48 protein-coding genes, 1 tRNA gene and 2 pseudogenes (1 of these 51 running past the window's edge) are annotated in these 57,671 nt (G+C 30.6%); 27 read left to right on the top strand and 24 right to left on the bottom strand.

The annotated features are described in order from the left end of the window. Nucleotides 1-56 precede the first annotated feature (56 nt). Entirely contained in the window at nucleotides 57-671 is a 615-nt protein-coding gene (locus ECH_RS04135) for a ribonuclease D (RefSeq protein ID WP_006010325.1), read from the top strand. 298 nt (nucleotides 672-969) lie between these two features. On the opposite strand, the gene dnaN (ECH_RS04130) is transcribed toward ECH_RS04135, so the two are convergent. Next, nucleotides 970-1,554 carry a DNA polymerase III subunit beta gene (dnaN, locus tag ECH_RS04130; protein ID WP_230577238.1) on the bottom strand — a complete coding sequence of 195 codons (585 nt, stop codon included), beginning with the start codon at nucleotides 1,552-1,554 and terminating at the stop codon, nucleotides 970-972. 421 nt (nucleotides 1,555-1,975) lie between these two features. On the opposite strand from dnaN (ECH_RS04130), the gene dnaN (ECH_RS04125) reads away from it, so the two are divergent. Further along, entirely contained in the window at nucleotides 1,976-3,103 is a 1,128-nt protein-coding gene (gene dnaN, locus ECH_RS04125; protein ID WP_044160852.1) for a DNA polymerase III subunit beta, read from the top strand. Between the two features lie 129 nt (nucleotides 3,104-3,232). On the opposite strand, the gene yajC is transcribed toward dnaN (ECH_RS04125), so the two are convergent. Further along, entirely contained in the window at nucleotides 3,233-3,610 is a 378-nt protein-coding gene (yajC, locus tag ECH_RS04120; RefSeq protein ID WP_006011598.1) for a preprotein translocase subunit YajC, read from the bottom strand. Between the two features lie 481 nt (nucleotides 3,611-4,091). Here yajC and ECH_RS05110 point away from each other — a divergent pair. After that, a pseudogene (locus ECH_RS05110) lies at nucleotides 4,092-4,399 on the top strand (serine--tRNA ligase); the annotation flags it as partial. Between the two features lie 10 nt (nucleotides 4,400-4,409). Here ECH_RS05110 and purD read toward each other — a convergent pair. After that, nucleotides 4,410-5,675, bottom strand: a complete 1,266-nt coding sequence (gene purD / locus ECH_RS04115; RefSeq protein WP_011452945.1) for a phosphoribosylamine--glycine ligase — start codon at nucleotides 5,673-5,675, stop codon at nucleotides 4,410-4,412. Between the two features lie 176 nt (nucleotides 5,676-5,851). On the opposite strand from purD, the gene ECH_RS04110 reads away from it, so the two are divergent. Continuing rightward, the gene (locus ECH_RS04110; protein ID WP_011452944.1) at nucleotides 5,852-6,604 is read left to right on the top strand and encodes an outer membrane protein assembly factor BamD; all 753 of its coding nucleotides are present in this window, start codon (nucleotides 5,852-5,854) and stop codon (nucleotides 6,602-6,604) included. 67 nt (nucleotides 6,605-6,671) lie between these two features. Here the strand turns inward: ECH_RS04110 and ECH_RS04105 are convergent, their stop codons facing one another. The 4 genes from ECH_RS04105 to ECH_RS04090 form a co-directional block, all read right to left on the bottom strand. Further along, on the bottom strand, nucleotides 6,672-7,559 hold the full coding sequence (locus tag ECH_RS04105; RefSeq protein ID WP_011452943.1) for a heme o synthase: 888 nt from the start codon (nucleotides 7,557-7,559) through the stop codon (nucleotides 6,672-6,674). 2 nt (nucleotides 7,560-7,561) lie between these two features. After that, nucleotides 7,562-9,118, bottom strand: a complete 1,557-nt coding sequence (gene ctaD, locus ECH_RS04100; RefSeq protein WP_011452942.1) for a cytochrome c oxidase subunit I — start codon at nucleotides 9,116-9,118, stop codon at nucleotides 7,562-7,564. An 8-nt stretch (nucleotides 9,119-9,126) separates the two neighbouring features. Next, the gene (gene coxB / locus ECH_RS04095; protein WP_011452941.1) at nucleotides 9,127-9,900 is read right to left on the bottom strand and encodes a cytochrome c oxidase subunit II; all 774 of its coding nucleotides are present in this window, start codon (nucleotides 9,898-9,900) and stop codon (nucleotides 9,127-9,129) included. 755 nt (nucleotides 9,901-10,655) lie between these two features. Further along, nucleotides 10,656-11,909: an aspartate kinase gene (locus ECH_RS04090; RefSeq protein WP_011452940.1), complete on the bottom strand. Its 1,254-nt coding sequence runs from the start codon at nucleotides 11,907-11,909 to the stop codon at nucleotides 10,656-10,658. Nucleotides 11,910-12,565: 656 nt separating this feature from the next. On the opposite strand from ECH_RS04090, the gene metG reads away from it, so the two are divergent. Next, nucleotides 12,566-14,086: a methionine--tRNA ligase gene (metG, locus tag ECH_RS04085; RefSeq protein WP_006011134.1), complete on the top strand. Its 1,521-nt coding sequence runs from the start codon at nucleotides 12,566-12,568 to the stop codon at nucleotides 14,084-14,086. A gap of 428 nt (nucleotides 14,087-14,514) precedes the next feature. On the opposite strand, the gene ubiE is transcribed toward metG, so the two are convergent. From ubiE to hslV, 3 genes are read right to left on the bottom strand one after another with little or no spacing between them, the layout of a single operon-like run. Further along, nucleotides 14,515-15,207, bottom strand: a complete 693-nt coding sequence (gene ubiE, locus ECH_RS04080) for a bifunctional demethylmenaquinone methyltransferase/2-methoxy-6-polyprenyl-1,4-benzoquinol methylase UbiE (RefSeq protein ID WP_006011132.1) — start codon at nucleotides 15,205-15,207, stop codon at nucleotides 14,515-14,517. 2 nt (nucleotides 15,208-15,209) lie between these two features. Further along, nucleotides 15,210-16,673, bottom strand: a complete 1,464-nt coding sequence (hslU, locus tag ECH_RS04075) for an ATP-dependent protease ATPase subunit HslU (protein WP_006011130.1) — start codon at nucleotides 16,671-16,673, stop codon at nucleotides 15,210-15,212. A 1-nt stretch (nucleotide 16,674) separates the two neighbouring features. Continuing rightward, the gene (gene hslV, locus ECH_RS04070) at nucleotides 16,675-17,244 is read right to left on the bottom strand and encodes an ATP-dependent protease subunit HslV (RefSeq protein WP_011452938.1); all 570 of its coding nucleotides are present in this window, start codon (nucleotides 17,242-17,244) and stop codon (nucleotides 16,675-16,677) included. An 884-nt stretch (nucleotides 17,245-18,128) separates the two neighbouring features. Between hslV and rho the strand changes: the two genes are divergently transcribed. After that, nucleotides 18,129-19,517 (top strand): transcription termination factor Rho, encoded by a 1,389-nt coding sequence (gene rho / locus ECH_RS04065; RefSeq protein WP_044147641.1) that lies wholly within the window; start codon nucleotides 18,129-18,131, stop codon nucleotides 19,515-19,517. Between the two features lie 745 nt (nucleotides 19,518-20,262). On the opposite strand, the gene lpdA is transcribed toward rho, so the two are convergent. After that, complete coding sequence (gene lpdA, locus ECH_RS04060) at nucleotides 20,263-21,669, bottom strand: dihydrolipoyl dehydrogenase (RefSeq protein WP_006011438.1); 1,407 nt, start codon at nucleotides 21,667-21,669, stop codon at nucleotides 20,263-20,265. A gap of 217 nt (nucleotides 21,670-21,886) precedes the next feature. Here lpdA and ECH_RS04055 point away from each other — a divergent pair, with 217 nt between their 5' ends. The 6 genes from ECH_RS04055 to ECH_RS04030 all read left to right on the top strand — a co-directional run bounded on the left by ECH_RS04055 (nucleotide 21,887) and on the right by ECH_RS04030 (nucleotide 29,114). Then, the gene (locus ECH_RS04055; RefSeq protein ID WP_044147644.1) at nucleotides 21,887-24,076 is read left to right on the top strand and encodes a hypothetical protein; all 2,190 of its coding nucleotides are present in this window, start codon (nucleotides 21,887-21,889) and stop codon (nucleotides 24,074-24,076) included. Nucleotides 24,077-24,929: 853 nt separating this feature from the next. After that, on the top strand, nucleotides 24,930-26,378 hold the full coding sequence (locus ECH_RS04050; RefSeq protein WP_006011718.1) for a hypothetical protein: 1,449 nt from the start codon (nucleotides 24,930-24,932) through the stop codon (nucleotides 26,376-26,378). Between the two features lie 79 nt (nucleotides 26,379-26,457). Then, the gene (locus ECH_RS04045) at nucleotides 26,458-27,009 is read left to right on the top strand and encodes a hypothetical protein (protein ID WP_226988399.1); all 552 of its coding nucleotides are present in this window, start codon (nucleotides 26,458-26,460) and stop codon (nucleotides 27,007-27,009) included. Between the two features lie 34 nt (nucleotides 27,010-27,043). After that, a complete protein-coding gene (locus ECH_RS04040) occupies nucleotides 27,044-27,211 on the top strand; it encodes a hypothetical protein (protein ID WP_226988398.1) in 168 nt (55 codons plus the stop codon). Further along, entirely contained in the window at nucleotides 27,201-27,740 is a 540-nt protein-coding gene (locus ECH_RS04035; protein WP_011452932.1) for a hypothetical protein, read from the top strand. Before ECH_RS04040 ends, ECH_RS04035 begins: the two co-directional genes overlap by 11 nt. A 582-nt stretch (nucleotides 27,741-28,322) precedes the next feature. Continuing rightward, nucleotides 28,323-29,114 (top strand): MBL fold metallo-hydrolase, encoded by a 792-nt coding sequence (locus ECH_RS04030; protein ID WP_006010676.1) that lies wholly within the window; start codon nucleotides 28,323-28,325, stop codon nucleotides 29,112-29,114. Between the two features lie 287 nt (nucleotides 29,115-29,401). On the opposite strand, the gene ECH_RS04025 is transcribed toward ECH_RS04030, so the two are convergent. Beyond that, nucleotides 29,402-30,199, bottom strand: a complete 798-nt coding sequence (locus ECH_RS04025) for a glutamine synthetase (RefSeq protein WP_006010677.1) — start codon at nucleotides 30,197-30,199, stop codon at nucleotides 29,402-29,404. 6 nt (nucleotides 30,200-30,205) lie between these two features. Then, entirely contained in the window at nucleotides 30,206-31,330 is a 1,125-nt protein-coding gene (pstC, locus tag ECH_RS04020; RefSeq protein ID WP_006010679.1) for a phosphate ABC transporter permease subunit PstC, read from the bottom strand. Nucleotides 31,331-31,485: 155 nt separating this feature from the next. On the opposite strand from pstC, the gene alaS reads away from it, so the two are divergent. Then, nucleotides 31,486-34,149: an alanine--tRNA ligase gene (alaS, locus tag ECH_RS04015; protein ID WP_011452930.1), complete on the top strand. Its 2,664-nt coding sequence runs from the start codon at nucleotides 31,486-31,488 to the stop codon at nucleotides 34,147-34,149. Nucleotides 34,150-34,692: 543 nt separating this feature from the next. Here the strand turns inward: alaS and sucD are convergent. The 7 genes from sucD to ECH_RS03980 form a co-directional block, all read right to left on the bottom strand. Then, nucleotides 34,693-35,574, bottom strand: coding sequence for a succinate--CoA ligase subunit alpha (sucD, locus tag ECH_RS04010; protein ID WP_006010684.1), 882 nt, complete (start codon nucleotides 35,572-35,574; stop codon nucleotides 34,693-34,695). 7 nt (nucleotides 35,575-35,581) lie between these two features. Then, nucleotides 35,582-36,745: an ADP-forming succinate--CoA ligase subunit beta gene (gene sucC, locus ECH_RS04005; RefSeq protein WP_006010686.1), complete on the bottom strand. Its 1,164-nt coding sequence runs from the start codon at nucleotides 36,743-36,745 to the stop codon at nucleotides 35,582-35,584. A 69-nt stretch (nucleotides 36,746-36,814) separates the two neighbouring features. Further along, nucleotides 36,815-37,087 carry a 30S ribosomal protein S21 gene (rpsU, locus tag ECH_RS04000; RefSeq protein WP_006010687.1) on the bottom strand — a complete coding sequence of 91 codons (273 nt, stop codon included), beginning with the start codon at nucleotides 37,085-37,087 and terminating at the stop codon, nucleotides 36,815-36,817. 145 nt (nucleotides 37,088-37,232) lie between these two features. Beyond that, nucleotides 37,233-38,252, bottom strand: coding sequence for a substrate-binding domain-containing protein (locus ECH_RS03995; protein ID WP_011452929.1), 1,020 nt, complete (start codon nucleotides 38,250-38,252; stop codon nucleotides 37,233-37,235). Nucleotides 38,253-38,311: 59 nt separating this feature from the next. After that, nucleotides 38,312-38,929 (bottom strand): SCO family protein, encoded by a 618-nt coding sequence (locus tag ECH_RS03990; protein ID WP_006010386.1) that lies wholly within the window; start codon nucleotides 38,927-38,929, stop codon nucleotides 38,312-38,314. Nucleotides 38,930-39,365: 436 nt separating this feature from the next. After that, nucleotides 39,366-40,412 (bottom strand): NAD(P)H-dependent flavin oxidoreductase, encoded by a 1,047-nt coding sequence (locus ECH_RS03985; protein ID WP_006010381.1) that lies wholly within the window; start codon nucleotides 40,410-40,412, stop codon nucleotides 39,366-39,368. A gap of 11 nt (nucleotides 40,413-40,423) precedes the next feature. After that, complete coding sequence (locus tag ECH_RS03980) at nucleotides 40,424-40,969, bottom strand: cytochrome b (protein ID WP_011452927.1); 546 nt, start codon at nucleotides 40,967-40,969, stop codon at nucleotides 40,424-40,426. 197 nt (nucleotides 40,970-41,166) lie between these two features. Here ECH_RS03980 and ECH_RS03975 point away from each other — a divergent pair, with 197 nt between their 5' ends. Continuing rightward, nucleotides 41,167-42,732, top strand: a complete 1,566-nt coding sequence (locus tag ECH_RS03975) for an ABC transporter permease (RefSeq protein WP_006010377.1) — start codon at nucleotides 41,167-41,169, stop codon at nucleotides 42,730-42,732. A gap of 467 nt (nucleotides 42,733-43,199) precedes the next feature. Here ECH_RS03975 and ECH_RS05105 read toward each other — a convergent pair. From ECH_RS05105 to ECH_RS03960, 4 genes and pseudogenes are all read right to left on the bottom strand, one after another. Next, nucleotides 43,200-43,441 (bottom strand): annotated as a pseudogene (locus ECH_RS05105) (HlyD family type I secretion periplasmic adaptor subunit); the annotation flags it as partial. A gap of 238 nt (nucleotides 43,442-43,679) precedes the next feature. Then, the gene (locus tag ECH_RS03970) at nucleotides 43,680-45,197 is read right to left on the bottom strand and encodes an HlyD family type I secretion periplasmic adaptor subunit (protein WP_011452925.1); all 1,518 of its coding nucleotides are present in this window, start codon (nucleotides 45,195-45,197) and stop codon (nucleotides 43,680-43,682) included. 464 nt (nucleotides 45,198-45,661) lie between these two features. Then, the gene (locus ECH_RS03965; RefSeq protein ID WP_193327830.1) at nucleotides 45,662-46,279 is read right to left on the bottom strand and encodes a COQ9 family protein; all 618 of its coding nucleotides are present in this window, start codon (nucleotides 46,277-46,279) and stop codon (nucleotides 45,662-45,664) included. A 346-nt stretch (nucleotides 46,280-46,625) separates the two neighbouring features. Next, a complete protein-coding gene (locus ECH_RS03960; RefSeq protein WP_006010370.1) occupies nucleotides 46,626-48,248 on the bottom strand; it encodes a ribonuclease J in 1,623 nt (540 codons plus the stop codon). A 231-nt stretch (nucleotides 48,249-48,479) separates the two neighbouring features. Here ECH_RS03960 and ECH_RS03955 point away from each other — a divergent pair, with 231 nt between their 5' ends. The 13 genes from ECH_RS03955 to rplL all read left to right on the top strand — a co-directional run. Further along, nucleotides 48,480-49,091 (top strand): hypothetical protein, encoded by a 612-nt coding sequence (locus ECH_RS03955; RefSeq protein ID WP_011452922.1) that lies wholly within the window; start codon nucleotides 48,480-48,482, stop codon nucleotides 49,089-49,091. Next, entirely contained in the window at nucleotides 49,092-50,384 is a 1,293-nt protein-coding gene (locus tag ECH_RS03950; RefSeq protein ID WP_011452921.1) for a metallophosphoesterase, read from the top strand. A gap of 273 nt (nucleotides 50,385-50,657) precedes the next feature. After that, nucleotides 50,658-51,029 (top strand): 30S ribosomal protein S12, encoded by a 372-nt coding sequence (rpsL, locus tag ECH_RS03945; RefSeq protein ID WP_006010363.1) that lies wholly within the window; start codon nucleotides 50,658-50,660, stop codon nucleotides 51,027-51,029. A gap of 15 nt (nucleotides 51,030-51,044) precedes the next feature. Beyond that, nucleotides 51,045-51,527, top strand: a complete 483-nt coding sequence (rpsG, locus tag ECH_RS03940; RefSeq protein WP_006010361.1) for a 30S ribosomal protein S7 — start codon at nucleotides 51,045-51,047, stop codon at nucleotides 51,525-51,527. Between the two features lie 23 nt (nucleotides 51,528-51,550). Beyond that, on the top strand, nucleotides 51,551-53,623 hold the full coding sequence (fusA, locus tag ECH_RS03935; protein ID WP_011452920.1) for an elongation factor G: 2,073 nt from the start codon (nucleotides 51,551-51,553) through the stop codon (nucleotides 53,621-53,623). Nucleotides 53,624-53,636: 13 nt separating this feature from the next. Continuing rightward, nucleotides 53,637-54,824 carry an elongation factor Tu gene (gene tuf, locus ECH_RS03930; protein WP_006011505.1) on the top strand — a complete coding sequence of 396 codons (1,188 nt, stop codon included), beginning with the start codon at nucleotides 53,637-53,639 and terminating at the stop codon, nucleotides 54,822-54,824. A 19-nt stretch (nucleotides 54,825-54,843) separates the two neighbouring features. After that, nucleotides 54,844-54,917, top strand: a tRNA-Trp gene (locus ECH_RS03925). Between the two features lie 40 nt (nucleotides 54,918-54,957). Further along, entirely contained in the window at nucleotides 54,958-55,155 is a 198-nt protein-coding gene (gene secE / locus ECH_RS03920) for a preprotein translocase subunit SecE (RefSeq protein WP_006011509.1), read from the top strand. Then, entirely contained in the window at nucleotides 55,145-55,684 is a 540-nt protein-coding gene (gene nusG / locus ECH_RS03915) for a transcription termination/antitermination protein NusG (protein WP_011452919.1), read from the top strand. Before secE ends, nusG begins: the two co-directional genes overlap by 11 nt. Before the next feature lie 35 nt (nucleotides 55,685-55,719). Continuing rightward, the gene (rplK, locus tag ECH_RS03910) at nucleotides 55,720-56,130 is read left to right on the top strand and encodes a 50S ribosomal protein L11 (RefSeq protein ID WP_230577182.1); all 411 of its coding nucleotides are present in this window, start codon (nucleotides 55,720-55,722) and stop codon (nucleotides 56,128-56,130) included. Nucleotides 56,131-56,163: 33 nt separating this feature from the next. Then, nucleotides 56,164-56,826, top strand: coding sequence for a 50S ribosomal protein L1 (gene rplA / locus ECH_RS03905; RefSeq protein WP_011452918.1), 663 nt, complete (start codon nucleotides 56,164-56,166; stop codon nucleotides 56,824-56,826). A 16-nt stretch (nucleotides 56,827-56,842) separates the two neighbouring features. Then, nucleotides 56,843-57,325, top strand: coding sequence for a 50S ribosomal protein L10 (gene rplJ / locus ECH_RS03900; protein WP_011452917.1), 483 nt, complete (start codon nucleotides 56,843-56,845; stop codon nucleotides 57,323-57,325). Between the two features lie 53 nt (nucleotides 57,326-57,378). Continuing rightward, nucleotides 57,379-57,671, top strand: partial view of a 50S ribosomal protein L7/L12 gene (rplL, locus tag ECH_RS03895; protein ID WP_006010859.1) — the 5' portion only. The gene runs 109 nt beyond the window's last position; the window shows 293 of its 402 coding nt (coding positions 1-293); it begins with the start codon at nucleotides 57,379-57,381; the stop codon falls past the right edge of the window.

The following is a 57,671-nucleotide window of genomic DNA, read 5'->3' as shown; positions in this document are numbered from 1 at the left end:
TACATGATACAATGAACAAAGGTATTATATATACTTTGTAGGTGGAGGAAATTTACGTGCCTGTATTTGTACATGATTGTGATTTGCCTAATGGGTTAAAATTTGAAAATACTGTTGCTGTTGATACTGAAACTATGGGTTTAGTGTGTAGGCGGGATAAGTTGTGTGTAGTTCAGTTATGTGATAGTAATGGTGAGACACATTTAGTAAAGTTTTTAGGTAGTTATCAAGCACCTAATTTAGTAAGTGTTCTTTCAGATTCAAGTATAACAAAAATCTTTCATTTTGCTCGCTTTGATATTGCTGTAATACGTTATTATCTTGGTGTATGGGCTACACCGTGTTATTGTACTAAAATAGCTTCAAAGTTAGTAAGAACGTATACAGATCATCACGGGTTAAAAGAGCTATGTTATGAATTATTAAATGTCAAACTTAATAAAATGCAGCAGTCATCTGATTGGGGAAAGGAAACTTTAACGTCTGAACAATTAAATTATGCAGCATCAGATGTTATATATTTACATGCATTAAAGAACAAATTGGATGCTATGTTGCAGCGTGAGAATAAACAGGAGTTAGCAGCTTCTTGTTTTGGATTTCTTCCAACAAGGGCTCAGCTTGATCTATTAGGTTGGGATGGTGTTGATATATTTAGTCATGCATCATAGTACTAAGTAATTTTTTACGATAGAATTGTATAGCTATGTGTTATGCATTATTTATTATCTTAAAGTTATTATGTTATAGAAATGAATAGAAGTTTATGATGTTCAATTTGTGTGCGGTAACAAGAACTTGCTTTAATCTATTTAGGTAATGTTATGTATTTTACTGTATATTATAGTGCCAGTAGTTTCATGGGTTTATAACATTGAGTGTATTGTAGTATATAGAGGGTAGTAGGTTTAGTTTTTGTTTAACAGATTGGTCAATTATCGTAGTAGTGTTAATGTCGTTTAGTCATATTTATAATATGTAATCTGACGCAAAAGTACTATCTATTACCTTAGATATTAAAATATATTCTTTATATTCAAAACAAATCTTCCTATCTGATAAACTAATTGATATTAAATCATTACCACTACCATGACTTACTATCTTCAGAATTTCATTAACTGTTTTTTTGGGAACTATAATACCAAAATTTGACAATACATTCTGAGATTGACTCAACTTAGTTAACGACAACCTATGTCCATCTGTAGCAGCACAACATAAGATATTATTGGACGTATGAACATATAATCCATTCAAATTAAATCTACTCTCTTCTATGGAAATTGCAAATTTAGTTTTACCAAACAAACTAACCAATTCAGAGACTTGCAAAGTAAATTTGTTTTGTAATTCATTATTTTCAATAATAGGAAACTTCTCTATATCAACTACAGGAAGAAAAAACTCCGTACGACCACATTTTATAGTTAATCTTCCATCTTCACCAATAAAAAATTTGATTTCAATATCATTAGGCAACTTTTTTACAATATCATAAAGAAGTTGAGCAGACACTACTACAACTCCATTAACGTTTACATGGGCAGTAATAGATGCAATTATTGAAATATCAAGATCTGTAGATGTTAACTTAGCGATTAAAAGAGTTGAGAGTTGTTATATTAAACACATTGTGAAATAAATAGGCGATGATGGTCTTTTAAATTGCTATAACAAGTAGTTAAAAGTCTATTTATCAGGATAATATTGTTATAGTGCATCAATAGTATAGAAGAAGAGTTTGAAAAATTTATAATACTGAGTATTGTTTACTTGATTCTATTTTGTATTGAAAATTTGTAGCATATAGTTAAATAGAGTATTTTAAGTGTATTTTGGGAGAACTTAATTTGTGCTAGAGTGATATTGGATGTGTGATTATATCATAGTATAGAGCAAAGTGATCCATACCTTGACTTGTTTAAGTTTAATTTGTATAACATCACAATGGGGTAGGTTTATATAGAAATATATGAGTGATGGTATTAAGTTGAACTTTTTTGTTAGCAAAGATAAATTACTGCAAGCTTTGTCTTACATTAATAGTATTGTAGAAAAACGTCATAGTATTGTTGTATTGTCGTGTGTAAGAATAGAAGCAAGGGATCAAGAAATTAAGTTAACATCTACAGATCTTGATATTTCAATAATTGCATCTATTACTGCCCATGTAAACGTTAATGGAGTTGTAGTAGTGTCTGCTCAACTTCTTTATGATATTGTAAAAAAGTTGCCTAATGATATTGAAATCAAATTTTTTATTGGTGAAGATGGAAGATTAACTATAAAATGTGGTCGTACGGAGTTTTTTCTTCCTGTAGTTGATATAGAGAAGTTTCCTATTATTGAAAATAATGAATTACAAAACAAATTTACTTTGCAAGTCTCTGAATTGGTTAGTTTGTTTGGTAAAACTAAATTTGCAATTTCCATAGAAGAGAGTAGATTTAATTTGAATGGATTATATGTTCATACGTCCAATAATATCTTATGTTGTGCTGCTACAGATGGACATAGGTTGTCGTTAACTAAGTTGAGTCAATCTCAGAATGTATTGTCAAATTTTGGTATTATAGTTCCCAAAAAAACAGTTAATGAAATTTTGAAGATAGTAAGTCATGGTAGTGGTAATGATTTAATATCAATTAGTTTATCAGATAGGAAGATTTGTTTTGAGTATAAAGAATATATTTTAATATCTAAAGTAATAGATGGTACTTTTCCGGATTATAATTCTATTATTCCTAGATCTCATGATAAGAATGTATTAATTGAATCTGAAACGTTATCTAATGCGATAGATAGAGTATCTGTAGTAGTCTTTGATAAAGTAAAAGTGATAAAATTAAGGTTTGTGAGTAATAAACTTATATTAAGTGCTGCTTCTTCAGATCAAGGTGATGCTAGAGAGGAATTAGAAGTAGATTATTCTGGAGAAGACATGACTATTGGTTTAAATGCCAGATATTTAATGGAAGCTTTGTATTGTATAAAAGGAAAATGTCTTTTATCGTTTTATGATGCTGGTACATCTGTTTTAATACAGGAAGAAGAAAATATAGATGATTTCACTTACATTATTATGCCTATGAGAATATAGAATTTGTTATATTAAATTCTGTTAGTAGTTTTATATTATCTAAAATTGGCTGTTTGTTAAAAAAGGTGTCCTTAAAATTAATAAGGAAATATAAACACTCTTTTTCTCGAATGAAGATTTAGTTATGTATTAATTATTAGAAGCTGCAACTGATGCTTCTGCAGTTGAAGTAGGCTTGTTATTTTTATTCAACACTTCAGATACTGAAGACTTTAATACTTTAACTTCAACTCCTTCTGATATTTCAACAATAAAGTGCCCATTTGTTGTATCGACTTTCGTAACTGATCCCAGTATACTGCCAGAAATGACAACTTTATCACCTTTTTTTATATTATCTAGCAGTTTATTATGCTCTTTAATCTTTTTTTGTTGAGGTCTAATTATAAAAAAATAGAAGACACAAAAAATTAATACTAAGGGAATTAAACCTGCAATTGAACTACCTATTCCCGAAGCAGGTGCTGTTGTTGCTGCTGCTGCAAAGACTTCAGAGATAAGTGACATTTTTAATACCAAAGAGTAGGTTAATAAAATCAATGTATCAAGAATAGTGTTGGTTGTCAATATCAATTTGGCTTAAAATCTAATATATAGGAAATTAGCTAGAATATCATAAGCGTTATTAGAAAGTGGAATGTCCTGTATAGAAATTGTCTATTTATTTTGAAAAATAATCTGCTGTTGGTGATTACGAATATACAAAGTAACCATGAGTTTAAGTTATGGGTATAATAGAAGTATACATATTTTAGTGATAGATCAAACTTTACTTCCTATGTTAAAAGTTATCGATTGGTAATTGCTTGTAATATGGAGATTGGATGTGATTATATGCGATGTAACAAATGAGGGTTACAAAAGTGTGACATGTAGTTTGTGCTATTATATTTTAAAAAGAACACCTGGTAATATTAGTAATTTCAAATAAGCAATATCAGTATAATGTTAAAATATACAAATATAATTATCGAAAGATGTAGCAAGTAAAATAGACGATATTAACAACATGATAAAAGAAGATTCTCAATTAGTTAATCTTCTCAATATGTTGCCAAATATACCAGATAAAAGAGTACCTATTAGGAAAGACGAAAACAGTAATGTTGAATTGAGAAGATACGAGAATAAAACAAGTTTTGATTTTCCAGTAAAAACTCATTATGAATTAGGGAAAATTTAAATTTAATGGATTTCACACAAGCCACAAAACTTTCTGGATCAAGATTTGTAATATTCAAAAATCGGCTTGCACAATTAAATCGTGCTTTATCTAATTTTATGCTAAATATTCATAGAGTATAGCTTAAAGAGCACATGATCCTATATCATATCTGTAAATTCCATCTGGCCAATCTAATAAGTCCAATGCAGCGTAGGCTTGGTGTTTCGCACTAGCTAAATTTTCACCTTGTGCTACAACATTTATTACTCTTCCAGAATCTGATACCCAGTTATTTCCTTCTCTTCTTGTGCCTGCATGTAAGAGCTGAACATTAGGTAGCTTTTCAATATTTTCTATTCCATTAATTATAGAATTTTTCTTATACTCACCTGGATATCCACGACTAGCTACCACAACACATAAAGCAGCTTTTTTACTTAATTCTACTGATTCATTTCCTAGTTTACCTTTAGCTGTTAGTGATAAAAGTTTTAAGAAATCGGAATTTAATCTTGGTAATATTGATTGTGTTTCAGGATCTCCAAACCGTACATTATATTCAAGTAATTTTGGTTCATTTTTTTTGATTATAATACCAGCGAATAACAGACCTCTAAACTGTATATTCATGTTGAACATTGCTTTAATAGTTGGATATATTATCTTCTGAATTATTATATGCTCCATTTCTTGTGTAATGATATTTGGTTTAGAGTATGATCCCATCCCTCCAGTATTAGGACCTTTATTATTATCTCCTATAGTTTTATAATCTTGTGCTACGCCAAGTATAACTGGGTTGGATCCGTCAACCAATGTAAAGAAGCTAATTTCCTTGCCTTCAAGGAATTCTTCAATAATTATTGCACAACCAGCTTCTCCAAATTTGTGGTGCACTAACATGGCATCTACAGCATTGTATGCTTCTTCGTGTGTGTGACATATCACTGTTCCTTTTCCCTGGGCTAACCCATCAGCCTTAACTACTAAAGGTAATTTGTGTTTATCAATGAATTTGTAAGCTGAATTTGTATCAACAAAGTACCCGTATTTTGCAGTAGGAATTCCATACCTCATGCATAATTCTTTTGTAAATCCTTTTGAAGATTCAAGACGCGCTGCTGCTTTAGAAGGTCCAAAGACTAATATGCCTTCTTCTGTTAATGCGTCTGATAATCCATTCATTAATGGAGTTTCTGGTCCGATGACTACTAATTCAATTTTTTCTTTCTTACATACTTGAATTACTTCTATTGTGCTATTGATATCTATATCTATTATATCTGCTAACCCAGACATTCCTTCACGCCCTGGGGCGATAAATAGCTTGTTTAGTAATGTAGATTTACGAATGTGATGCAACATTGAGTGCTCACGGCCGCCAGAACCAATCACCAATACATTCATTAGTATGCTTTATTAGTTTGTACTTATTGCATTCTAGTATCAATATGATAGTTGTCAATACATTATATGGTCTTGCTAGTGTAAGTACATTAGTAAAAATTGCTTGTCTGGGATACATCTTTATGTTTCAATAGGATATTTATATATTTACAAGTTATATTTATAGGTGATTGAATATGTGTCACTCTAAAATTATTCGCAAGGCTGTTTACTTGTTATGTTGTTGTTTTTTAATGGTAAACTGCTCTTTCATAAAGAAGGGAGAAAAATTTGTTGAAGATCGAACAGCAGATGAAATGTATGAGAGTGCCTTAAAGAAATCTAATGCCAAAGAATATAAGAGTGCGGTAAAAGATCTTGAGGAAATAGACAATCTTTACCCATTTTCTCCTGTGGCGATAAAAGCTCGTCTTATGATGTCATTTTTGAATTATGAACTTGGCGATTATTCTCGTGCTGAAATTTATGCGGATGATTATATACAACTTTATCCTGATAGTAAGGATATAGATTTTGCATATTATTTAAGGATAATGGCGAACTACATGCAAATTAGTGATATAGATCGTGATCAAAGTAGTGTGCATAAAGTTTTGGAATTGTTGAATGAGTTTATACGTCTCTTTCCCAACTCTATGTATTTAGAAGAAGTTATGAAAAGATTAGAACTTGTTCATCAACATATTGCTGGTAAGGAATTTTCAATAGGTAAGTTTTATTTGCAACGTGGTGAATATGTTGCTGCTATAAAAAGGTTTAGTACAATATTAAATAAGTATAAGGATACGAAATATTATTCAGAAAGCTTATATAGAATTGCTGAAGCGTACTTAGCTTTGGGGGATATTGCTGCCTATGCAAGATATATGTCATTACTTAAAGAATGTTGTATTGATACTGGATGGTATAAAGAACCTTTGGTTAAATAACAAAGAATAGTTTATAATTGTAGTGAGGCTTTATTGATGTTTTGGAATCTCTTAATTAAAAGGGATGTTAAAAACTTGAGATAATAATACATATGAATAAAATAAAGAGGTAAGCAATAGAATAAGTAAACATTGCTTTGTATTTATAGTGGTTGATTGATACAAATACCTTGAAAGCATGGAACACGAATGTCATGCCAAGTGGTATTGCACAAGTTTCATATAACAAACAATCTTTTAAAAATATTCCAGGTAATAGTGTTATAATAAATAGTATGATACTATATACTAGTATATAAATTTTGGTAGTGAATATTCCATGTGTGACAGGTAACATTGGTACTTTAGCCTTTTCGTATTCCTGATAGTTTAATAAAGATAATGCCCAAAAGTGTGGAGGAGTCCATACAAATATAATTAGAAATAATATCAAGCTTTCTATGGAGATGGCGTTAGTTACAGAAGTCCATCCAATAATTGGAGGCAGTGCTCCTGCAATTCCTCCTATGACTATATTTTGTGGTGTTCTTCTTTTAAGATACATTGTGTATACAAGTGAGTAGAATCCTATACTGATAGCTAGTAATATTCCTGATAGATAGTTAACGGCGATCATCATTACTGTTACAGAAATAACGGATAACACTAATCCCAATTCAATTGCAGTAGATCTAGCAATTTTTCCAGAAGGTATAGGACGATTTTTGGTACGTTGCATTAATGCGTCTATATCACTGTCATACCACATATTAATTGCTCCTGCAGCACCAGATCCTAGTGCTATGCATAAGGTACTGATGATACCGATAAAAGGATGAATATTTCCTGGAGCAATAATCATTCCTGTAATTCCTGTAAGAACTACTAAATACATGATTTTTGGTTTGAGTAGATCCCAATAGCCTAATACTTCATTTACAAGCTGTGGTTTAACACTTTCACATTTAGAACTCATGCTTAATCAACCTTTGGTATTTCTTCAAAGGTATGGAAAGGTGCTGGTGATGGTATTGTCCATTCTAATGTATCTCCTCCCCATGGATTGCTAGGACATTTTTTTCCATTTCTTAATGTTGAAATAATTATGTAAACAAAAAATAAGGCTGATATGAATGATATCAATGCTCCTACTGATGATATATAATTCCATGGAATAAAAGCATCTGGGTAATCTGGGATCCGTCTTGGCATGCCTGCTACACCTAAAAAGTGTTGAGGTAAAAATGTAATATTAGTTCCAATAAAAGTTAACCAGAAATGTATTTTACCTAAACATTCGTTATATTGCTTACCTGATATTTTACCTATCCAGTAATAGAAAGCAGCAAAGGCAGCAAACAATGCAGCGATTGACATTACATAATGGAAATGTGCAACTACATAGTATGTGTCGTGCAGTGCTTTATCTATACCACCGTGTGAAATTACAATACCAGTAACTCCTCCTACTACAAATACGAAGATAAATCCAATTGAAAATAGCATAGGAGTTTTAAATTCTATTTGTCCTCCCCACATAGTTGCAATCCAGCTGAATACTTTAACTCCTGTTAACACACCTATTAACATGGTAGTAACACTGAAATATGTCATAATCTCTGCGCTTAATCCAACAGTAAACATGTGATGTGCCCATACTACTGCACCTACAGCTGCAATGCCAACTAATGCTAATACCATACCTAAGTATCCAAAAACTGCTTTATGAGAAAAAGTGGATACAATTTGGCTTATTATTCCAAATGCTGGGAATATGATTATATACACTTCTGGGTGTCCAAAGAACCAAAATAGATGTTGGAATAATAAAGGATCACCTCCACCAGCAGGGTCAAAAAAACTTGTGCCAAAATTTCTGTCTGTTAATAGCATTGTTACTGCGCCCCCTAAAACTGGGATTGTCACTATTAACATAAAAGATGTTAATAATATTGTCCAGACGAATAGTGGCATTTTTAACAATGTCATGCCATGAGCTCGCATGTTGAATATTGTCACAATGAAATTTATTGCTCCTACAATTGATGAAGCTCCAGCAACATGTATAGCGAATATTGCTATATCTACGGAAGCACTTGGATGAGACCCGATATATGATAATGGTGGGTATAATGTCCACCCTGTACCTGCACCTTCTCCTATCAAGACAGATATACATAATAGAATTAGTGAGGCAACCAACAGCCAGAAGCTTACATTATTAAGACGTGGGAATGCCATGTCTGGGGCTCCTATAAGCAATGGTACGAACCAATTACCAAATCCTCCAGTTAAAGCTGGCATGATCATAAAAAACACCATAATTAATGCATGCCCTGTTACAATAACATTATATAATTGATAGTTATCATGTAATACGTTAATATGTGCTAGTTGTAATCTCAGTACAAGAGACATTATACCACCTACAAGTCCACCAATAATGGAAAAAATGATATATAATGTACCTATATCTTTGTGATTTGTTGAAAACAACCAACGTCTTATCCCCTGTGGTGTATGTTCACTACTCATGCATGCCTCTATAATTCAAGTGTCTTTTTTTGTATCCATTCGTCAAATTGTTCTTTTTCAACAGCAACTATTACTATTGGCATAAATCCATGCAGTCTTCCACAAAGTTCTGAACACTGTCCATAGTATACTCCTGGAGTTTTTATATTAAACCATGCTTCATTTAATCTGCCTGGTACTGCATCGATTTTTACTCCCAAAGCTGGTACTGTCCAACTATGTATTACGTCTGCGCTTGTTACTTGTAGCAGAATGTTTGTGTTAATAGGTACTACTACCCTGTTGTCTACTTCAAGTAGGCGTAAATCTTGAGCTTCCAAATTATCTGTTGTTTTCATGTAACTATCGAAAGTGAAATTTTTATAATCTGGATACACATATCCCCAATACCATTGGTAACCAATTGCTTTTAATGTCATTTCTACCTTAGGAATCTTCTGTTCTTGTCTAATTAGTTTAACATTACTTATGGTTAAAAATCCTACAATTATTAAAGGAATTAACGTCCACAGTATTTCTAAAACTACATTATGAGAATTCTTAGTATTGAAGATAATTTTATCTTCTGGTTTTTTTCTAAACCTTATAAGAACGTAGATCATGATGGAGAAAACAACAACTACTACTCCTGACATAACAAACATAACAAAGTTATGGGACCTTATGATGGACTCCATTATTTCTGTTGCAGGAGCTTGAAACCCCATTTGCCACTGCACAGGTGCTGCAAATAGATCAAGAGAACTAAACATAAAGAGAAAAAAAAACAGAAATCTTAACATAATGTTACACTATTAACCGTTCATCTTTATCATTTTGAGGACCAAAATGCAATAATTTTATACTACTTTTTAAGAAGTATAGACTTATAAAATTAATTATAGCTAAAAGCTATCGTTTGATTATAGCTAAAAGCTACAGTACTTGTAAACCTATCTGCGTTATATTTGAAAAGTATTTTGCAAATTTTTTCCAGAAGAGATTGGATTTTACAAATTTTCAGTGTATATGTTGCATTTTATAGATTAAAAAAACTTGTGTAATGTAATTTTTAATCTAAAGAGTCCTTTATTTATTATGTTACAAATTAATTTATTGTTAAATTGAAGACTGAAAAATTAAAGTAATTGACTAAAATCTAAGTAATATAAGACTTAATTGATATGGTTCCAAAATCTGGTTTAAAGGTAATAATTGCTTTCTAATATAAAATTTATAGAGATATGAAATCATTTTTTAATGATGACTTATAAGTATTATGTTGTTTATGATGATCTATGCTGAATTAAGTTTAAGATAAAAGAAATTGAAATCTTAAAAAATATAGCTGTCATAGTCTAGTTCTAAAGTAGTGTTTGTTGTAATGTAGGAACTTTAATTCATAGAAAGGATTTTTATAGAAAATCCAAACAGAATTCATAGAAGCTTAAAAATAAGTGCTACGTTTATTGTTGTTTAATAATTCTTAAAACTATATTACTTATATGTAATACGTTATCTAAACACCAGAAGGGTTATAAGCTATATTATAAATAGATTAACTTATTATGTGTAAATCTGATTCTGTGTTATCAAGTCCAAAAGTAGAGTGCAATGCTATTGTTGCAAGTTGGCTGTCTTTTCTCGATATTAGAACGCTGATTTTTATCTCTGAAGTAGTAACTGCTAATATTTTTATATTATTAGATGTTAAAGTATCAAACATTTTGTAAGCTACTCCAGAATGAGAAATCATGCCTACTCCAATAATGGAAACTTTTGCAACTTCGGAATTGATTATTAAATCCTGATACATAAGTTCAGTTTGAATTTCTGTTAAAAACTTTGTTGTTGTTGGCAAATCTTCTTCTGAAATTGTAAAAGTGATATCATTTGCATTGTTATCATTCACACTTTGAATGATCATATCGACGTTAATGTTTTTTTCTGCTATTGCATTAAATACTGTGGTAACGCCAGATATTGCTTTTACCTCTTTTAGTGTAATACTTGCTGTTTTGTTATTACATGTAACCCCAGTAATTAATTGACTTTCCATATCTGATTCTCCTTTTTTGCGTAAGATTGTCCCTTTTCCAGGATTAAAAGTAGATAATATACACAATTTTATGTTATATTTCATTGCTATTTCTACTGAACGTACTTGTAATACTTTAGCGCCAAGAGAAGACATCTCTATCATTTCATCATATGTAATGTAATCTAATTTGCGTGCTTTTGGTACCACATTAGGATCTGCTGTATATATTCCGTCTACATCTGTGTAAATGTAGCATAAATCTACTTTTAGTGCTGCTGCAATTGCTACAGCTGAAGTGTCAGAACCTCCTCTGCCTAAGGTTGTTACTCTATTGTTTTTATGCATTCCCTGAAATCCAGCCACAATAGCAACATCATTATTAGCTAGTGAATCCTGTAGTGAACATGTGTTAATATCTATGATTCTTGCTTTAGTATGGTCTTCAGTTGTTACTATTGGTAGTTGCCATCCTAACCATGATTGAGCATTGATTCCTATTTTTTGTAGAGCTAATGATAATAGTCCGCATGATATTTGTTCTCCTGAAGAAATGATTAGATCATATTCGGAGCGTTCAGATTGAGATTTGACATCGGAAATTTGTTTAATTTGTGAAATGATGTTATCAGTGAATTTTCCCATAGCTGATACTACTACAACTACTTTATAATTATTGTTAACATCTTGTTTTATTATTTCTGCAACTCTATTAATGCATTCTATGTCTTGTAAAGAAGTTCCTCCAAATTTTTTTACTAAAATCCTCTTCATTGTTGTGTGCTAGAAATATATGACTGTTAATTAAATGATAAGTGATTTTTTATATTTTGCAAAGTTTGTATTAATACAGTTAAATTCTTTATTATATAATTAATATTGTGAAACAATAGTTATTAGAAAAGTAGGATTTTGTGTGGAAGGTATCAATTTTGTTCAGCTAGGGTAATCATAATTTGTGTTTTTGTATAGTTATCTTACGTACTACTTGGAAAAATATGGTTGGTCTAGTTTAAATTTTTATAAAAATAAGAGCATTCAGTTGGGAGTATTGTTTCTATAGCAATGAGGATAAGCAAAGCCGCAAATTGCTGTTCTAAGTTTTTTTTATGAAATTGTGGGTCAGTAAAGGATGTTAAAACTGCTTATGTAGAAATTAATGTGGTTGTTTATTGTGTAATGAATTGTGATAGTATGACTCATAGTAATGTGTATTGATGTCATCTTGTATATAATCGTGTTTAGTATCGTACATTTTGTACTAGTAGTTACTGTTATATGGGATTAATTAAAAGTGGTCTGTTTTAGGGCTTATGTTTGTATATAGTTTTTATAAGTCAATATTTTGTAATATCTGCAAATATTAAGTTAATATAACTAAAATTATGTGATAATTTGCTAACTGTATAAAGTAATAACAATGCTAACTTATGAATAATATATATATTACTACTCCTATTTATTATGTTAATGATGTGCCACATATAGGTCATGTTTATACAACTTTGATATCTGATATTATCGCACGGTTTATGCGTCTTGATGGACATAGTGTAAAGTTTATAACTGGAACAGATGAACATGGGCAAAAAATAGAAAAAGCAGCCCAAGAACGTAACATGTCATTATTAGATTTTACTGATAATACAAGTGCTGTTTTTAGACAGTTAGCTGATGTTATGAACTATAGCTATGATGATTTTATTCGTACGACAGAAACAAGGCACAAAAAGACTGTGGTAGCTTTATGGCAGCGTTTGTGTGATAATGGGGCAATATATTTAGGTAGTTATTCTGGTTGGTATTCGGTAAGAGATGAAACGTTTTATCAGGAGAAAGAATTGGTCGATGGTAAAGCTCCTACAGGAGCTGATGTAGAATGGATAGAAGAGCCGAGTTATTTTTTTCGATTGTCAAATTTTCAGGAAAGGTTGTTAGCTTTTTACGAGGAAAATCCTGATTTTGTTATTCCTAAATATCGGTATAATGAAGTTATATCATTTGTTAAATCAGGGTTGAAAGATCTTTCTGTATCAAGACAAAATGTTTTATGGGGAATAAAAGTACCAAATGATGATAAACATGTAATTTATGTTTGGGTAGATGCTTTAGCAAATTACTTGACAGTATTAGGGTTTCCTGATGAGAACCATAAAGATTATCAAGCTTATTGGGCAAGTGATAGTAGTTCTGTTTTACAGGTTGTGGGTAAGGATATATTGAGGTTTCATGCTGTATATTGGCCTGCTATTTTAATGGCAGCTGAATTGCCTTTACCTAAAAAAATCTTGGCACATGGTTGGTGGACTAATGAGGGGCAAAAAATTTCTAAGTCGTTAGGTAATGTTATTAAACCTTTTGACCTAGTAGAAGAATTTGGAGTTGATCAATTAAGATATTTTTTAATTAAAGAAATGCCAATAGGGAACGATGGAGATTTTAAAAGAAATAGTCTTATTAATTGTATAAATTATGATTTAGCAAATAATATAGGGAACCTTGTACAAAGAACTGTTTCACTATTGTATAAAGAATGTGGAGGGATAGTACCAACAGTAAGTGGCAATTTGCTGCAGGGTGAGGAAGTATTACCAGATTATCAAGAGATTCTTGAAAAGGTTAGAGATTGTGTAATGCGTTGTAATCTGAATGAGATGATACATATTATAGAGCAATTATCTTCTGCAGCTAATGAATATATTGCATCACGAGCGCCATGGAGGTTATCTAAGAGTGACCCTAAAATTATGGAAGCAGTATTGTATAAATTACTTGAATATATTAAATGTATAGGGTTGCTGTTGCAACCTGTCATGCCTAAATTATCATCTAAAATATTAGATCAAATTGGTTTACCAGAATGTAATCGTGACTTTAGTCGATTTTCTATACCTATAAATATGAATACAGTTTTACCAAAACCAGAGCCTATTTTTGCAAAAATCTTATGAAACATATATGCTGAACTTATAAAAACTAAAGTGTAGATGATAAATACTATAGCAGTATCTTAATGTGAAGAGTGTTATTTGTGTAAAGAAGTTTTTTGTTTGCTAAACTTAAATGGATCTTGATGTGTCAATTGTAGGTTTTTTGTTGATAAATTTTATGCTAAATTTAGCATACACTTCTTTATACGATATTGTAGCTTTAAATAAATTATATGGATTGTGAAAGACTTGGGTAATAAACTTCCTTAGCATTAAACTTTTTTATTCGAGATGTGAAATCAATTAAAAATGTTAATTAAAGCTATGTTTGAAAAAAATAAAATGTATATAGATTTATGTTGATAAGTGATATAGTGTGGGAAGTTCTTATATAAATTATTCTTGATGGTATTATTCTGTAAGGGAAGAACTTTTATATATAAGGTTAGTTATATTTTCCAAGCAGTATATAACGTAACTATGCCAAAACATAAATTATTATATTTTATTTGAACAAAATTAGAATTTTTGATTTCTTGAGCAAAATCTTCTTGGTAAGGGAATTCACTTATACTGTCTACTAAGTATTGGTATGAAGCTCTATCCTTTGCTACTACTTGTCCTACGTGAGGGATAATATTAAATGAATAAAAGTTATACAGTTTGTAAAGAGGGTGACTTTCTTTTAATGGAGAGAATTCTAAGCATATGAATTTTCCTCCTTGTTTTAAGACTCTATATGCTTCATTTAATGCAAGCTGTCTATGTAAAACATTACGTATACCGAAAGAAATTGTATAATAGTCAAAACTGTCATCTAGAAATGGAAGCTGCTCTGCATTACTACATACCCATTTAAGATTTAATACATTCGCATTAACAGCATTATCTCGTCCATAATTTAGCATTTTTGGATTAATATCACATACTGTTATGTCTACATCTTGTGTATTTTTTGCTACTTTTATAGCTATGTCTCCAGTACCGCATGCAACATCAAGTAAGCTACCCTTAGTAATATTCTGAATCACTTTATCTTTCCATAGCCTGTGAAGACCAAAGCTCATTATGTCATTCATTAAATCGTAGCGTGAGGCTACTGAAGTAAAAACTTGATTAACAAACTTTGATCTTTCATGCATAACTATAATATAAATTTTGATAAATCTAATTGTTTTGCAATGTCTTCTAGCTTTTTCTTTACATATTCGCTATCTATCACATATGTCCTACCACTATTTTCTGTTGCAGTATAACTGATATCTTCCATTAGCTTTTCTAAAATGGTATGTAATCTACGAGCTCCAATATTTTCTACCTCTCTGTTAACTGTAGATGCTATTTCAGCTATAGTAGATACTCCCTCATCAGTAAAGTCAATAGTAATATTTTCTGTTTTCATTAATGCGCAGTATTGCTTTAATAAGCTTGATTCTGGTTCGGTTAAAATTCGTACTAAATCATCTTTACTAAGCGGTTTCAGTTCTACTCGTATAGGAAGACGTCCTTGTAACTCAGGTAATAAGTCAGAAGGTTTAGCCAAGTGAAATGCTCCAGATGCTATGAATAAAATGTGATCGGTTGTAATAGTACCATACTTTGTTGTTACACTTGTTCCTTCAAGTAATGGTAAAAGATCTCTTTGTACACCTTCTCTGTTCACTTCTCCTCTGATTTCTGTACGAGCTGCAATTTTGTCTATTTCATCTAGAAATACGATGCCGTCGTTACTTGCTAACAAAAGAGCGTCTTTGATGATTTTATCTTCATCCATTAATTTTTCGCTTTCTTCATTAATTAGCAGTTCTCTTGCCTCTTTTACAGTAACTTTTATAGTCTTAAGTTGTTTGTTATTTCCTAGCATTTTATGTACAATCTCATTGATATTCATAATGCCAACTTGATTTCCTGGAATATTTGGAATATCAATAGAAGGGATTGCATTTTTACTTTCCTTTATGGATATGGAGATCTCAAAATTTTCAAATTCACCATTTCTTAGCTTTTCTTGAAAAATAGTTTTTGTCTCTTGACTTGCATCAGCTCCTACCAGTGCTTCAAGAATTATATTTTCTGCTAAAGATTTTGCTTTTGTCTCTACAAATTTACGACTTTTTTCTTTTTCAAGATTGATTGCTACATCAACTAAGTCACGTATAATAGAGTCTACATCTCTCCCTACATATCCTATTTCAGTAAATTTTGTAGCTTCAACTTTTATGAAAGGTGCTTTTGCAAGTTTTGCTAACCTGCGAGCTATTTCTGTTTTACCAATACCTGTATGTCCTATCATTAGGATGTTTTTAGGGATAATCTCTTCTCTTAATGGTTCAGGTACCCTGTTACGACGCCAGCGATTTCTTAAGGCAATGGCTACAGCACGTTTTGCGTCTGCTTGTCCTATAATAAACCTATCTAGTTCCTGTGTAATTTGCTGAGGAGTTAATTCTTGTGGGTTGTATAAGTCATCTAGATTTATGTCATCTTCATATCCTTCTGTGCTAATAGCGTTTTCACTATTTAGTACTTCACTACTAGCTTGTTCATCATTTATATTATTTGTTGTATCATTATTCAATTTGAGTTTATTATTTGGTGTAACAAACATTTTAATCCTCTATTTTTTCCATAATAATATTGTTGTTTGTATAAATACATATTTCAGAAGCTATTTTCATTGCAGTGGTAATTATATATTCCAAAGTCATGTTTTGAGAAAACTGATCATTAGATTCACATAGGGCTTTTGCTGCTGCTAAAGCATAGTTACCTCCTGATCCAATAGCTGCGATTCCATTTTCTGGTTCTAATACATCTCCGTTGCCTGATATTATTAAAGATACTGATTTATCTGCTACAATCATCATTGCTTCTAGTCTACGCAAATACCTATCCATTCTCCAATCTTTTGCTAATTCTACGCATGCACGGAGTAATTGTCCAGGGTGCTTCTCTAATTTACTTTCTAATCTTTCAAAAAGGGTAAAGGCATCTGCTGTTGCACCCGCAAACCCTGTAATTACTGTATCATTGGCTAAACGTTTTATTTTTTTTGCTGAATTTTTTATTACAGTGTGTCCTAACGATACTTGCCCATCTCCTGCAATTATAACTTTATTGCCTCTACGAATGCATAAAATAGTGGTTCCATACATTGTACTGTTGTCTTTGTGTTCCATTATTTAAACTCCTGCTTATAACTTAAATATACGGCAACTTTTTTAAACATATATGGCTTTATCTATACCACTTGAGAAGTAAATGTAAATTGTTAAATACTTGATCATGGTTTTATGTTACTGTTAATACAATCTTTCAGTACTAAATTTGAACACTAAACATATTAAGTATGACATTCACTGATAGTATATCAAGCCTTCTCTATAATACAGATGGAAATCTATCATAATATGTATTAAACAGTCATTGATAAACTACTTTATTAAATTTCTTAACAAGCCATGCAGTCTAGCAGAATAATAATCTTCTGACAAATAGTAATTTCAATTAATGTATTTTCTGTCTCAAAGTACATATATAATTTTAGGTTGAAAATGTGTTGTTAGTTTTTAGATGTTGTGTATAATAAAAGTTAAGTCTTGACTCTGTATTACAATAACGTAACATTTATTGGACTACTTATTGTTGGTTCGTATATTTTTTAATGCTTTTCATAATATGTTGTAGATCTATGTACTCACGTAGGTTATGATGTTATTGTGTAGTGTTGATTAGTTAATGTCTATGGTGTTGTCAGTTTGACTTTATTTGTAGGACATTGTGTGATATGCCATTTAATTAGTTATGGTGCATATAAGATTAAGGGTTGTTGCGATTAAATAATTTATATGTTGTCAAAATAAAAAAGTATGCTAATTTAGCAAATGTGTCGCCATATACACAAGGTTTACTAAGTAAATACTTGGAGTAGAAAGTTTGCCATTACTGATCAATTTTTCAAGTACTGTATTTATAACGTTGAGGATGTGTTTATCCACAGAGCTTATATAAAAAGTACTTGAGCATTAGTAACCTGGCTTAATTTTAGATAGAGAGAGTTTTTATGTCAGAATCAGAAGATATTGTATTAGAGAAAGAAGAAGAGAAAGAAGTAGTAGAGGTACAAGAGGAAATAATAGAAGAGAAAGAAGAAGAGAAAGTACCAGAACAACAAGAAGTAAAAGTGTTAGATCTGAGTGAGCTAAAAAAGAAGACAATAGAAGATTTGTTGAAAATAGCAGAAGACCTTGGAGTGGTTAGTAATGGTAGAATGCTGAAACAAGAAATAATATTTCACTTAATGAAAAAAGTAGTAAGTGATGGAGGTGCAGCAATAGGAGGAGGGGTAGTAGAGATATTATCTGATGGTTTTGGATTCTTAAGGTCTCCTGAAGCAAATTATGCTGCAAGTGGTGATGATGTATATATTTCTGCAGGACAAATAAAAAAGTTTAATTTAAGAACAGGTGATATAGTAAGTGGTGAAATAAGAGCGCCAAGTGAGAAAGAAAGGTATTTTACGTTAGTAAAAGCACATAGTATAAACTTTACAGATATGGCAAAGTTACAAAGATATGTACACTTTGATGATTTAATACCTTTGTATCCAGAAGAAAGAATATTATTAGAATGTAATGATCCTATCAGCGTGAGTAAAAAAGATATAAGCATGAGAGTAATAGATATAGTTGCTCCATTAGGTAAAGGACAAAGAGCGCTGATAGTTGCTCCACCAAGAGCAGGAAAAACAATAATATTACAACAAATAGCACATTCAATATCTGTAAATCATCCAGATATAGAATTGATAGTTTTACTTATAGGTGAAAGACCAGAAGAAGTGACAGATATGTGTAGATCTGTGAAAGGAGAGGTAGTAAGTTCTACATTTGATGAACCTGGATATAGACATGTACAACTTGCAGAAATTGTAATAGAAAAAGCAAAAAGAATGGTAGAACATAAAAAGAATGTAGTGATATTACTTGATTCAATTACAAGATTAGCAAGAGCATATAATTCAGTAATACCGTCATCAGGAAAAGTATTAACTGGTGGAGTAGATTCTAATGCTTTACAAAGACCAAAAAGATTTTTTGGAGCGGCAAGAAATATAGAGAATGGAGGATCATTGACAATAATAGCAACGGCACTGATTGAAACAGGGTCAAAAATGGATGAAGTGATATTTGAAGAATTTAAAGGTACAGGAAATTGTGAAATAATATTAGATAGAAAAATATCTGATAAAAGAGTATATCCAGCAATAGATATTTCAAAATCTGGTACAAGGAAAGAAGATATGTTGATAGATAGTGTGTGTTTGAAGAAAGTATGGTTATTAAGAAGGCTATTGTCATCGATGGGATCTGTTGAAGCAATGGAATTTTTAAGGGATAAATTGTTGATAACCAAAGACAATAATGAATTCTTTGATATGATGAATAGTTAATATGGGTATAGAAAATAAGAACTTTATAATGAATGTATAAGTGGTAGTACTTATAACTATAGAACTATATGTAGCTGTTTAATACAAAAATGAATATTGTGTAATTAATGGTATTTTGAGAGAAATCCTTTTGATTCTATATTTGTGACTTGTGTTTTTGTAGATTGCTTAATTGTGAAACCTACGATTGTTACTAAGCAAAGATAATAATGAGTTCTTTGATATGATGAATAGTTAATATGGGTATAGAAAATAAGAACTTTATAATGAATGTATAAGCGAAATACTTATAACTGTAGAACTATATGTAGCTATTTAATACAAAAATGAATATTGTATAATTAGTGGTATTTTAAGAGAAATCCCTTTGATTCTATATTTGTGACTTGTGTTTTTGTAGATTGCTTAATTGTGAAACCTATGATGTATAGTCACTGCTTAATTATTACAAGAAAATAGTTCAGAGTTAATTGTGTTTATGACAAAAGAGATACCAAACTGTACTTATGTTTTTGATATGGGATACATTGCTGTTCAAATGAGGTAGCAATTATATTATATATTCCTGGCTAGGTGTATTTGTGTTTTTACTGCGGGGTTTGTTTAGTGTGTCAATAATCTTGACTAACTTTATAGGATTATATAAAATTGCAGGGAAAAATATGTATTTTTATTAAGTAAAACAACTTAGCTTGACGTACTTGTAATAAATAATACGGTAATCGAGTATTAAAGAAAACATAAACTAGCTGTTAAGTGAACCGTTGTTTGATGATAGTACTGCCTCATGTATCATTTCTGATAGTGTTGGATGAGGGAAGATAGATGACATTATGTCCTGATCAGTAGCTTCTATTTGTTTTCCGGTGACATATCCATGAATCATTTCTGTAACTTCTGCTCCTATCATATGTGCACCTAATAACTCTCCAGTAGATTTATCTATGATAACTTTAACAAAACCTTCCGTTTCATCTATAGCTACTGCTTTTCCATTGCAGTTTGCATTAAATTTTCCAACTTTTATATCATAACCTTGAGTTCTTGCTTGATTTTCAGTTAACCCAACACTAGCTATTTGTGGTATTGAGAATATGCAACTAGGTATATTATTTTTATTTATAGGATGTGTTTTATTTGTTGTTTTGTTTTCTTTTTCAGCAATATTTTCTACACATAGAACTGCTTCATGGCTTGCTTTATGAGCTAAGCATGGAGCTCCAGCAACATCTCCTATAGCATATACTCCTAGTTCATTTGTACAGCAGTACTGGTCAGTAATAATGAATCCTGCAGCATCTGTTTTAATTTGTGTGTTTTCAAGACCAATATCATTAGAGTTGGGTTGTACTCCTGCTGCTAATATAATTTTATCTACTTGTAAATGTATTGTATCTGAGATCTGAATTTTAGCGTAATTGTTGAATTTTTCTAATTTTGTTACTGAACTTTTTGTATGAATTTTGATTCCTTTATTACTTAAAATATTATGCATACATTCGGATATTTCATGATCTTCAAGTGGAAGTATATTGTCCTTTAATTCTACTATTGTAACTTCAGTACCAAAAGTATTATAAAAGCTCGCAAATTCTATCCCTATGGCTCCGCTACCTATGATCAATAAAGATTTAGGGAATTTATCTGGTGTCATAGCATTTTTCGCATTCCAAACTATTTTATTATCAAAATCTATACCTGGTATATTTCTGGCTTTAGATCCTGTTGCAAGAATGATGTGAGTTGATGTAACATTAATTATTTTGTTTGAGTGATCTGTAATTTCTACTGTGCTATTACCTAGTAGTTTTGCAGTACCATAGTAAACTTTTATGTTATTTTTTTTCATTAATCCACTAATGCCGTTTGATAGTTTTGTAACAACATCACGTGAACGCTCTATTATCTTATTAAAATCAAATTTTATGTCTTGTACTGTAATCCCAAAAATACCTGCTTTCTTGATGTTATGGTAAACTGATGCAGATTGTAGTAGTGATTTTGTTGGGATACATCCCCAATTTAAACAGATTCCACCTAATGTATTTTCTTTTTCAATTATTGCAACATCGTATCCTAGTTGTGCAGCTCTTATAGCTGCTATATATCCTCCTGGACCGCTTCCAATTATAAGAAATTCATGTTTAGTCATGCTTTTGTTTTTTTAGATAAGAGTAAGTAATGATAGTAGGGAGTTAAGATATTTGCAAGTTTAACATTTTGAAAGGTTACGAGGTTGTATCTATTAATGAATCTTGATTTTTTTAATTGATATCGTATTGTTTATATTTATAAAAAAATTAACTAAAATTATTGATTTATTAAATATTTATAATATTATTAAATATCATTAATTTTTGTGTTCATTTATGAGAAATTTACAGAAACCAATAGTATCGGCTACGGAAATATCCTATAATCAAGAGGTGATTCGGAATGAGATTAGTATTTTGAATGCGTATAGCATTAATTTCATTCGGAAAAATGATACTGTTTTTTCTGCATACTATGTAAAACGTGGAGTTGTAGTAAGTGATCTAATATGTGAAATTAGCCATGGTAACTCTACCTACCGTGTTAAGGTTAATGATAATGCTGTACTAGATCGTACTATAGAACATTATTTACCAGAAATGTTACTTGTAAAAGGTTTAGGTAATGATTTTTTAATTGTAGTACTTTCTGAAGGAGTGCTTAGAGAGTATAAGCTAAAAAGTACGCTATCATTAAAAATATATAGGATACATTATTCTCCTATAACATTGTTTGATATGGGGAAAATACGTTTAAGTAGTTCCATTGATTCTCTAAAAGAAGAAGTTAAATATCCTGTTATCTTATATCAAAGTCAGGTAGATAGTATTGTTATTGTTGGGAGAGTAGATAATGATGCTAGAGCGAAATTACCAGATAGATTTTATGTAATGTGGCGTATACAATATCGTGATAATAAATTTCAACTTATTAAACCTGTTACTAGAGAAGCCAAATTTAATACCAAGTATTTGTTTAAATATTCTGGTTATATAGGATATGGCAAATATAGTGACAAATTAATTATGGTGTCGGAATCTAAAAAATTCCTAAATTTACTTTATGTAGGAAAATATCTTAACAGCAATCACAAGTTTTTTTCTAGTATATATGAAATCTCAGTTGATTATACTCTGAATTTAAATATAGAAGAGTGCGTAGTAAACCGTCGTTATGGATGTAATGTGCCAGATGATGTTAAGTATCATATTCCAGTAAGTGGGATTAATGTAATTGCTGCTATTCGTAATGAGGAAAATACCTATATAGCTTATGTTGGGATAGTACCTAACAGTAAGTTCAAAGATAGTGATCAATTAATTGTTGTTCATAGTAAAGCAGGTAATCAGCTTTCCATATATGATTTTATGCAGATTAAAGAGCATGTTACATCATTATATGTAAGGTATATTAGAAATAATATAGTGGTAACAGCTGTAGGTGCAGATAATATAGTCAGGTATGAGATACCAGAGTTACAACTGAGAAGTGGAAACATTACGTATGTTAATGTTATGCAATTCTCGCGTCATGAAATTACAAATATTGTTGATTTTACAAATGTTGTTATTCAAGATATATCGCTTGAAAGTATGCATGCTGAGATCAGAGGGGTCGAAGCTAAGAAGACATATAATAATTATGCTATGTATATGTTTTTCAATATTCGAGAAATACAATCTAAAGATGTTTTTGCTGCTGTGCAAAATCGTGTTTCTAGTGTTAATAGTACATCTGTATATGAAACTACTACTTCTACTTATATGACTACTCATAATCTGTTTGAGAAAAGCACTGAAATAAATTCTACATTATATGATTTCCCTATGATATCTAGTACTACACAATCAGCAGTTCTGAGTACTAATCGTGCTGAAAATTCTATAGAGAATGTAACAAATTTTGTAGGTAACACGTCGATTCCAACTGATACTCGTCGTGATATCATGAATGTTACAAAAATTCCAATGCATTTTACAACAGTTAAGAGAACAAAATTTACATCAGGGAAAAAACATATAAGTAATGCTTCAGATGTTGAATATAGTATATTGGGCAAAAGGGCAAAGTATAATGTAAAAAGCACTACTCAATCTAGTGCTAAAAGAAAAAGTACTATAAGAAAACATGTGTTTTATGATGAAGATCTTGAAACAACTAGTGATTATGCTGTAACAGATAGGTTGAATATTACAACTGCTAATGTGAGTAGGTTAGACAGCTTTTTATTGACAAATAATAATATTAGCAGGAGTAAGGTATACTCTGTAGATCATAGTTTTCAGAATAATGGGTTATTAGTTGGAGCAATATTTATTGTAGTGCTTTTTGTTATACTTTTTGTAGGGATATTTTACAATAGATCTGGTTGTAATAGATTGAGGCGGAATTTTACAATGTATATGAATAATAGGAGATCTGGGACTCATGATGTTCGTGAATTGCAAGTGTTTGAATTGAGTAATAGACAAGAGATTGCAGGAGTTCGAATCTCGAGTAGATCAGCATATGGAAATCGCTTATGAAAAATATAATTCTTATTAGTCAAAATAAAAAGAACTAGAAATGTTTAATAAAAAACGTAGCAATTCCATGAAATTCGAGCTTTTAACAGGATGGCATATGAAAATTATTTATTAATATGATGTTTATAGGTCAAATAAAGTGGTTAGAAGTATTTAAATTAACAGAAATTTTAGGTGTTTGGGAAGTTATAGTAAAAGTCATATAACTGTATTATGCTTGTGTTAAAATAAAGAAGCAATATATGACCAATGTAAACATTCAGTAAGTATTTTATAAAACTGTGTATAGTAGACTTAATTATAGTAGTAATGTTTGTGCTGTTGCTTTTTATATTTTTCATAAGATTTTTGAGAAAAAATCATCAGGAATATAGTGATAGAAAGCTGTAACTAAAGTTTTATTAAGATGCTTCAAGAATATAGCTTGCATTATAAAAAATATGATCAATGTAAATATTTAGTAAGTATTTTATAAAATTGTGTGTGATAAACTTAATTCTAGTAGTAGTGTTTGTGCTATTGCTTTGTATATTTTCATAAGATTTTTGAGAAAAAATCATTAGGAATATAGTGATAGAAAGCTGTAACTAAAGTTTTATTAAGATGCTTCAAGAATATGGCTTGCATTATAAAAAGTATGTATGATTATATAAAATATTCCAGTTGTAGTAGATTAGATTACATTCTTTTTGTTGTAGCATGTAAAAATAGTATTAATTCAAAGATCTAGTTATATTTCTTTCGCATTTTTATTAATATATCTTTATTTATTACAGTTGATAGTAAAAATGAGATGCTTCTTTATATTAGTTATAAAAGCTAGCGTAAATACTATAAATTTTGTGTAAAGATAATGTCATTTTTTTCTAAAATGTCTAAAAATAGAATCATTATATCTGTCGGGGATAATGGGTCTGTAGTGCTTAATATCATTAATGGTGAAATACGGGATAAGTATTTTATTGAAAACGAACAGGATATGAATTTATCGAAAGTTATATCATGTATGGTTAAGTATAAGAAATCTCAAGTATACCTTGTATTAAATCATTCTGATCAAATTTATACTGAACATGTAATGCCTACATATAGTGGAATTATTGCTAGGTCTTTAGTCAAAATGAATCTTAGTAACATTATGAGTGATTGTGATGTAGGTTCTGCATTTTTGTTAACAAAACCAGATACTTCAGATAAAAACTGGCATTACATGGTTGTAACAAGTCAACTAAACAGTTTATCTAAGAAACTGTTGGAAATTATTACTGATAATTTGTGTAACTTTTGTGGAATATTATTATTACCAATAGAGTTGTCATATCTTTGTGAGAAATTGCTAAAACTTCAAGGTAAGGGTGATGGAGAATGGACTATATTAATAGTTTATACTAAAACAAATGATTTTAGACAAATCGTTTTGTATAAAGGCAAAATGATACATGTGAGTAATATTATTGTAGCTGCAGATGAAGTATTGCCAAGTATTATTGCAGGTAAAGTTTATCAGGAAATATCTGATACAATTTTATATCTTACGAAATTTGGATATAGTAAAGAATCGACAATTGATTTGTATGTTATAACTTCTAGTAATATAAAAACTAGTTTGTTGTTATTTGATTTTAAGAATATAGATGCGAATATTTTTACACCGTATGAATTGTCAAAAATTTTGATGTTAAAGCAATCTTCAAATGTCATGAGTGAATTTTGTGATACTGTAGTGTTATGTGCCATGACAGAAAAAAAACCGTTAAAAATCTTTCATACGAGGAGTACTAGTTTATTTTGTAAGATTTCCTTCTTTAATAAGTATTTTATACCTTCTTTATTATGTTTTATTGCATTGATGTCTTTGTTGAATGTTACTTATATATTTAATATAAATAATAATTATGATGAGAGCATTAATTTACTACTTCGTAAGGAGGAATTAGTATCTCGAGTTGAGAAAATTAATCAAGATACTCAAGTAAAGCAAGTTAGTGAAATGTATGAAACAATAGATGTATATAAACTTCTTTTAGCAGATGATTTTTTTTCTTTTGACTTGATTTTACGTTTACGAAAAATAGATTTGAAAGGTTTTAAAATCAATTACTTGTCATTTAGTACGAATAGTCATGGTGTAGCAGTAAAGTTGTTACTGAAATTTGTAGAGGAAAAGCAATTTTCATATTATTTTAACAGCTTAAAAGATAGAATAATAGAGGAGTTTGGAGATTATAAAGTGGAAGTAATAGATACTGCTCCTAATGTTTTGGATAGTCAAAGAATTGTTGTGATAAAACTGGAGAAGTAATGTAATGAACAAAAAATTGTTAAGAAGATATTGCATAACCAAGATATCTGTATGTGTGATATTGTTGGTTGTTTTATCTATGACATTACATTATTTATATAAATTTAATACTTATATAGTGCAGCATAATTTGCGTATTGCTGATGAAATTCAAAAATTAAGTTTCAAAATCATGGACGTTCACAAACATGAAGCTATGCTAAATGATAGTGGAGTTTTATGGCAAGAAATATCAACTTCAAATATATATAGTACTTTTTATGAGGAAGATTTAGGAACGCTAATAAGCAGTTTGTTTAAGAAGTATTATATTTTTAATTCTCAGATAAACATATCTAGTCCGAAAATAGTTAATAACATATATCATAACCAGCATATAGATATAATTAAGCGTAATATTGAGATTAAGTTTTCATCTATTAGTGATGAGCAGGTATTCTTATTTCTTAATACGATACGTCACGATATTTCTGGGTATGTAAAAGTTGTTAATTTTAATATTGAAAAAAATACAGATATTACAAATGAAGTCTTACAAGCTGCATTAAAAGGTGAAACTGTACCTGTTATACGCGCTACCATTTTATTTGAGTTGTATAATATAGTAGGTAGGTTTGTTGATGAAAGTTAGTATAATACTATTGTCAATGATGATTTTATGTACAATGTTTAGTATTCAATATCAGGCTACTCAGCTTAATGTTGAAAAAAATACGGATATTACAAATGAAGTATTGCAAGCTGTATTAAAAGGTGAAACTGTACCTGTTATACGTGGTACCATTTTATTTGAGTTGTATAATATAGTAGGTAGGTTTGTTGATGAAAGCTAGTATAATATTATTGTCAATGATATTTTTGTGTACAATGTTTGGTATTCGATGTCAGGCTAGTCAGCGTGATTGTCTTGGTTTAGTATATGCATTGCATCATTGTACAAGTTATACTTGTGAGATGGATTTTTTTAATAATAAGGTACAATATACAATTTTTGGATTAAGAAATAATAGTTGTAAATTAGTAGAGAAAGATGATTCAGGACTTACATTGTGTTATGTACCAAAAGAAAAATTAAAAGTAATGTCTGAGTATTTAGTAAGGGTGATCACAAGTAATTTGAATATTAATACTAGTAAAATTGAGGACATGTTGTTTGATGTGTGTAACTTTTATTCTGTGATCCAGGAAAGTTTAATACCAGAAAATGAAGAAGTTACTGAACAAAATGTGCAAGAAATAAAACGTGCTGCAGAGTTAAAAAGAAGAAATTTTAATATTAGTAAGATTAAGAGTATATTTTTTTCAGACGAGGATATTATGAAACTACATACTATATATGCTCAAAGTCGTAGTATGCAATAAAGTTGAAAATGTGTATATAGGCATCCAATTTAAAAGGACGTAAAGCACTTGTCGAATAGTAATAGCTGTAAAAATTTAAAATAAGTTATTTTTTATGTATGGGATAAATAATTATAATCTGAACTTGTTTGAAAAATAAGATATTTGATACATATAATAAACTGGTATTGAAACGTTTCAATTTGTGACAGTAACTTAAGTATCTCATTTCCAGATGTACTGGTATGTTTGATTATGCAATAGTTTGTTATGTTTTTGTTATAGTAAGTTGAATATATTATAAGTGTTCTAATGGTACATTTAGTTTGCTATAGCCCTAGTTTATATACTTAATGTTTATAATAAACTGGTATGAAACGTTTCAATCTGTGACAGTAACTTAAGTATCTCATTTGCAGATGTACTGGTATGTTTGATTATGCAATAGTTTGTTATGTTTTTATAGTAAGTTAAATATATTATAAGTGTTCTAATGGTACATTTAGTTTGCTATAGCCCTAGTTTATATGCTTAATGTTATTTATATACTTGACTAATGAAATTGCTAATGATATTGATCGTGTATGAGTATGTTGATTTTTTATGAAGATAACAATTCTTGGATGTGGTGCTTCTGGTGGAGTACCAATAGTAGGCTGTCAGTGTGATGTTTGTAGTTCAAATTTAACATACAACAAGCGAATGAGGTCATCAATATTTGTTGAAAATGGAGATACACAGCTGCTTGTTGATACTACTCCTGATTTAAGATGTCAAGCATTGAAAAATAATTTATCGTCTGTTGATGCAGTATTATATACTCATTTTCATGCAGATCATTGTGATGGTATTGCTGATCTTCAACCATTTCTTCCTAAGCACGGTTTGAATAGCATACCTATATATAGTGATATAAATACTTTATGTTTATTGACTGCTAGTAATTCGTATTTTTTTATTCCTAGTGCATATACTTCTGCTTGGAAGAAATGTCATTATTTAACAGTAAATACAATATATCATTATAAAGAATTCACTATTGGAGATTTTTGTATATTAGCTATAAAGCAGTTACATGGTGTTAGTAATTCTAATGGATTTATATTTAATGATCAGGTTGCTTATTGCACTGATGTCCAATCTTTCCCAGAAGAATCTTGTAAATTTTTATATAAGAAAAAGGTATTAATATTAGGTTGCTTGAAGTATACTGCAAGTTTTGCACATTCTCATGTGGATTTATGCTTAGATTGGATAAAAGAGTTCAAACCAGAAGTTGCTATTTTAACTCATATGAGTCATGATCTAGAGTACTATTCTTTAATTGATTATATAAGAAGTCGTTCTCAAGATAATATAGTGGTTGGTTATGATGGCCTACAACTTAATGTGTAGTTATTATAAAATAGAGAAATGTGAGACACATAACAGGGGTACGTAGTTCTGTGTGAACATCATAAGAATAGAAACTTAGCTGTGTTTAAGGTGCTGTGTAGCTAAAGTTGTAGAGGCTAACTGTGATTCAATAGAGTATTTTACTTCAATGGTGGTTTTTTTATGTGTTGTGTTATATGTTAAAAATATTCTGTAAATTTTTTGTGGTGTTTTTTCTCTATTACATAAACTATTTTTGGTAAAATTAATTTATAGTCTATTTGTAATAACAATTTATTGTAAGTTCTCTACTTTAGGTTATATTTTATTGATTCGTTTAAACTCAATGGTAATTTTTCAAGATTATATTGTATGTCTGAGGATATACCATAAATTTTTTGTGGTGGCTGTATTTTTTTCTCTATTCCATAAATTATTCCTTGCAGAACTGATGTTATAGCTTGTTTATAGTTACAGTCTGCTCCAGGTACTCTGTGTTCTATTCTGCATTTTGTTGGGTCTGTACTGGTACTTGGTATACGGATAGAAGTACTCCTATTATTTCCTCCCCAACTTATAGTTGTTGGGGTGTCTATGTCAGCATATATATATCTTAAGTAGGAGTTGTTATTTGGAGCAAAAAAAATCATATGTTTTTTCATTAAAGAGCATAATCCCCCTATGCTGTAGGATAGATGGTCACTCATTTTGTTATTTTGGCTAGTAAACAAATTATTATTATGAAAATCAAGTAAATTTATATGTATGTGAAATGCACTTCCTGGTTTATCTAAATATGGTTTTGCAGAGAAATTAATGCTCCCTCCAAAGTGTTTTGTGTTGTTTTCTAAAATTTCTTTTATAAGATCAAGCTCAATAATAAAATTAGGAATGTTAGTAGTTGTTGATGTTTGTATTTCATATTGTAGATTATCTTGTTCTTTTGTTATATTACAGTTAAGAGAAGATATTTTGTCTTGAATGTTGCTAATTAATGGGCTGATATTATTTGGGTCTATATTATCAAAGTAAAATTCTAATTCTATCCCTATTAAGGGAATAATGTTAAGTTTGGTACTGAGATAGTCTAGTGTATAGTTTAACATATGGAATTAGTGAATTTTAATAGATTTTGTTGCTTTTTTTGTAATGTGTAGTGCTAGTAAATTAAGAAGCCATGTTATGATAAACAATGTGAGACCTAAAGCATATGCAGATGAAGTTTGAATACTGTTGAAGTTTTGATCTCCAGTTAAAATTGTTGCAATTTGTACTGTGATTGTAGTTACAGCATGTAATGGATTAAAACTTAAATGTGCAGTTATGCCGGCTGCCATTAACACTATCATTGTTTCTCCAATGACTCTTGAAATTGATAATATAATTGAACTAATAATATTTGGTAATGCATATGGAATTATAATATTCCATATGGTATCTGCTCTTGATGCTCCAAGTGCCATAGACCCATAACGCAGAATCTTTGGAACGGAGTGTATAGCATTTTCTATGAGAGAGGTAATGAATGGTAAGATCATGATTCCTATGACTAGTCCAGCTACTAATGCATTTTCTGATTGAGCGTTAAGGTTATAATATTTTGCTACACTTCTGATTGATGGTGATAAAAATACTACAGCAAAGTATCCATATACTACTGTAGGAATACCTGCTAATATTTCAAGTGTTGTATTAGCTATGTATCTTATTTTTTTGCTTGCATATTCACTAATATAAATTGCAGATAGTAATCCTAAAGGTACAGCTATGGTTATTGCAACAATAACTATAAGTAGTGTACCGCTGAGTAGTGGTAATATTCCGAATGATCCAACTGGTTTTCCATCTAAAATGTCTGGACTGGGTTGCCAGTTAGTTCCAAACAGAAAGTCAATCAATGATATTTTGCTGAAAAATAGTGCTGATTCGTAGGTTAAGCATAATACTATACATATTACAATAAGAGAAAGTATACCTACTGAGGAAAACATGATAAGTTTAAGGAGTATGAATTCTTTATCTATGTATGCTGCTATTAATATTAGAATTAATATAATAAATGTTATTAGGATAAATATTATATTTAGATGTTGAGTATAAAACGAATAACAGATAATGAATGGGTATATGATATTTAGGGAAGTTATGATATTAAATTTATCTTCGAAAGTAAGTTTTACTTTATGATAATTTCCTATTAGTAATGTAATGGACAATAGTATTATAGTAAGTATCATGGTATTTATAAATAAAGTTCACAAATTTTTTATATGTATAGATTAATAATTATACCTTTGCTGTATAAGTCAATTTATTTTATCACTTTTATAGTGCTTTGTAATATCAAATGTATACTTTTGTTATATAGCTTATATTTTATGATGATTAATATATGATGAAAAATAATTTAGTTAGCAATCTTAGAAAATCATTTATAGATTTTTTTGCAAAAAATGGTCACCAAGTTTTTCCATCTTCTCCACTAATACTAAAAGATGACCCATCTTTGTTATTTACTAATGCTGGTATGGTACAATTTAAACAGATGTTTACTAACCCGAATAATGCGAATGTAAATACAGCTACATCAAGTCAAAAATGCTTAAGGGTAGGTGGTAAGCATAATGATTTAGAGAATGTAGGATATACAAATAGACATCATACTTTTTTTGAGATGCTTGGTAATTTTAGTTTTGGTAGTTACTTTAAAGAGGGTGCTATAGAATTTGCTTGGAATTTTGTAATAAAAGAACTTTCTTTGAGCAAAGATAGGCTATACTTTACAGTATATCATGATGATCAAGAAGCATTTGATTTGTGGAAAAAGATCAGTGGCGTTTCTGACAGTAGAATAATTAAAATAACAACTAGTGATAATTTCTGGAGTATGGGAAATACAGGGCCATGTGGTCCTTGTTCAGAAATTTTCTATGATTATGGAGATAATGTAAAAGGTGGATTACCAGGTACTCCAGAAGAAGATGGTGCAAGGTTTACGGAGATCTGGAATTTAGTTTTTATGCAATATGATAGAAAGTTAGATGGTGAATTATGTGTATTACCTAAAAAATGTATAGATACTGGTATGGGGCTTGAAAGGATTGCAGCTGTAATGCAAGGAGTACATGATAATTATGATATAAGTTTATTTAAAGCTTTGATAGCAGCATCAAAAGAGCAATCAGGTAATAGTACAAATGAACTTGCTCATAGAGTAATTGCAGATCATGTGCGATCAGCAGCATTTCTAATAGCAGAGGGCTTAACACCAGGTAATGAAGGAAGAAATTATATTTTACGTCGTATAATTAGAAGAGCAGCTCGTTATGTGTATATGTTAAAATATGATGATGCTTTAATGTATAAAGTCTTCCCGACTTTAATTGATGAAGAAAGTTGTGGATATATGGCAGACTATTATCCTGAATTAATTCATGCTAAGGATTTGATAATGTCAATTTTAAAGATAGAGGAAGAGAATTTTAAAGATACTTTAGTCAGAGCATTGCCATTGCTTGAAAAAGAATTAATGAATTTATCTTCAGGTGATATTTTATCGGGTGATATTGTTTTTAAGTTGTATGATACTTATGGATTTCCAGTAGATATTACTTTGGATATCATAAAAGAAAAAGGAGTAAAATTTGATGAGCAGGGCTTTTATGATAATATGAATAAACAAAAGGAAAGGTCTAAACTTAATCATTCTATCAAATCTGATCAGCAGTTAAAAGAGGAATTCTGGGTAGATATTAAAGAGCGTTGTGGTAGTACAAAGTTTGTGGGGTATGAGCGTTATGATACTAAGGCTACAGTTTTATCAATAGTTTGTGGAGGTGATAAAAATGTTGAAATAGCTAATGTTGGAGATAAAGTTTCTATATTATTGGATATAACACCGTTTTATGCTGAATCTGGAGGACAGAAAGGAGATGTGGGAATATTCAATGTAATTGTTAGACAAGAAAAAGAATTATTTGCTAATGATAATATTGCTGAAGTAATAGATACGAAAAAGGTATTAGATACCCTTTATATTCATGAATGCATTATCAAACAAGGATCCTTAATGGTAGGGGATGTAATTTTTGCAAAAATTGATTGTGAAAGGAGAAGAAATTTATGTGCTAATCATTCAGCAACACATTTATTACATTACGTTTTAAAATCGGAAATAGATAGTAGTATCATGCAAAAAGGATCATTGGTAAGTGATGAAAAGTTAAGGTTTGATTTTAGTTATGGTGTGGCATTGACAAAAGAACAGCTTACTTTAATTGAAGATAAAATGTATTCTTTAATATCTGGAAATAATCCTGTTATTAGTCATGTATGTGACTTAAAAGATGCAGTTGCCGGAGGAGCTGTTGCGTTATTTACTGAAAAATATGAAGAACATGGAGTTCGAGTAGTTAGTATAAAAGATTCAAAAGAATTATGTTGTGGTACTCATGTAAAATATACTAGTGAGATAGGGTGTTTCAAAATAGTATCAGAAGCTAGTATTGCTTGTGGAATACGTAGAATAGAAGCTGTTACAGGTCGATATGCAATAGATTATTTTAGGCAACAAGAGAAAATGTTAAATTCAATCGCTGAAAGTGTTAAGGTTCCTGTAGATAATGTATTGGTACAAATAGATAAGCTTGATAAGAAAAATCAGGAACTAGAACAAAAATTGTCTGATGTTTATTTTGATATGATTAATCTACAAGGTGTTAATACTGAAAAAATAGGGAATGTCGATTTCTTATACAGCAATTTGAGTAACATACCTGTTAATGTGATGAGAAAATTTATTAATAAGCATCTTACTGCAGATAGAATTATATTGTTTGCTAATGTTGTGGGCCAAAATGTTGTGTGTGTTGTAGGAGTTGGCAATAGCTTGCATTGTAAAGTTAAGGCTGTAGATTTTGTAAAAATGATAGGTACAATGGTAAAAAGTAAAGGTGGAGGAAATGCTCAATTAGCTCAAATTAATGGAGAATATGTTAAGGAGATAGATATTATGTCTAATGTAAAGAGTAAATTGGTTGATATTCTTAGTAATTAAGTAATACAAATTTTTAATATGTTTTTATAACTCAGTTTTATAAGCAGATTTGTAGAACTTTAAATATTCAGATTCAAATACAGTAAATATAGTGCCGTACTTGCATATAAATATTTGTAACGTTTTCTATGATGTAGGAATGGATTTATAACTTAGTTATTTATACGAAGTATGTGTCTATAGTGTTCTATGATGGTCAGCGTATATAAACGATGATTATGAAGTGTAAAACCTCATTATAGCTTTAGGATGACACAAAGGTATGAAACAATATGTTGATATTAAAATGCTAAAATGTAGACACAAACAACATTAATGTGAAAGCAGTGTTATCTATGTGATAATGTGTCTATAATTTTCGTGGTGGGTAAGTGTATATAAACCGATGATTGTAAGTGTAGAAACCTCATTGTAGTTTTAAAATGGCATAAAAGTATGAAAACAATGTGTTGATATTAAAGTGCTAAAATGTAGAACACAAACAACATTAATGTGAAAGTAGCCCCTAAAAAATATGAACTAATCAATCATTAGTTAAAGTGTTTAGCGTTTATTATTCATAGCTTCTAACATTGTTTTGCCTATGACTGCTGGAGTTTCAGCAATAATAATACCTGCATTTTTCATAGCTTCTATTTTGCTTTCAGCACTACCTGAGGTACCTGAAGAAATCGCTCCAGCGTGTCCCATACGTTTTCCTGGGGGTGCAGTCTTGCCAGCGATGAAGCCAACTACAGGTTTGTTAGTTCCTGATAATTTGATAAATTCTGCAGCTTCTTCTTCTTCTGATCCTCCAATCTCTCCAATCATGATAATACCATGTGTATCTGGATCATTTATAAATAGTCTAATGCAATCTGTAAAAGACATTCCATGGATAGGATCTCCACCTATACCAATACATGTTGATTGTCCTAACCCCACTTCTGTGGTTTGTGCTACTGCTTCATATGTGAGTGTTCCAGAACGTGAAACAATACCTATGTGACCACGTTTATGTATATATCCAGGCATAATACCAATTTTGCATTCTTCTGGGGTGATAATTCCAGGACAGTTTGGTCCTATTAATGTACTTGATGAGTTGAGTAAAGCATGTTTTACCTGTACCATATCTAGGGTAGGTATACCTTCTGTAATGCAAACAATAAGTTCTATCTCAGCTTCAATTGCTTCTAGTATTGCATCTGCTGCGTAAGGAGCTGGAACATAAATAACAGTAGCATTAGCTTTTGCCTCTAGTTTGGCTTGCTTTACAGTATTAAACACTGGTAGGTTTAGATGATATGTTCCACCTTTTCCAGGAGTTACTCCACCTACCATGTTTGTTCCATAAGCAATAGCTTGTTCTGAATGAAATGTACCATGAGCACCAGTAAATCCCTGGCATATAACTTTTGTGTTGCTATTTACTAAAACGGACATATCGCCTCTATTTTCTTACTATATTAACTATATTGTATGCTGCTTCACTTAAATCGTTTGCTGTAATAATATTTAGATTTGAATCATCTAGTAACTTTTTTCCTAATTCAAAATTTGTTCCAGATAACCTTACAACTAGTGGAACATTTATACCAATTTCTTGTATGGCAGCAATAATACCGTTGGCAATTATATCACAACGCATTATACCACCAAATATGTTAACTAGTATCCCATTAACCTTATCATCTGCAAGAATAATCTTGAATGCTTCAGTAACAGTTTTTTGACTTGCTCCTCCACCTACATCTAAGAAATTTGCAGGTTCAGCACCGTAATATTTTATAATGTCCATAGTTGCCATAGCAAGGCCTGCACCATTTACCATACATCCAATATTACCATCCATCTTTATATAGCTTAAACCATGTTTTGAAGCTTCTATTTCTTCTTTGATCTCTTCATCATAGTCACGTAATTCTTGAATATCAGGATGACGATATAGTGCATTGTCATCGAAGTTTATTTTTGCATCAAGAGCAATGAATTCCCCTGATGATGTTTCTACTAGAGGATTAATTTCTATCTGGTTAGCATCAGTGCTTAACACAGCTTTATATATTTTCCCAGCTATATCAGAAATTTTTCTTGTTTGATCTAAACTTAAATTACTGTCAAAGCATAAATTGCGTCCATGAAAACCTTGGAATCCAAATACTGGGTTGATGTTGCATACAATAACTTTTTCTGGAGAAGTTGCAGCTACTTCTTCTATGTCAACACCACCTTCAGTTGAAAATATTATACTTACCTGACCTTGTTTACGATTTACAATGGCACTTATATAATATTCTTTCTTGATGTTGCATCCTTCTTCTAAATATACTTTTCTTACTTTCTGTCCATCTTTTGAGGTCTGATGAGTAATCAGAGTTGATCCTAACATATTCTTTATAGACGTTTTGGTTTCATCTAATGTACGAGATACTACAACTCCTCCAGCTTTTCCTCTACCACCAGCATGGATTTGAGCTTTTACAACGACTACCTTTGAATTTAACTGACTGAGAGCACCATCAACTTCGCCTAATGAATGTACTACAACCCCTTTCGGAACGTTTACACCAAACTTGCTCAGTATATGCTTTGCCTGATACTCATGAATATTCATATTAATACACCTTACTTGAACTCTGACTACTGATTAAAAATATAGATGAGCTATAGTATAAATTTATGCTCATTCACTAGTGCTATTATCAGCTTGAGAAGGCCTCTTCACCTGAAAATGTCTAGCACTAACTTGAAACTTAGTAAACTGCGGTTCGTAAGGCACCTTGTGCAATTTTTTTCTTCTTCTTTCACAATCATCCTTTTTTCTTGCACGTTTTTCTGATGGTTTCTCATGGTGAGTAATTTTCATCTGCCTAGGTTTTCCCTCACGTTGTAACTTCTTTTTAAGGGTACGTATACCTTGTTCTATATCTCCATGGTAAACTATAACTTCAACCAAAGAAAGTCCTCCTATATAGATAAATCGAGCAATAATGATACCAACAACAAATTAATTATGTCAAATTCTTTTTAAGAAATTATGATTATAAAAATACTAAAAGTATATATTATTATAAATAAGGTTATGTTTATGATATGTGCTATTATTTTTCTAATATACCGGTAATACGATTTTTAGTGTCTTGTAAGTCTTTATCTGATAAAGGTATAAAACCTAGCCCAATTAAGTATCCGTTCTTGCCGATGGAATCTTCTCTTAGAATTACCTTAATAAATTCTTTCAAGCTGGGAGAAAAACTGATGTGTTCTTGTTTTATATATAGGTATATGGGTCTTGACAGAATGTATTTTCCTGAAGATATAGTTTCATAATTAGGTTCTATACCTGCTATTTTATTTGCATGTATTTTATCTTGATTTTTTACTAAGAAACTAAAACTTAATATGCCAAAAGCGTCTTGATTTTTTGCTATTTTTTGTATAATAATGTTTTCGTTGGCAGCAACTTCAATGTATTTGCCATCGTTACGCATAATACTACATATACGACGCCTTTTTGTAGGATCTGAGTATACATCGATAAAATTTTGGTTATTCATACAAGCATCTTGCATGATCTCTTCTACTAGTATGTTATAGGTTCCAGTATTTTTATATGGTCCATAGATCTCAATATCAATATTAGGGAATCTATTATTGATTTCAGACCAATATCTGAAGTTGTTGGACGGTATTGTTTCAACATACTCATTTGATGTGGAGTATTTACTTAAAGCTTTGAATAGGTCTTTTTTTGTAAAATCAAGTTTGGCACTATCTTTGGAATTTGCTATAACTATGCCATCATAACCTATAATGATCTCTATAATATTGTTAATATTATTACTTTGACATAATTTAACTTCTGCATCCTTAATTTTTCTTGATGACATTACTATATCTGGAGTATTTTTCCCTACACCTTGACAAAACATGCTGAATCCCATTCCGCTACCTACTGATTCTATAATAGGGGTGCCGTAATCTGAAAATCTTCCAAATTCTTCTGCTATAGCTGAAATAAATGGGAATGCTGTAGATGATCCAACAACTCGTATTTGTTGTGCGCTGGAATTAAATGCTAATGTAATTAGCGATAGAAACACCAAAAGAAATCTACCCATCACATATATCCATGAATTTATATAAGAGTGTGTACTATTCTCTTTAATTAATTATTAAATTAGAGATATTGTTTTATTATAGATAGTAACTTATCTACTTGATTTTCTGTTGATTTTAAATCTGGAGAAAAGTGTGAAATGTATTCTCCTTTTTTATCGATAATGTACATTATGGCAGAGTGATCAATTTGATTATCTTTATCTGCTTGTCCAACATATATTTTGTAATTTTTTATTATTTTTTCAATATCTTCTGCACTGCCTGTTAGCATTTGAATTCTAGGATCAAAATGTTCATGAAATGTTTTTAATTTTTGTACAGTATCATTTGTTGGATCAATTGTAATGAAAATTACTTGTAACTTGTCTGTGTCATTACCAAGCTGTGAGAGAACTTCAGATGCTATTCCTAATTCAGCAGGGCAGATGCTTTTACATGAAGAAAATCCAAATAAAACTAGCATGTATTTTCCCAAAAAATCTTGACTATTTACTGTATTTCCATCTTGATTTACTAACGAAAAACTAGTAGTAATGCTGGCTTTATTTGATATATTTGTATTGGGAGTGTTATGATCTCTTACTTGAAAAATGCCTTGTTTTGTTACGTAGGAATATCCTAGAAAAATTGCTGCAAATAATAAACAGATATTAAGTATAAATTTGATAACTTTCATTTTATGCTCCAATACATAATAAATTTTAATATAAAATACTGAATCATATGCTATACCAAGGTAATATTATGTCAAGTTACTTAAAATCTTTTATGGTATATCTACTGTAGTATAATAAAGTGTATAGTTTTTTTTATTTGATGAAATTGTGGTGTATTTTGTAAATAGTATTTTTGTTATTTTGTGACATAAGGAATCTTAAAATAAGGTTTTAAGATAAACATAATAAGTTGTAAAAGTTTTTTTGTATTCAATTGTATTGGTATTTAAAAAAGAATATAGTATTTCACGTTTACATGAGATTTCCTGCTATGCTTTTTATGTGAGAAATTATGAAATAGTATGAAGTAAACTCTCTAGAAAGAAGCTTATTTGGTACTTAACTCAGTAAATTTATGATCTTGTATCAGGTTATATGAAGTGTGACATTATTTACTTATGTACATGCAATAGTTTGATGTTGGTTAATTTTTTGTACTGAAGTTATATAATTGCAGGCTTGTAGTATAAGACTTTGGATTACCTGTTCAGTAGTTTGTATTTCATGTACCATACCTACACTTTGTCCAGCCATAAGAGACCCATTAGTAATATCTCCATCTATTACCGCTTTGCGTAATGCTCCAGCCCAAAATTTTTCTATAGTAAGTTGACCATCTTCTTTTGAAATTTTTCCTTGATGGTATAAACTGATTACGTCTTTTTGTAGTTCTAAAAACTTCATGCTAGCATCATTTTCTATAGCTCTTACTGGTATCACTGAAAAATCTTTGCTCAATTGTGAAGATGATATTGCATCTCTAGAAGAGGATTTAATAAAGATTTCCTTAAAGTTTTTGTGTACACGTGATTCATGTGTGCATACAAAAAGCGTGCCAATTTGACATCCACTGGCTCCCATTATTAGATAGTGTGCTATCATTTCACCCCTTCCAATGCCTCCAGCAATAAAAATGGGTACTTTTTTAAGAGATTCTTCTTGCCTAAAGTAGGGTAATATTTCTTGTGCAAGTACAGAGGTACTTACAGGGCCTATGTGTCCACCTGCTTCCATCCCCTCTACTATTAATGCGTCTACTCCTATTCTTACTAATCTTTTTGCAATTGACAAAGATGATGCAAAGCACATCACTTTAATTTTTGCATTTTTAATATGGCTTATAATTTTACTATTAGGTATACCACCAGCTAATACTATGTGTGTAATGTTTTTTTCAATGCATACCTCGATTAATTCATTAAGAATAGGGTGCATTATAATTAGATTTACTCCAAACGCATTGTTTGTTAATTGTTGAGTAAGTTCTATTTCTTTTCTTAATTCTTCTGGACTAATAGAACCGCATGCTAAAACACCGAAACCTCCGGCATTTGATATTGCAGATACTAAGTAAGGATCTGAGACCCAACTCATTGCTCCACCCATAATGGCAAATTTACTTCCTAAAAACTCTATGCCTACTTTCCATAATTCTGATAGCATGACGACTCTGATTATATTATACGATTAAAAACATTATCTTTATCTATAAACTTGTGCTTTAGTGCTGCTAATATATGCACAATTATTAAAGCGGACAATATATACGCACATATATTGTGGCATTGCTGAGCGACATTAGCTATATGTTTATTAGTATCAATTAATAGTGGAATATTACATGAAAAGATTTTTATTGCTCTTCCTGAAGCTGAAGACATGACATAGCCAGAAGTGGCCATTCCTATAGCGGTAATATATAAGCTTGTATGTGTAATTTTAGATACTACCGTCAAGAAATATGAGAAGCTTTTAGGATAAGATGGAGTAATTGAATTAAATCTGCATATTATGCGTAATGTTAAAAAAAACAATAGTACCATCCCGATTGCTTTATGTATGGTATACAGCTGTCCTATTGGATAATGACTAGGGAAGATCTCCATTTTTAAGCAAAAACCCATAATCAGCATCAGTATGATTGGTATGCCAGTTAACCAATGCATTATCCTTAGAGAAACATGATACTGATACTTTTTTCCTATCTTTTCTTCAATCATAAAATACTTAGTCGAATATTTAAGCCCTTATATATCACATATGGGGAAATTTTATCAATAAAATATTTTGCAAGGTTTTAAGTGACTGTAAAGATTGTTTATGTATAATAAACATAGGACTGGGTAGTAATTAATTCTCAAATATAGTGTCGTTTGCAAACCTTTCGAAGAACGTTTTTCTCTGTATATTAGTTGGCATGTTTATAGCACCAATATTTTCATTGGTTTCTATTATATTTACTGAGAATAAGACGATGGATTTACTAACATCTGTTTTACCTGAATATGCTTTTAATACTATTATTTTGATGTTAGGAGTAGGAATAATAGCACTTATTATTGGGGTATCAACAGCTTGGTTTGTAACTTATTATTCATTTTTTGGACGTAAATTTTTTGAAATAGCTCTTTTTTTACCGCTTTCAATACCAGGATATATAGTTGCATATGTTTATGTAAATATTTTTGAGTTTTCAGGTCCTTTACAGGTTTTTTTACGAGAGACCTTTCATTGGAGTAAAGGTGATTATTATTTCCCTAGTATTAAATCTTTGGAATGGGGAATTATTATTATAGGATTTAATCTATATCCTTATGTATATATGTTAGTTAGAACAGGTCTAATAGCTATTCGTAGTACTGTTGCAGTTGCTACTACGTTATGTTCTTCTAGGTATAAAATTTTAACTTCTATTGCTTTACCTGTAGTACGTCCAGCTATTGCTGTTAGTGTATCATTTGTATTAATGGAAGTAATATCTGATTTTGGTACACCACAGTTTCTTGCAATCGATACTTTTACTAGAGGAATATATAGAAATTGGTTTTTATTGCATGATAAGTATTCTGCTTGTTTATTTGCTTTTATTGCATTGTTTTTTATATTTTTGCTTATCATATTGGAAAAATTATTTCGTGGGAAAGGTATATCGTATTCAACAATAAAGATGAATACGGAATATTATCATACTTGGCAAGTTAAGAGTAAGTTGAAACTTATACTAATATATTGTGTGTGTTTATTGCCAGTGTTAATAGGATTTGTAATACCTGTAGTTCCTTTATTATATTGGACTGTTCAAAAAATAGGAACATTGGCACTTAATAATCGATTTTATATGTCTGTATTCAATAGTGTTAGTATAGCATTTATAACAGCTGTTATTGCTATTGTGATATCAATTGTTATGTCGTATATCATCAGAAAAAGGGAATCGTTGTCTTATGCAATAAAATTTATTGTGATGGGTTATGCTATTCCCAATACCATTGTTGCTGTCAGTGTTATGGTATTACTTGGAAATATATCGCATTTTGTGAACTCATATTTTTCATTTGCTCTGATTGGGACAACATTTGGGTTAATATATGCTTATGTTTTTAGATTTCTTGCTGTATCTTTAGGTCCTATAGAATCTGGATTAAATAAAATTCCGAAAGAAATAGATTGGTCGTCTTTATTGATGGGGCATAGTATAGTTTCTACATGTTTTAATGTTCATATTCCGATGATTAAAAAGAGTATACTAGTTGGATTTTTATTGGTATTTGTTGATGTGATAAAAGAACTTGCAGCAACATTAATTATTAGGCCTTTTAACTTTGATACTATGGCTACCAGGATGTATGAGCTTATCAGTGATGAAAGATATACTGATGCAGCTCCATATGCTCTAGTTATAGTGCTTATTGGACTGATATCAGTAGTTATATTATGTAGAATGTTTCAATATGATAAGTCTAAATATAAAATCATGTTGTAAATAGTATTTAATGGTTTATTGTGATATGGTTTAATATTATCTTAGATATATAATTGTCTGGCAGATGTAAATTCTGATTGTGGAGGATGCTTGTGTAAGTAGTTATACTAATATCAGTGATGTGTAGAGTGTGCTCATTGTTATAAGTATGGAAAAGCTTGTATAGGTAATGTGTATTATATAGCTTTGTGTTATCATAGATATGCAAAAGTGTAATTTCTATTTTCTAAATATTATAAGTATCAAAAATCTATTTATCGCAATTGAAACATTTAAGTTATTTTTAAGTAACTTATTGTATGTTTGTGGATTTTCTATGAGTTTACATTAAATATAAGTATAAATAATATTTCCTATTGTTTTCATAATGCTTTTCCCTTTTTGAATTATACTTAAATGTGTTCCATAGATTAGCATTATATGAAATACATTTATTGTATTCTATGTAATCTTAGATTTGGTTGTTTTTATCTTTTATTGAAAGCTTTTTCAAAAGTACTAGTTATTGGAGTGAACAGATAGTTAAACAAAGTGCGAGACTGAGTAATTATAAAAACTTCTGCTAGCATTCCAGGATACAATTTTAAATTTTTTAGCTTGCAGGTTTTCTTGGTATTATTACTTGTATTTTATGGTAACGTATTCCAATTAACTTCACTTAAAGCATCAGCTGATACTGTACTACTATTCCATTTACTAATCCAATTTTATCTTTCATTAAAAGCTTTTTCAAAAGTACTAGTTATTGGAGTGAATACATAGTTAAACAAAGTGCGAGACTGAGTAATTATAAAAACTTCTGTTAGCATTCCAGGATACAATTTTAAATTTTTTAGCTTGCAGGTTTTCTTGGTATTATTACTTGTATTTTATGGTAACGTATTCCAATTAACTTCGCTTAAAGCATCAGCTGATACTGTACTACTATTCCATTTACTAATCCAATTTTATCTTTCATTAAAAGCTTTTTCAAAAGTACTAGTTATTGGAGTGAACAGATAGTTAAACAAAGTGCGAGATTGAGTAATTATAAAAACTTCTGCTGGCATTCCAGGATACAATTTTAAATTTTTTAGCTTTGCAGATTGTTCTTTTGGTATTATTACTTGTATTTTATAGTAACGCATTCCATTGACTTCACTTAAAGCATCAGCTGATACTTGTACTACTATTCCATTTACTAATCCAATTTTACGTATGTTATATGCACTTAGGCGTACTTTTGCTTTTAATCCATGATAGTTCTCATATGATACTATATTTTTATCTTTCATTTGTGCAGATAGAATTTCTTCAATATGCCTTGTTTGTATTTTTGCATCTATAATTAAATCGTCATTTAGTGGTACAACGTTTGTTATGGGAGCTCCAGGAGGTATTACTCCACCTTCTGTGTGGTATTTTAATCCTGTTATGATGCCGGCTTGAGGAGACCTTATTATAGTTCTATCCAATATGTCTTGAGCAGTTTTCATCTTTTCTTTTAGGTCTGTTATGGCAGATGTTACATCTTTAAGTTCAAGATTGATTTTATTTTGCACATTGTTGGTAATATTAATTATTTCTAATTTATTTTCTCCAATTTTTTGATTTACTGATGCAATAGCAGATTTAATTTGTCCTATTTTCCCTTTGGATTCAGCATATTGACGTTCAAGTGCAATAATATATGGTTTGCTAATATATCCATTCTCTAACAGGCTTTTTTTTGTTTCTAATTCTTCATTAATTAATTTATGTTGAGTGATTGCTGAAGTTAGTTGAGCAGATAACCCGGATAATTCTTGGTGTAGCTGTTTTATACGTTGTTGTAAAATATCTATTTGTCCGGATACGTTCTTCTTGTGCGACTCAAATAACTGTTGCTGATTTTTTATTATTTGTATTCTTGTTTTTTCATCTGATAGATTTTTTAGAGTGTCTGGAAAGATTAGAGATTCATAATTGTATTTTATAGCAACTAACCTAGCCTCTGTTGCTAATAGATCAAGTACTCGTTCTTTTATAATGTCTAGATTGGCTTTAGCTGTAGTATTATGTAAAGATATTATAGGCTGATTTTTTTGTACTAATTCTCCTTCCTTGACTAGGATCTTATTAATGATGCCACCTTCTAAATGTTGGATTATTTGTTTTTCTGATGAAGGAATAACTTCTCCTTGTGCAATTACTGATCCATCGAGTGGTGCTACTGCAGACCATATTCCAAATATGCCAAAAAAGAGTAAAATAATGATAAATCCAGTGAATAGCGGACCCCATGATATTTTCAATACCTCATTTACTGAATCCTTTCTGTTGTACTTAAATAAAAAGTTTATTATGTTGTCTATAATAAACAGTGATTTAGTTAGTATGCTTGATCTTGATTTTTCTTCACTATCTTCTAGATGTAGTGTGTTATGTCCTAAAAGTTTTGGTAGTGAAAACCCTACTTTTATGAGATTTTTGAGTTTTTGATACATAGTGTATAATATAATAAGTGTAACATTTAATTTATAGCATATTTGGTAAATATTATAATGCACTATTTATCAGATAAATATCTTAAAATATCTTTACTTGTTCCAATATTTTATGTTTAGTGTATGGGATTTTTATAATATTATCTGTTGTATAATATTTCTAAATTAATTTTTTATTGTTTTATCTTAGTATTTTTCTCTAATTACAACTGCCTATTGAGATTGATAAGCTTAAAGATATGGTTGGTTTTTATAGCAAAATATAATGTTACACTACTAATAATAGTTACGGTTTGTGATTAATTTTATTGATAAAACTATAGTTTTATCAATAGTGATATTTGATTTTTTTAGTATTTGGTTTGAGTAAAATTTTTGTACTTTGCTGCATTGAAAATATAACAGTTGCATTATTAATGCTGACAGTATTTGATTGGTAAAATCTGTTATAATATAACTTTTCTTTATTCATCATCAAATTTGACTTTGAATATATTAAATTTTTCTGTCTTATTAGCTATATATGACTTTAATTTATGTATCTGTATGACGTTATTAATACGTCTTTCTAAAAAAAGAATAGTATCAGAATGATTATGAGAAAAATCATTGATAAAATACATAATAGTACTTGTATATACAACAGCTAGTGTAGTTCTTTTGGTATAATAATTAAAGTCAGTTGATTGATCACCAATTAAATACCAAATGTGATCTACTAATTTATATAAAGATTTAGAAAAGAAACACATGTTATATGATGTTGCAGATAATATGCTTTTTAACAATTCTCGGTAATTTGGTAAAGACATATAATATGTTAAGCACAGGTACACTGCATGTTGTACTTTTTCACGTATTTTTAAATTGTTTATATTTTCTGTCTCATGAAATTTCGTATTTATAAAGTTAATCAAATTCTCATTTATACTGTTTAATACATCGTATATACCGTTATGAAATTTACAAAATTCTTCACTTAAGTTAAGATCAATACACGCTTTTAATAGTGTATCATCCGATACCCCATGAAATGGTATTAATGCTATTGTTGCTTTTATTATAGATGATTGATTATCCATTATATTTAATTGAAAAAAATACATTGTACATATACAACGTTAAAATTGTTGTGACAAGTTTAGAATTTATATTGATTATGATGCTAAGACAATACTTATTAGCTAATAAACACTATTATTATATTAAAAATTGTTGTGATAGCTAATAGATTATCTTAATTATTATATAAAAAATGATCTTGTTTTATGAAATGCTAGTTATTATCAGTAAATAAGTTGTAATAGCTTTCTAATTATGCATGTTGTAGTTAATTATATAGATAGATATTGTTCTATGTTATGGTAGGAATATTTAATTACAATAGATTATCAATATAAGTATTCTATTGTATAAATGATAAAGGTACTAATTTATGTATTCTAGCTGTACTTCAATAAATGGTTTGTTTTTGATGTCATATTTTAAAGCATTGAAAACTGTATTTTCTACGTATTGTCGTATGTTGTTTATTTTTCTAGAATAAAGCTCGCTACTTATTTTAGATGAGACTTTTTTGAGAATTGCTTGACTATTAGAATGATCTAGCACTCCTGGAGCAAAAATCCTTGGTTCTTTTAATAATTCTTTTTTGTTGTTTAAAACTAGTGTTATTATAATTATCCCTGCGTCTCTCATCTTTTTTCGCATAGATATGACATTGCCTTTGGGATGGTGTAAGAAATTGCCATCAACTCCAAAGTATCCAGCTTTGACAGAGTTAATTTTTTGTTTTTTTGTGAGGCTTATTACATCTCCTGGGTGAACTATTATCGCTTTTTCTACGTTGCATTGTTTTGCAACTTTTGCATGTTCGTGCATATGTATGTATTCTCCATGTACAGGGATGGATAATTTAGGCCTTACTAATGAATACATAGTAGATACTTCACTTTTTGAAGGGTGCCCTGATACGTGTACATGTTCCATAAATTCTGTAATAACATTAACTCCCATGTTAACGAATTTGTTGAATACACTATATATCCGTTTCTCATTTCCTGGAATGATCTTGGAAGAGAAGATAATAGTATCTCCATTATCTAATTTAGTGAATGGATGAGAATTATTAGCAAGTTTGGCAGTTGCTGCTAGCTCTTCACCTTGGCAACCAGTACAAAGAAGCAAGACTTGATCATTTGGGAGTTTATTTGCTTGATTGATATTGATGAACTCTGGTATATCTTGCAAATACCCACTGTCTTGTGCAGCTTGTATAATTCTTATAAGAGATTTTCCCAGTATTGCTACTTTTCTACCTAATTTTGTTGCAATGTTTACTATGGTATAGATTCGTGCAATATTAGATGCAAATAAAGATACTGCAACTTTTTGATTACAGTTTTTTATTATATTAAATATACTTTTTTCTAAATCACTCTCAGATCCTGATTTATTTTTAGTAAATATATTTGTTGAATCACATACAAGTGCTAAAACCCCTTCGTCTCCTAATTCTTTTAATCTTTGTGTATTTGATACAGGACCAATAATTGGGTTGTCATCTAACTTCCAATCTCCTGTATGTACTACTATTCCTTTTTCAGTGTGTAATGCAATTGCATTCATTTCTGGTATGGAGTGTGTCAAATTTATAAACTCAAGAGTAAAAGGGCCAAGATTTAATTTTTTTGTGATGTCGATTTCTGTAATATTGATTCTAAATGGATATTCTTTCAATTTTGCTTGTAATAAGGCAGCTGTGAATTTTGTTGCATATATTGGGCATTGCAAATCGTTCCACAGATATTGTATGCCTCCTATGTGATCTTCATGAGCATGTGTTAATACTATACCAAGCAAGTTTTTTCTATTTTTTTTGATAAAACTAATATCAGCAACAATCATGTCTATTCCTGGCATATTGTCATCAGCAAATCCTGCTCCGAAATCAATAATTATCCATTTACCATTTAAGTGATATAAATTGACATTCATGCCTATTTGTCCGACTCCGCCTAAGGGTGTGAACAATAAATCATCAGTATTCATTTATTAAGTACGTTGTAAAAACTTAAATAACAGCATATCTTATTTATTGTTTAAAGGAAAGCATTAGAATAATTAAATATTGGTATATATATGTTTTATGGGACAAAACAGTTAATTATTAGCAAGTTATATTAGTAAAAAAGTAATAATTGTGATTGAAGTATTGTGTGTTTGAGTTATTAATTACACTAAAAAATATTTGGGGTCAGTAATTTTTCAGGGAATATATTAATGTGTTTACGGATTAAAAACAAAAAACTTGCTAGTGTATTAGAGCAAATACGTATGACTTGTTTGTTAATATATACTATAGGAGCAATCTTGCTTCTATTGAAGCATTATGATGCTATAGGGAATAACCTAGATGTAGCATCTGATTGTTTAATCAGCGTATCAGCAATGTTATTTTTAATGTTATTTTTTGTTAAGCTTATTGATTGTATTGTGGAATCTAAAAATCATGATGTACAACCATTAGAAGGTAGTGATCATTCCCATTTTGTACAAAATACAAGAGATAGTGGGAGAATTAATGGCATAACAATAGTTAGATATATAAGTAATGTACTGTTTGCTACTACTTGTGTTATGACTTGTGTCTTTTTGTTATTGTCTAAACATGTTAACAAACCGTTATTGCCGGATATATATAGTGCAATATTAATGGTTGGTATATCTTTGGCAGGTTTGTATTTTTCTGTTAGGTTTTTAACTGCAGTTTGTGGTATATGCAGTAACTTTACTGATAACATGAATACTAGATTTACTAAATGTGAAGCTGTTAATTTTATTGTAGGTGAGATTTATACTCAACCATCTATGTCATTATTTGAGGTTGCGTAAGTGAAATTTGTTCCAATTAAAATGAAATATCTTTTTATATGTTTGATTTTATTATCTATACCTGCTAATGCTAAGCCATTATTTACTTGGTCTCAGGTTGTAAATAATAATCAGTTGAGTGTTAGAGCTATTGTTTTAGAGGATGAACAGTGTCCTATAGTAAACGTAGATGATCAAGAATTGGAAATGAGTGTTAGAGCATTTCCACAAAAAGGAGTTTTTAATGATAAAGTTTGTGAATTGTTAGTGCCTCAAACAACTAGTCTGATATCTATTGATAATGTGGATCTTCCTGTTATAAGTAGAAAGATTAGGAAAATAGCAGTTATAGGAGATACTGGATGTATAGTGTCATTGTGGGGTACAAGATTGAGTCAGCAGCATTGTATGTCTTCAGAAGAGTGGCCTTTAAAAAAGATTTTATCTAACATCAGTGCACATAATCCTGATTTGGTAATTCATGTTGGTGATTATTTGTATAGAGCAGTTCAATGTATTGATGTCGAAAGATGTGGTAATGTTTATGGAGATAATAGTGAAACATGGAAAGCTGATTGGTTAGATCCATCAATGTTATTGTCTGGTAAGGCTCCATTTTTATTTGTTCGGGGTAATCATGAAAATTGTGATAGATCATATATGGGATGGTTTAGGTATTTAGACCCTTATCAATATTCCTCTTCTTCAGATAGGTGTCAAAATTTTACAGACTCATGGGAGTTTAATGCTAGAGAGTTAGACAGTAAGAATATAGATTTTTATATTTTTGATTCATCTTTTGGCAATGAAAAAAATGTTCTTGATTCAGATATTGAACATTTAAAAAAGCAATTCTTACCTTTGTTAAAGAGTAAGTCTTCTTCGGTATGGTTTTTAACACATCGTCCTGTGTGGTCATATGCTGTTTTGAAAGGTAAAGCAGGGAATCTTTATTATGGTAATCTAGCTCAGCAAGAAGCTTTTGGTGATTTGTTTCCTGATAATGTTTCTGTGATTTTATCAGGGCATGTGCATTTATCTCAGGTACTAGATTTAAAATCTAAGAAGCAAAAACATATACCTATGCAAATAATAGTTGGTAATAGTGGAGCTCTGCTTCATGCTGTTCCTAAAGATATGTTATTGTTTGAGGATGTTGAAATGGGAGATGTAGTTGCAAATACAGTAAAAAGTGACTTAGGTTTTGGTTTTACGATAGTTGAAATACAAGAGTCAAAAGATGTAGATAATGTTATGGTTACGTTTTATAATTCGTCTGGTGAAAAAGTCAGGCAATTTTATACTAAGTCATAATAGATTATTTTGAAAGGAAGTATTTCTATATTGTTTAAAACATAGGAAAGAATAAATATAGGTTGCAAATAATTTTTAATAGTATATTTATAAAGAATACTTGAGTTGTTGATAATATTTTGTATTATTAAGCTTATTAGTTTTTGAAAAATCGTTAAATTTCTATTGACTAAGGTTCATGATTCTTTTATAAGTAACGCATGCTTCCATTAAGTTAAGATACATGGTGCTACTTGTGTCTGTTTTTATAATAAACTGTAAGGTTATTACATTATGCCAACAATAAATCAATTAGTCCGCAAACCGCGAAAATCTCGTTCTTCATTAAATAAGGCGCCTGCACTTCAACATAATCCGCAAAAAAGAGCAGTGTGTGTAAAAGTATATACTACTACTCCTAAGAAGCCAAACTCAGCTTTGCGTAAAGTTGCGCGTGTAAAAATTGCTGGTTATGGTAGTGAGGTTATAGCTTATATACCTGGTGAGGGGCATAATTTACAGGAGCATTCAGTTATCTTAATTAGAGGTGGGCGTGTAAAAGATTTACCTGGGGTTCGATATCATATTATACGTGGAGCATTGGATTCTAGAGGAGTGCAAAATAGGAAGAAGGCGCGCTCAAAGTATGGTGTGAAGAAAAGTTAATTAATGTGGTAATGTATGTCTCGTCGTCGTAGGGCAACTAAAAGGGTTATTTCTCCCGATTCAAAGTATAATAGTGTATTATTAGCACGTTTCATTAATGTTATTATGCGGTCTGGTGAAAGATCTATAGCTGAGAAAATAGTATACGGAGCTTTGAGCAAAGCGGAGTCTCGTCTTGGTGAAAGTGCTATGTCAATTTTTAGTGCTGCTCTAAACAATGTAATGCCGCAAATGGAGGTGCGTTCTCGTAGAATAGGTGGTGTAACATATCAAGTTCCTGTTGAAGTAAAGGAAGATAGGGCAGTTTCATTAGCTTTGCGTTGGATTTTTAAAGCAGCAGCAGCAGCAAGGAAACGTAGTAATAAGATGTATATGGATTGTTTGTGTAATGAATTGTTAGAAGCTTATAATAAACGTGGTGGTGCGTATAAAATGAGGGAAGAGAAGTATAAGATGGCAGAAGCAAATAAAGCGTTTTCTCATTTTCGCTTTAATTAATATTAATTTTTGGAGATAAGTTTGTGAGCATAGATAACGAGTTATCTAAGTGTAGGAATATAGGGATTATGGCGCATATAGATGCCGGGAAGACTACTACAACTGAGCGTATACTTTTTTATACTGGAAAACAAAATAGAATTGGTGAGGTTCATGAAGGTGCTGCATCTATGGATTGGATGGAGCAAGAAAAGGAGAGAGGAATTACAATAACTTCTGCAGCTACTACATGTTTTTGGAATGGTCATAGGATTAACATTATTGATACTCCTGGTCATGTTGATTTTACTATAGAGGTAGAAAGGTCTTTACGTGTTTTAGATGGTGCTGTTGCTGTCTTTGATGGAGTTGCGGGTGTTGAACCTCAATCAGAAACAGTGTGGCGTCAAGCTGATAAATATAATGTACCCAGAATTTGTTTTATGAATAAAATGGATAGGATGGGAGCAGACTTTTATCGGTGTGTTGATATGGTTGTTGAACGTCTGGGTGCTACTCCATTAGTATTGCAATTACCAATAGGAATTGAGAAAGATTTTGTTGGTGTTGTTGATTTATTGGAGATGAGATCAATTATATGGGATGAAGATTCTCTAGGAGCAAGTTTTCATTATGGAGAAATCCCTAAAGATATGCTTGATAAAGCTCAAGAATATAGAAATAAGCTTCTGGAAAGTGCAGTTGAGCTTAATGATGAAGCAATGAATTTGTATTTTGAAGGTAAGGAAATATCTGTTTCTTTATTGAAAAGTTGTATTCGTGCAGGAGTAATTCAGTCAAAATTTGTACCTGTTTTGTGTGGTTCTGCGTTTAAAAACAGGGGAGTACAGCCATTACTAGATGCTGTTGTTGATTTTTTGCCTGCGCCTAATGATATTCCTATGATGGAAGCTCTCGATGTAAAGACTTCTAATACTATAAACATTAAGTCTTCTATTGATGGTAAATTTGTTGCGTTAGCTTTTAAAGTAATGACTGATAAATTTGTTGGTAGTTTGACTTTTATAAGAATTTACTCAGGAAGGTTATCAAGTAAGACTACAGTACTGAATGCAGTTAAAAATTCTACAGAATCTATAGGTAGAATTTTATTAATGCATGCTAACAATAGAGAGGATATCACTGAAGCAAAAGCTGGTGATATTGTTGCTTTAGCTGGGCTTAAAAAGACGGTAACTGGTGATACATTATGTACTTTAGACCAACCTATAATTTTAGAGCGCATGGAATTTCCTGAACCAGTTATGGAGATTGCAGTAGAACCAAAATCTACAGCGGATCAAGAAAAAATGGGTATAGCTTTAAGTAGATTAGTTGCAGAAGATCCATCACTTGGTATGTGTGTAAATCCTGAAAGTGGACAAACTATCTTGAAAGGAATGGGTGAATTGCATCTTGAAGTTATTGTAGATAGAATGCGTCGTGAGTTTAATGTTGAAGCTAATATAGGTGCTCCGCAAGTTGCTTACAGAGAAACTATTACTAAATCTGTTGAAATTGAATATATTCATAAAAAGCAAACAGGTGGTGCTGGGCAGTTTGCAAAGGTGAATATATTATTTGAACCATTACCTCCTGGTTCTGGTTTCCAATTTGAAAGTAAAATTACTGGTGGTGCAATACCTAAAGAATATATACCAGGTGTTCAAAATGGGTTAGAAAATATTAGAGGAAGTGGTATGTTAGCAGGGTTTCCTGTTATTGATTTTAAAGCAACATTAGTTGATGGTGCATTTCATGAAGTAGATTCTAGTCCATTAGCATTTGAGTTAGCTGCAAAAGGTGCTTTTAGAGATATGGTGAACAAAGCTGGTGCAATATTACTTGAACCTATTATGAAAGTTGAGATAATAACTCCTGATGAGTACATGGGGGATGTTATAGGTGATATTAATAGTAGGAGAGGTAGGGTTGCTGAAATGCAAGATCGTCACAATACTAAAGTAATATTAGCATTTATTCCTTTGGCAAAAATGTTTGGTTATGTTAAAGATTTGCGCTCTATGTCTCAGGGTAGAGCACAATATAGCATGTATTTTTCTTGTTATGAACAAGTACCTGATAATATAGTGGCAAACGAGATAAAAACTAAATAATAGGTGTAATGTTATGGTAGAAGAAAGGAAACCACATATAAATGTAGGGACAATAGGGCATGTTGATCATGGTAAGACAACATTAACAGCAGCGTTAACAACAGTGTTAGCGAAGAGGTTGAGTGGAGAAGGTAATAAAAGTGTAAAGTATGACGAAATAGATAAAGCACCAGAAGAGAAAGCAAGAGGAATAACCATTTCAACAGCACATGTAGAATATGAAACAGAGAATAGACATTATGCGCATGTAGATTGTCCAGGACATGCTGATTATATAAAAAATATGATAACAGGTGCTGCACAAATGGATGCAGCAATATTAGTAGTATCTGCAACAGATGGAGCAATGCCACAAACAAGAGAACATATACTATTAGCAAAACAAGTTGGAGTAAAAGATATAGTAGTATGGATGAATAAGTGTGATGTTGTAGATGATGAAGAAATGTTGTCATTAGTTGAGATGGAAATAAGAGAATTATTATCAAAATATGGATATCCAGGAGATGATATAGATGTTGTAAGAGGATCTGCAGTTAAGGCATTGGAAGAAGAAACAGGTTCAGGAGTCTGGAGTGAAAAAATAATGGAATTGATGAATGCCTTAGAAAAAATAAGTTTACCAACAAGAGAAAAAGATAAGCCATTTTTAATGTCAATAGAAGATGTATTTTCAATACCTGGAAGAGGTACAGTAGTAACAGGAAGAATAGAGAGAGGAGTAATTAGAGTAGGAGATAAAATAGAGATAGTAGGGTTACGAGATATACAGAGCACAGTATGTACAGGTGTTGAAATGTTTCATAAAGCATTAGATGCAGGAGAAGCAGGGGATAATGCAGGTATATTGTTAAGAGGAATAAAGAAAGAGGATGTAGAGAGAGGGCAAGTATTGAGTGCGCCTGGTCAAATACATTCGTATAAGAAATTTAAAGCAGAGGTATATATATTAAAGAAAGAAGAGGGAGGAAGGCATACACCGTTTTTCTCAAATTATCAGCCACAATTTTATGTTAGAACAACTGATGTAACAGGTAGTATAAAATTACCTGAGGGGGTAGAGATGGTAATGCCTGGGGATAATATAAGTATCGAAGTAAGTTTAGATAAGCCTGTTGCTATTGATAAAGGATTGAGATTTGCAATTCGTGAAGGTGGTAGAACTGTAGGCTCTGGTATTATTACTGAAATTTTGGAGTAGTGATATATTGATGTTTAATAGGAGTGTAGCTCAATTGGCTAGAGCGTCAGTCTCCAAAACTGAAGGTTATGGGTTCGATTCCTATCACTCCTGCCGTTTAGTTTTAGTGATATGACATGTAGGTAGTCTGATAATGAATAATATTGCTAAGTTTTTACTTGGGGTAAAACAGGAAGCTTTACAAGTTTCTTGGGCTTCTAAAAATGAGGTTATAGGGTTTTTATTTATAGTAATATTAATAATTACTTTTATGTCTGTTTTGTTTTGTTGTGTGGATTTTTTATTTTTGAAGTTGATAAAGATAGTACTTGGGGTAATTTATGAAATATGAATGGTACATTATTCAGGTATCATCTGGTAGCGAAGAGAAAGTTTGTCAAACTATTTTGGAAAATTCTCGGGTATTAGGCTTGGAAGAGAGTTTCCGTGAAGTGTTTATCCCATATGAAGAAATTACTCGGGTAAAACATAATAAAAAGGTATTGGTAAAAAGGAAGTTGTCGCCAGGGTATGTGTTTTTGTATATGAGTTTACATGAAAATTCAATGAATTTTATTAGGAGTATACCTAGGGTATTGAATTTTTTAAATAACGATTTTGGTGTTCCTAAAGTTATTTCAGAAAATGAAATGGAGTCTATGCGTAAGAAAATGTGTCAAAGTGTAGTAGATGATACTAGTGTTGTTAATTTTGAAATTGGTGATGAAGTTGTAATTAATGATGGATTATTTCAAGATTTCAATGGTAAAGTTGAATATATTAATGATGATAAGAAAATAGCGGGAGTCAGTGTGATGATATTTGGTAGACTGACTAAGATAGAATTTAAGTTAGAGCATATACAAAAAGTGGAGGGATAATCGTGAGTGCTGTTTTAGTATCTAAGATAAATTTGATGATAGAAGCTGGGAAAGCTAATCCTGGACCTAAAATAGCTTCTGTTTTAGGACCTCGTGGTATACCAATGCCTAAGTTTTGTAAAGAGTTTAATGATATTACAAGTGGTGAAGGTAAGCAATATAAAGTTGGTGATCTAGTCACTGCTAGGATATCTATTTATAATGATAAGTCTTACAGTTTTACAATAAGCGATTCTCCTGTGTCTTATTTATTAAAAAAGGCTGCTGCGATTGATAAAGGTTCAGTAAATCCTGGAAAAGACAATGTTGGGAAAATTAAAATGTCAGCTGTTTATGAAATAGCTAAGCGCAAGATGTCTGATATGAATGCTGATACTGTAGAAGCTGCAGCGAAAATGGTTATCGGTACAGCATCTTCCATGGGTATTGTTGTAGTAGAAGAATAATTGAGTAGTAGTGGTTGTAGTAGAGGAAGTTATATGAATTCATTGATTAGTAATGAAGTTTATGATGTTGAGTCAGGTTTAAGGAAGGTTATAGAATCTGCTAAAGCTAATTTTTGTGAATCTGTAGATGTTGCAATAAATCTTAATATTAATAGTTCGAAATCTGATGAACAAGTTAGAGGATGTGTTGTACTACCTAAAGGGTTAGGGAGAGAAATAAAAGTTGCAGTGTTTGCTAAAGGTGGGTACTTGGAAATGGCTAGAGAAGCTATGGCTGATATTGTGGGTGATGAAGAGTTGATTGAAGAAGTCAAGAAAAAGCAATGTAAATTGGATGTAGATTGGTGTCTTACTACTCCAGATTTTATGGCATCAGTTTCTTCTATTGCTAAAATTCTAGGGCCTAAAGGGTTAATGCCAAATCCTAAATTTAACACAGTAACTTTTGAACTTGCTAAAGCTATTAAAATGATAAAATCTGGTCAGATTAAATTTAAATCTGATAAGACTGGTATTGTTCATGCAAAAATTGGGAATATTAAATTTTCTATAGAAGATTTGTTAGAAAACTTTAATGCAGTGATTAGTGCAGTAAAGCAGTGTAAACCTGCATCTATAAAAGGTTTATACTTTAAAGATGTATTTATTATTTCAACTATGGGAAAGTCTGTTAAAGTAGAAAATTTAAATAATTAATATTGGAGTAAAAGTAGTGAAGCGTAGCGATAAAGAATTACATTTAAGCAAAGTGGAAGGATTGTTTGTTAAGTTTAAATATTTTATAATTGCTAATTTTCAGGGTATGGTAGCTGATGATTTCTTTTCTCTAAGAAAAGAATTAAAAATGGCTAATAGTGGTTTAATGGTAGTCAAAAATAGCTTATCTCGTATTGCTTTAAAGAAAATGAACAGAGAAGAGTTAGCTGCTAAGTTTTTTGGTTCTGTATTTATTGTTTATTCAGATGACATCATAGTAATTTCAAAAATTCTTGCAAAGTTTATGAAAAGTAATAAAAGCAAGGTGAGTTTATTATGTGCATACGATAGCAATGAGGTATTAGATAGTGAGAAAATTTTATACTTTGCTAGTTTACCATCTTTAGGAGAATTACATGCACAAATAATGAGTATGATATCTTATAATATTCCGGTGAGATTGGCTTTGTGTTTAAAAGCTCTTGGCAATAAAGAGTGATACTATGTTTTAATTTTATACTTTTTTATTTTTTATGATTGGGGTTAATTATTATGAGTACTGTTGATATAGATAGTTTGGTGGAGCAAATTTGTAGCTTAGATTTATGTAAAGCAGCAGAATTAGTGGAAAAGATGGAGCAAAAGTTAGGGTTTCCTAAGGGTGGTTTGTTAACAGCTGTTCCGGCTGCAGGCGGTAATCAAGTTGAAGGTGGTGCAGCAGCAGAAGAAAAAACAGATTTCTCTGTAGTTTTTGAAAGCTATGCTGCAGATAAGAAGATTTCTGTGATTAAGGCAGTAAGAGAGTGTACTAGTTTAGGATTAAAAGAAGCAAAAGAATTTGTTGA

This window comes from Ehrlichia chaffeensis str. Arkansas (assembly GCF_000013145.1).
Taxonomy (GTDB): domain Bacteria; phylum Pseudomonadota; class Alphaproteobacteria; order Rickettsiales; family Anaplasmataceae; genus Ehrlichia; species Ehrlichia chaffeensis.
The sequence above is the reverse complement of the archived record's forward strand: the minus strand, read 5'-3'. Positions and strand labels throughout refer to the sequence as shown.

What these genes read in the sequence shown, in the direction of transcription:
- dnaN (WP_044160852.1), top strand. Translation starts at nt 1,976, where the DNA reads ATGAGTGATGGTATTAAGTTGAACTTTTTTGTTAGCAAAGATAAATTA.
- yajC (WP_006011598.1), bottom strand. Translation starts at nt 3,610, where the DNA reads ATGTCACTTATCTCTGAAGTCTTTGCAGCAGCAGCAACAACAGCACCT.
- purD (WP_011452945.1), bottom strand. Translation starts at nt 5,675, where the DNA reads ATGAATGTATTGGTGATTGGTTCTGGCGGCCGTGAGCACTCAATGTTG.
- ECH_RS04110 (WP_011452944.1), top strand. Translation starts at nt 5,852, where the DNA reads ATGTGTCACTCTAAAATTATTCGCAAGGCTGTTTACTTGTTATGTTGT.
- ECH_RS04105 (WP_011452943.1), bottom strand. Translation starts at nt 7,559, where the DNA reads ATGAGTTCTAAATGTGAAAGTGTTAAACCACAGCTTGTAAATGAAGTA.
- ctaD (WP_011452942.1), bottom strand. Translation starts at nt 9,118, where the DNA reads ATGAGTAGTGAACATACACCACAGGGGATAAGACGTTGGTTGTTTTCA.
- coxB (WP_011452941.1), bottom strand. Translation starts at nt 9,900, where the DNA reads ATGTTAAGATTTCTGTTTTTTTTTCTCTTTATGTTTAGTTCTCTTGAT.
- ECH_RS04090 (WP_011452940.1), bottom strand. Translation starts at nt 11,909, where the DNA reads ATGAAGAGGATTTTAGTAAAAAAATTTGGAGGAACTTCTTTACAAGAC.
- metG (WP_006011134.1), top strand. Translation starts at nt 12,566, where the DNA reads ATGAATAATATATATATTACTACTCCTATTTATTATGTTAATGATGTG.
- ubiE (WP_006011132.1), bottom strand. Translation starts at nt 15,207, where the DNA reads ATGCATGAAAGATCAAAGTTTGTTAATCAAGTTTTTACTTCAGTAGCC.
- hslU (WP_006011130.1), bottom strand. Translation starts at nt 16,673, where the DNA reads ATGTTTGTTACACCAAATAATAAACTCAAATTGAATAATGATACAACA.
- hslV (WP_011452938.1), bottom strand. Translation starts at nt 17,244, where the DNA reads ATGGAACACAAAGACAACAGTACAATGTATGGAACCACTATTTTATGC.
- rho (WP_044147641.1), top strand. Translation starts at nt 18,129, where the DNA reads ATGTCAGAATCAGAAGATATTGTATTAGAGAAAGAAGAAGAGAAAGAA.
- lpdA (WP_006011438.1), bottom strand. Translation starts at nt 21,669, where the DNA reads ATGACTAAACATGAATTTCTTATAATTGGAAGCGGTCCAGGAGGATAT.
- ECH_RS04055 (WP_044147644.1), top strand. Translation starts at nt 21,887, where the DNA reads ATGAGAAATTTACAGAAACCAATAGTATCGGCTACGGAAATATCCTAT.
- ECH_RS04050 (WP_006011718.1), top strand. Translation starts at nt 24,930, where the DNA reads ATGTCATTTTTTTCTAAAATGTCTAAAAATAGAATCATTATATCTGTC.
- ECH_RS04045 (WP_226988399.1), top strand. Translation starts at nt 26,458, where the DNA reads ATGACATTACATTATTTATATAAATTTAATACTTATATAGTGCAGCAT.
- ECH_RS04040 (WP_226988398.1), top strand. Translation starts at nt 27,044, where the DNA reads ATGTTTAGTATTCAATATCAGGCTACTCAGCTTAATGTTGAAAAAAAT.
- ECH_RS04035 (WP_011452932.1), top strand. Translation starts at nt 27,201, where the DNA reads ATGAAAGCTAGTATAATATTATTGTCAATGATATTTTTGTGTACAATG.
- ECH_RS04030 (WP_006010676.1), top strand. Translation starts at nt 28,323, where the DNA reads ATGAAGATAACAATTCTTGGATGTGGTGCTTCTGGTGGAGTACCAATA.
- ECH_RS04025 (WP_006010677.1), bottom strand. Translation starts at nt 30,199, where the DNA reads ATGTTAAACTATACACTAGACTATCTCAGTACCAAACTTAACATTATT.
- pstC (WP_006010679.1), bottom strand. Translation starts at nt 31,330, where the DNA reads ATGATACTTACTATAATACTATTGTCCATTACATTACTAATAGGAAAT.
- alaS (WP_011452930.1), top strand. Translation starts at nt 31,486, where the DNA reads ATGATGAAAAATAATTTAGTTAGCAATCTTAGAAAATCATTTATAGAT.
- sucD (WP_006010684.1), bottom strand. Translation starts at nt 35,574, where the DNA reads ATGTCCGTTTTAGTAAATAGCAACACAAAAGTTATATGCCAGGGATTT.
- sucC (WP_006010686.1), bottom strand. Translation starts at nt 36,745, where the DNA reads ATGAATATTCATGAGTATCAGGCAAAGCATATACTGAGCAAGTTTGGT.
- ECH_RS03995 (WP_011452929.1), bottom strand. Translation starts at nt 38,252, where the DNA reads ATGGGTAGATTTCTTTTGGTGTTTCTATCGCTAATTACATTAGCATTT.
- ECH_RS03990 (WP_006010386.1), bottom strand. Translation starts at nt 38,929, where the DNA reads ATGAAAGTTATCAAATTTATACTTAATATCTGTTTATTATTTGCAGCA.
- ECH_RS03985 (WP_006010381.1), bottom strand. Translation starts at nt 40,412, where the DNA reads ATGCTATCAGAATTATGGAAAGTAGGCATAGAGTTTTTAGGAAGTAAA.
- ECH_RS03980 (WP_011452927.1), bottom strand. Translation starts at nt 40,969, where the DNA reads ATGATTGAAGAAAAGATAGGAAAAAAGTATCAGTATCATGTTTCTCTA.
- ECH_RS03975 (WP_006010377.1), top strand. Translation starts at nt 41,167, where the DNA reads ATGTTTATAGCACCAATATTTTCATTGGTTTCTATTATATTTACTGAG.
- ECH_RS03970 (WP_011452925.1), bottom strand. Translation starts at nt 45,197, where the DNA reads ATGTATCAAAAACTCAAAAATCTCATAAAAGTAGGGTTTTCACTACCA.
- ECH_RS03965 (WP_193327830.1), bottom strand. Translation starts at nt 46,279, where the DNA reads ATGGATAATCAATCATCTATAATAAAAGCAACAATAGCATTAATACCA.
- ECH_RS03960 (WP_006010370.1), bottom strand. Translation starts at nt 48,248, where the DNA reads ATGAATACTGATGATTTATTGTTCACACCCTTAGGCGGAGTCGGACAA.
- ECH_RS03955 (WP_011452922.1), top strand. Translation starts at nt 48,480, where the DNA reads ATGTGTTTACGGATTAAAAACAAAAAACTTGCTAGTGTATTAGAGCAA.
- rpsL (WP_006010363.1), top strand. Translation starts at nt 50,658, where the DNA reads ATGCCAACAATAAATCAATTAGTCCGCAAACCGCGAAAATCTCGTTCT.
- rpsG (WP_006010361.1), top strand. Translation starts at nt 51,045, where the DNA reads ATGTCTCGTCGTCGTAGGGCAACTAAAAGGGTTATTTCTCCCGATTCA.
- tuf (WP_006011505.1), top strand. Translation starts at nt 53,637, where the DNA reads ATGGTAGAAGAAAGGAAACCACATATAAATGTAGGGACAATAGGGCAT.
- secE (WP_006011509.1), top strand. Translation starts at nt 54,958, where the DNA reads ATGAATAATATTGCTAAGTTTTTACTTGGGGTAAAACAGGAAGCTTTA.
- nusG (WP_011452919.1), top strand. Translation starts at nt 55,145, where the DNA reads ATGAAATATGAATGGTACATTATTCAGGTATCATCTGGTAGCGAAGAG.
- rplK (WP_230577182.1), top strand. Translation starts at nt 55,720, where the DNA reads ATGATAGAAGCTGGGAAAGCTAATCCTGGACCTAAAATAGCTTCTGTT.
- rplA (WP_011452918.1), top strand. Translation starts at nt 56,164, where the DNA reads ATGAATTCATTGATTAGTAATGAAGTTTATGATGTTGAGTCAGGTTTA.